This window comes from Niallia taxi, assembly GCF_004005475.1.
Classification (GTDB): Bacteria; Bacillota; Bacilli; order Bacillales; family Cytobacillaceae; genus Niallia; species Niallia taxi.
Window position 1 is genome coordinate 1 of the sequence record NZ_RZTZ01000022.1, and the last position, 56,236, is coordinate 56,236.

Genomic DNA, 56,236 nt, shown 5'->3' on the forward strand with positions numbered 1-56,236 from the left:
CTTTTTAAGTCCGCTCGACTTGCATGTATTAGGCACGCCGCCAGCGTTCGTCCTGAGCCAGGATCAAACTCTCCGATAAAGAGTAAGATTAGCTCATTGCTAAACTCTAGCTTTTGTTACTTGTTTTTGTTTCTATAACGAAGTTATAAAAACGATTATTGTTGACGTTTGTTTGTTCAGTTTTCAAAGAGCAATTATCTGCCGCTATCAGACGACTTTATTAATATTACCAGAAGCCATTTATATAGTCAACAGTTTTTTAAATTTATTTTTCATTTTCGTTACTGTCTTGTTTCAGCAACGAATATAAATATACCACCGTATTTAGTAGGATGCAACTATTTTTTTAAAGAAAAAATATTCTAATAACTATATCTCCATTTTACCCAGAAGAATTGGTCTAAAACCAACAGACAACCTAAATGTTTTCATTAAATTAAAAGCCCCGGAATGACCGTGCATTCCAGGGCTTAACAATTATGAGCGATGTCTCATTAACGGGAATAATAGTACGTCCCTGATTGATGGTGCATTTGTCAAAAGCATTACTAGTCTATCGATACCGATTCCTAGTCCACCTGTAGGAGGCATACCATATTCAAGAGCCTCTACAAAGTCATCATCCATAAGATGCGCTTCATCATTTCCTTGCTCACGCTCTTTCACCTGAGCTTCGAATCTTTCTCTTTGATCGATTGGATCATTTAATTCAGTAAAGGCATTTGCATGCTCTCTTCCTACAATGAACAATTCAAAACGATCAGTGAAGCGTGAATCTTCATCATTCTTTTTCGCTAATGGTGAGATTTCAAGCGGATGCCCATAAATAAACGTAGGCTGAATCAGCTTTTCCTCTACTCTTTGCTCAAAGAACTCATTGACAATATGTCCGTAAGTCATATTATCATTAATTTCTATATTATTTTCTTTAGCTAATTTTCTAGCTTCCTCAACTGTCATATGTGGCCAGAAATCAACACCAGTATATTGTTTAATTGCATCAACCATATGCAGTCTTGTCCACTCTGGTTTTAGATTAACTTCGTATTCACCATATGGTATTGTAGTTGTTCCATGTATTTCTTGAGCGATATGCGCTACAAGGTTTTCTGTCAGACTCATAATATCACGATAGTCTGCATATGCCTCATAAAGTTCAATCATCGTAAACTCAGGGTTATGTCTTGTAGAAACCCCTTCATTTCTAAATACACGTCCAATTTCATAAACCTTCTCCATACCGCCGACAATCAGTCTTTTCAGATGAAGTTCAATAGCGATACGCATATATAAAGGCATATCTAATGCATTATGATGTGTAATAAACGGACGCGCAGATGCACCGCCTGCAATTGAATGCATCATCGGTGTTTCTACTTCTAGATAACCGTTGTCATCCAAATATCTGCGCATAGATTGAATGATTTTACTGCGAAGAATGAATGTATGCTTACTTTCTTCACTTGAAATCAAATCAAGATAGCGCTGACGGTAACGCTGCTCAATATCTTTCAGACCGTGGAACTTATCTGGCAGTGGACGCAATGCTTTTGTCAGCAATGTGAAATCCTTAACCTTTATAGAAAGTTCACCAACATTCGTTTTGAATAGAGTTCCCTCTACACCAACTATGTCTCCTAAGTCAACAGTATTAAAGATAGCATATTGTTCCTCGCCAACAGCATCTTTTCTTACATAAAGCTGTATTTGCCCTTCAAGGTCTTGAATATGAGCAAAACCTGCTTTACCTTTACCTCTTTTTGTCATTACTCTTCCTGCAATAGAAACGAGAATGCCTTTTTCCTCAAGCTCTTCCTTTGTAAAAGAATCGTATTGGCTTTTCAATTCCTGTGATAAGTGAGTACGCTCAAATCTTTTACCGAAAGGATCTATACCTTGATCACGAAGATCAGTCATTTTGTTTCGTCTTACTTGTAATTGGTCATTTAAATTCAATTCTTCATGACTCATACTAAAATCATCTCCACTATCTTTATTTATGTATGACACCCATAAGGAAACCGTAACTTTAATTACATACTTTATTATTCTACACAATGTTACAACTACAGACACTAAAAAAGAAAAAAAACTGCCAGTTTTTTTCACCGGCAGCCTTTTAGTCGGGTATATGCAATAGAAATAAGGTAATTATCCTACTTGTATTTCCTTTTCCTTCGTTTCTGGTACTAAGCTATTTAATACAGAAACAAGCTGCTCACGAGTTTCACATTCATTAACAGCATTACGCACCTTCCCATTGCCAGGGATTCCCTTTAAATACCATGCTGCATGCTTTCTCATTTCTCTAATGGCGACATATTCACTTTTCAATTTAATTAAACGATCCAAATGAAGAATGCATACATCTATTTTTTCACGTGCTGTTGGCTCTTCCAAAAGCACTCCTGTTTCGAGGTAGTTCACAGTTTGATAAATCATCCACGGATTACCTAATGCAGCTCTGCCGATCATTACTGCATCACAACCAGTTTCTTCAAGCATTCTTTTAGCATCCTGTGGCGTGTTCACGTCTCCATTCCCGATAAGCGGAATGTTAATAGATTGCTTAACCTCACGAATAATGTCCCAGTTTGCTTGACCTTCATACAACTGAACTCGAGTACGGCCATGCAGGGACACTGCTGAACCACCGGCACGCTCAACTGCCTGGGCATTTCGCACAGCATATATATGCTCTTCATCCCAGCCCATGCGCATTTTCACTGTAACTGGCTTATCTACCGCTTCAACTACAGCTGAAACCATGTCATAAATCTTATTTGGATCAAGAAGCCATTTTGCACCTGCATCGCATTTCGTAATTTTAGGTACAGGACAGCCCATATTGATATCAATAATATCAGCATTAGTATTCTTATCAACAAACCGAGCCGCTTCAACTAATGTATCCTTTTCACCACCGAATATTTGCAAGCTTAAAGGATTTTCTCGTTCATCTATATATAACATGTTCATAGTCTTTTGGTTTTTCGAAACAATCCCTTTATCACTGATCATTTCTGCACAAACCAAGCCAGCACCGAATTCCTTCACTGTTAAGCGAAATGCCGAGTTTGATATTCCTGCCATCGGCGCTAAAACAACACGGTTTTTCATCTCAACATTGCCAATCTTAAACAAACAATTACCTCCTTCTTGCATTACCTATTAACATTTGGATCTAACTCTTCTCTGCTTATATTTAAAACTCTAACGATTGAGTCAATAATCTCATCAGAGGGAACCCTGTTTCCTCTTTCTATTTCTCCCAATATCGATACAGACACAAGCAGTTCTTTCGCCAATTTCTCTTGTGTATATCCTTTTAGTTTTCGAAAAGCTCGAATACGTCTTCCCCATTTTTCTGATGTCTCCATACTCTTACTCCTTCTTTATCATGCAAAAGCTCTAGACTTTCTTTTAAATGCGTTGATTTATTCGGTACCTTCACGAAAGGAGCTATCTCTATAAGCGGAATTAACACAAACGCCCGCTCCTCCATTCTTGGATGTGGAATAATTAGTTTCTCTGATTCTATATTTTCGTGATTAAACAATAAAATGTCAAGGTCTATTGTTCGAGGCCCCCATCTTAATATCCTTTTCCTTCCAAGCCTTTGTTCAATATCTTGGCAAGCCCCTAATAAATCAAATGGGGAGAGAGAAGTCCTTACTTGTACAGCTATATTCAAAAACATTTCCTGTTCCTCAAACCCTACAGGATCAGTTTCATAAATGGAGGAAACACTTACCACTTCTATGCTTTCATTCTTTTCTAGCATAAGCACAGCTTCTCTTAAGTTTTGTAGCCGTTCACCTATATTTGAACCTAATGATAAATATGCAGTGTTACTCATTAACGTTTCCTCAATATCTCAACAGAAACAGATTGATAATGACCAGGAATAGGTGGATCGGGCTTAATAACACGAACCATTACACTTTGAATTCGATTGTAGCTGTTCAGCATTTTTTTAGCTATTGCTTCAGCGACAGCTTCAATTAATTTGAGCGGTTCACCTTCTACAATTTCCTTAACATCAAAATAAAGCTGCCCATAATTAATGGAATACTCCAGGTTATCCGTTGTGCCTGCTTGTTGTAAATCTGCCTCTACTTCTAAATCAATGATAAACCTTTGCCCTAGTTTTGTTTCCTCTTGAAAAACCCCATGATAGCCATAGAATTCCATCTTGTTTAATGCTATCTTATCCACTGTACTGCCCCTTTCCCATTAAAGCATCCATCATGCGAGCCATTCTTGTCATTTCCTTGACATCATGAACTCGAATAATTTGGCAGCCCTTTTGTATACCGAAGCATACTGTAGCTCCCGTTCCTTCCATTCTTTCTGATACTGGCAAATCTAGAACATTACCGATCATAGATTTTTTGGAAGTACCAAGCAGAACAGGATAACCTAACGCTACAAGCTTGTCCAAGTTCCGCATCATTTCTAGGTTAGTTGTTAAGTTCTTAGCAAATCCTATTCCTGGGTCAAGAATGATCTTATCTTTATTTACTCCAGCCTTGAGAGAAATATTAATGCTTTCTTTCATGTCAGCAAGTACATCATCTATGAATGACTGATAGTCCTGGTCATTGCGATTATGCATAAGAATAATCGGCGCATCATAATCCGCTGCTACAGTAGCAATTTCCGGCTCCCGTTTTGCCCCCCATATATCATTAATGATATGTGCTCCTGCTGCCATAGCTGACCTTGCTACACTTGCCTTATATGTATCAATAGAGATAGGAACATCCACTTCCTTTGAGAGTAACTCAATAATAGGAACAACCCGCTCTATTTCTTCTTCTGCTGTTATCTCGATGTATCCTGGTCTTGTTGATTCCCCGCCAATATCTAAAATATCAGCACCGTTTTCTACCATTTCCACTGCATGCTTCAATGCCTTATCCAGATTATTATACTTTCCTCCATCTGAAAAAGAATCTGGATTAACATTCAATATCCCCATAATTAGTGTTTTTTCATTAAAGGGAAGTCTATATTTTCCACAATGTATTTCCTTCATTTCACCTAATACCTCCAAGCTCAGCAATTGACCATAATGTCGAACAGCTTTTTTTGTATTCCTTATGAAGCATTTGTACCATTTGGCCTTCTGCTCCTTTATAATTGTTCAACCCAATACTTTTGATTGGAATGATTTCCTGAATGGAGTTTGTGGCAAAAACCTCATCTGCCTGTAACAGCTCATCAGGAAAATAAAGCCCCTCTCTTACCTCTAAGCCTGTCCGGTTTGCTTGCGCAAGGATATATTGTCTAGTGATTCCGTTCAATATTCCCGTTTCCAAACTTGGTGTATATAAGAACTTATCTTTTATCCAAAAAAGATTAGATGTTATCCCTTCAGCCACATAGCCCTCTTTTGTCAGAAAAATCCCTTCCGTCAGAACATCATCACCAATTTCTCTTTTCGCTAAAAGATTATTTAAATAATGGTGTGACTTAAGCCTTTCACTACCCTCAGGTGTATTTCTGTTTATCTTCAGCCAGTCCGCGTTTTTCTCTGTCAGTTTTTCTGTTGTTTGTAATGGTTTCATATACATTATAACGTTTGAATCATTATAGGGAGTTGTTTGAAGTCCTATTTCTCCTATTCCTGCAGAAACATTAAATCGAATATATGCATTCTCCAGTCTGTTTTCTGTTAATAATCGCTGGATAATAGCATTTATTTCTTCCCTTTGAAACCTGCGGGTAATGTTCAACTGTCCGAGCCCCTTATTTAACCGCTCTAAATGGCTGTCTAATAGGAACGGATGTTTGTTATATGTTCGAAATGTCTCAAACAATCCGACTCCATACATAAACCCATGATCAAAAACAGATACATATGCCTTTTCCTTAGGGAGGATTTCTCCATTTATATAAATATACACGGTCAGGATACATCCCCTTTTTTATATAGCTCCACAAAGTTAGACAAAAGCTCCATACCTGCAGTTGTCATAATTGATTCAGGATGAAATTGGACGGCCTCAACAGGCAACTCTTTATGGCGTAAGCCCATAATTTCCCCTGCATCAGTCCAAGCAGATACCTCTAAACAATCAGGCAAGGAGTGCATCTCTACAATAAGAGAATGATATCTTGTTGCAGGGAAAGGATTTGGTAGTCCCCGGAATATTGTTTTATTATCATGATGGATAAGTGATGTTTTTCCATGCATTAAATTTTCAGCTTGAATTACTGTGCCACCGAACACTTGAGCAATCGCCTGATGACCTAAACAAACTCCGAAAATAGGAAGCTCTCCAGCAAAAGTACTAATCGCCTCCAGACTTATCCCTGCTTCATTTGGTGTACACGGCCCTGGTGATATCATTAAATACTCCGGCTGTTTCCTTCTTATCTCTTCAATAGAAGTCTTATCATTACGGCTGACGGTCAGTTCCTTCCCTAATGAGCCTAAATATTGCACTAGATTATACGTAAATGAATCATAGTTATCGATCATGTATATCATTTTTTCCACCTACTTCTCCTCTGCCAGCTCTTTTGCATTCCATAAAGCTCTGGCTTTTTTCATTGATTCCTTATATTCATTACTCGGGACAGAATCGATAACTATACCAGCTCCTGCTTGTACATATGCTTTATTATCCTTTACGAGCATTGTCCTAATCATGATGTTTAATTCAACATCGTTATTAAATCCAATCCAGCCAAGTGAACCAGTATATGGCCCTCTCCTGACCGGCTCCAGCTCTTCAATAATTTCCATCGTTCGTATTTTCGGAGCTCCCGTTATCGTTCCTCCTGGAAACATACTGTCTATTAAATCATATTCATCACACTCAGGAGCAAGCCTTCCTCTTACATTTGATACAATATGCATGACATGTGAATATTTTTCTATTGCCATGAATTCATTCACTTCAACGGAGCCGTATTCACTTACCTTGCCTAGGTCATTTCGCTCTAGGTCAACAAGCATGACATGCTCTGCTCGTTCTTTTTCACTGCCGATCAGTTCATCTGCAAGCCTTTGATCTTCCTGATTATCCTTACCTCTTGATCTTGTCCCCGCTATTGGACGTGTACTAATCTCATTGCCCTTTTTCTTCACTAACAGTTCAGGTGATCCAGAAACAAGCTGAAATTCTGGTGTGTGAAAATACCCCATATACGGTGATGGATTCAGAATGCGCAGTTGATTGTACACATCCAAGGCTGATACGCCCAAAGGCTTCATTTGCCGAACAGATAGGTTCACTTGAAAAACGTCACCCTGAGCAATATAATCTTGTATCTTCCTAACCGATTGCTGGAACTCGTTATCCTTTATAGAAACTTGTTGCCCCTCCGTTTTTTCAGGCGTTATCGCTTGAAGCTTGGAATCTTTCCGCTCTTGAAATTTCCCCACTGCTGCCTCTATGCCATCCTTCGCAGCAGTAATATTTTCGTCTGTGTAAAGGATAGATAACCATAACTTATTTTCCTGCAAATCATAAACATACCAATTGTCAAAGAGCATGAAGAAAACATCTGGCGTTTCTAAATCATCTGTTGCCAGATTTGGAAGTTCTTCGATATAGCGAATATAATCATAGCTGATGAATCCAATTGCTCCTCCTTGAAACTCAGGAGACTCATGGTTACTCTCCACTTCATATTCCTTCATCTTCTCTTTAACGGAATGGAGTGGATTGCCTTTAATTATCGTTGTACCATCTATGTCTGCTATTTCTAATGAATTATTCTTTCCAATCATTGTGACGATAGGGTTCATTGCAGAAATACTGTATCTTCCACCCCTTCCACTTTCCAAAATGGTATAATATTGCGCTTCCTGAGCCATCTGGATAAACTGTTCATAAAACTGTTCGTATGAAATGCTTATACTTCTGCTAAAAACCTTATATTTTTTCACTTCACTATCGCTCCTTCGAATTCTCTTTTATCATCATACATGATGAATTGAAGGAAAACCAAAAAAATTGACAACAAAAAAAGCAGCCTAAGGAGGCCGCTTTTATTCTTTTTTATTACTCTTCATCAAATTGATATAATGCTGTGCTCAAATAACGTTCTCCGTTACTTGGAATAACTGCTACAACTTTTTTACCCTTGCCTAGCTCTTTAGCAACCTTCAATGCAGCATAGATTGCAGCACCAGAAGAGATTCCACCAAGAATACCTTCCTCTTTACCTGCTTTTCTAGCATACTCGAACGCTTGTTCTGTTGTTACTTGGATGATATCATCATAAACTTCGCTGTTTAGGATTTCCGGAACGAAGCCTGCTCCAATTCCTTGGATTTTGTGTGGACCAGGTTTTCCACCAGATAAAACTGGGGAATCCGTTGGTTCCACTGCATATATTTTAATATCATTATACTTTTCTTTCAGAACTTCCCCGGCACCCGTAATTGTTCCGCCAGTTCCAATTCCAGCGATAAATGCATCAACGCTATCATCACCAAAAGCTGCAACGATTTCTGGTCCAGTAGTGTTTCTATGAACTTCTGGATTAGATGCGTTCTTGAACTGCTGTGGAAGGAAATAACCATTTTCCTTAGCTAATTCTTCTGCTTTGCGGATAGCACCGCCCATGCCCTCAGGACCTGGTGTCAATACTAGTTCAGCACCGTATGCTCGTAGCAAGTTACGGCGTTCTAAACTCATTGTTTCAGGCATTACAAGGATTGACTTATAACCCTTTGCTGCAGCAACCATTGCTAGACCAATCCCAGTGTTACCACTAGTAGGTTCAATAATTGTACTTTCCGGCTTCAAGTCACCGCTCTTTTCAGCTGCTTCTATCATTGCTAGAGCAATACGGTCTTTAACACTGCTCCCAGGATTCATATATTCTAATTTAAGGTATACATCTGCACTTGATTCATCTGTTAAACGGTTTAATTTCACAATAGGAGTTTGACCTATTAAATCTACAATTGAGTTAGCAATACGAGTCATTCTTAATCTCTCCCTTATCTTTAATCCGAGTATATTAATTGGTATTGTATTATTAATTTATCAATGAATGCCTATTTTGTCAATTGATTTGTTCTTATTTTCTGAAAAAACCCAAATGGACTATTTGCTGTAAAAATCTAACGATAACACAGAAAAAAAGAGCCTGTGCACTTTGGCACTTGGCTCTTATCTTCACTTCGCTTCTTCAAGTAGCTCTTCTAGTTCCTCTTTAGAGAATAGGTATTTTTCATTACAGAAATGACAGTGTGCTTCAGCCTTTTCATCTGTTGCTATCATATCTTCTAGCTCTGCTTTACCTAAACTGATTATTGCATTAGTAAATCGTTCTTTAGAGCATGTACATGTAAAGGAAACCGGCATTGTTTCAATAATCTTCAAATTATCCTTTTCGAATATCTCTTCAAGGATTTCCTCTGGAGTAAGGCCTCTTTGAATTAATTTTGAAATTGGCGGTATTTGTTGTAATCTCTGCTCAATTTTCGTGATTGTTTCGTCATCTGTGCCTGGTAAAAGCTGAATGATAAAACCCCCAGCAGCAAGAATTGAATTATCAGGATTTACAAGCACTCCAACACCAACAGATGATGGCACTTGCTCGGAAGTTACTAAGTAGTAGGTGAAATCATCCCCTAGCTCACCAGAAACAATCGGCACTTGGCCAGTAAAGTAGTCACGCATGCCAATGTCCTTCACAACAGAAAGTGTTCCCTCTGTCCCGACAGCTCTTCTTACATCTAGTTTTCCGTTTTCATTAAGGTCAAAATGTGTTTGTGGGTTTGTTACGTAACCTCTCACTTCACCCTTTGCGTTACCATCAGCCAAAATCGCTCCTATAGGTCCGCCACCATCAACTTTTACAGTTAATTTTTGATCACCCTTTAGCATCGCTCCCAGCATTACTGTTGCAGACAATGTTCTCCCTAACGCAGCAGATGCAGTCGGCCATGTGTAATGTCTGCGCTGTGCTTCTGCAACTGTCTCTGTGCTTTTTACAGCATATGCACGCACTTGGTCATTAAAAGCTAATGCCTTTACTAAATAGTCACTCATAAAATACCCCTTTTCTTATTATCTTCTCCCAGCAATATAGTGTTATTTGCTTTCTTTGTTCTTTTTATATATAAGCTGTAGCCCCTTTAATGTTAAAAATGGATCTACCATGTCAATCGCACTCGATTCTTGACTAATAAGGTTAGCTAAACCTCCAGTTGCAATTACTTTCGGGTTTTCCTTGCTCTGTTCTTTCATTCTTTTTACAATACCCTCAACTTGTCCTACATATCCATATAATATCCCGGATTGCATTGCCGATACTGTATTTTTACCAACGACTCCATCAGGTCGGGCAATCTCTATTCTTGGCAGCTTAGCAGCCTTTGAATAAAGCGCTTCTGTCGCAATATTAATGCCAGGTGCAATTGCTCCACCCATATATTGCTTATGTTCGTTTATATAACAAAAAGTTGTTGCTGTACCAAAATCTACAACAATTAACGGGCTGCCGTATTCATGAATAGCTGCAACTGCATTCACTATTCTGTCAGCACCAACCTCTTTTGGATTATCATATTTAATGTTTAATCCTGTTTTCGTTCCAGGACCCACCACTAAAGGCTTAATATTAAAGTACTTCTGGCACATTCTCTCTAAAGAGAACATGATAGGAGGAACTACAGATGAAATGATAATCCCATCAATATCCGAGAACTTCAAACCAACATGGTCAAACAGGGACTTAATAATCATGCCATACTCATCCTCTGTTTTAAATCTGTTTGTCTCAATTCTCCAATGTTGAGTCAATTTATCGCCATCATATACTCCAAGTACCATATTTGTATTCCCAATATCAAAAACAAAAATCAAAGTCAGTCACCACTTTTTTAGTATTCTTCAAACATCATCTATTTAAGCAGCGGCTGCCTTCAATAGATGTATGGATTATCAGCACTAAATATCATAACATACGAGCATTTGTAAGTGAAATCCAATGACCTCAGGCAAAGTAAAAAAAAGGGATGCACCATGTGCATCCCTTTTTGTAACAGCCCAATCACTGACGATTAATCTTGTTTAGGCTCTTCATCTTCTTTTTTCATGTTGATGTTAACTTTCACATCATCATTAGTGAAAGAGTCAGCTTTTTTTGTACGATCTGGAAGAACTCCATCCTTATAAAGGCTGTTGATTTGCTCTGCATCCAATGTTTCGATTTCTAACAATGTTTCAGCAATCAAGTTTAGTTTTTCCCTGTTTTCAGTTAAGATCGTTTTCGCTCTTTCATAGCTCTCTTTAATGATGCGTTGAATTTCCTGGTCAATATCGTAAGCAATAGCATCTGAATAGTTTTGCTCATTATTCAAATCTCTACCAAGGAACACTTGGCCTCCTTGCGCTTGGCCAAACTGAAGTGGTCCTAGCTTTTCACTCATTCCATATTCAGTAACCATTTTGCGTGCAATATTTGTTGCTCTTTGGAAGTCATTATGTGCACCAGTGCTGACTTCGCCAAAGACGATGTCTTCTGCCACACGACCACCAAGCAGACCAGTAATCTTATCTAATAACTCTTTCTTAGTCATTAGGAAGCGATCTTCTTTAGGAAGCATTACTGCATATCCTCCAGCTTGCCCCCTTGGTACGATAGTAACCTTGTGTACCATATCTGCTTCATCAAGAACAACCCCAATGATTGTATGACCAGCTTCATGATAGGCAACAATGTTTCTTTCCTTTTTAGAGATGACACGGCTTTTCTTAGATGGACCAGCGATAACACGATCTGTCGCCTCATCCATATCTTCCATATCAATCTTTTTCTTATCTGATCTTGCAGCAACAAGTGCTGCTTCATTCAATAGGTTTTCCAAGTCTGCACCTGAGAAACCTGGTGTACGCATTGCAATACTCTTTAAGTCAACAGATGAATCTAATGGCTTATTGCGAGCATGTACACGTAATACAGCTTCACGGCCTGTTACATCAGGTCTGTCAACAGTGATCTGACGGTCAAATCGGCCTGGACGTAATAACGCTGGGTCAAGAATGTCCGGTCGGTTAGTTGCAGCGATAATGATTATCCCTTCATTTGCACCAAACCCGTCCATTTCAACCAATAGCTGGTTCAAAGTTTGTTCACGCTCGTCATGGCCTCCGCCAAGACCTGCTCCACGCTGACGCCCTACAGCATCAATCTCATCTATAAAGATAATACATGGTGCATTCTTTTTCGCTGTTTCAAATAGGTCACGTACACGAGATGCACCGACCCCTACAAACATTTCTACAAAGTCAGATCCGCTGATGGAGAAGAATGGAACGCCTGCTTCACCTGCTACTGCTCTTGCAAGCAATGTTTTACCTGTTCCTGGAGGTCCATTAAGAAGGACACCCTTAGGAATTCTTGCGCCTAACTCAGCAAATTTCCTTGGATCTTTCAGGAATTCTACAACTTCCACTAGCTCTTGCTTCTCTTCATCCGCTCCTGCTACATCTTTAAAACGGACTTTCTTCTTCTCTTCATTATAAAGCTTCGCTTTGCTCTTACCGAAGTTCATAACACGGCTGCCGCCGCCTTGAGCTTGGTTAAGCAAGAAGAAGAACAAGATGAATATAATGACAAAAGGAATAATAGAAGTAAAGAATGTCACCCAGCTGCTTGTTTCTTGTGCAGGAAGGACATCAATTTTTGATCCTTCTGTAGCCGCTTTATCAATACGGTTTTGAACAGTTTCATTATTCGTTACATAGGATACGAAGTATTCGTCCTTACTGTAAGAATCTAGCTGTCCTCGTAATTCTAAAACGCCTCGTTCTGGTTGCTGTGTAATGGAACTGACATCACCTGCTTCAAGGTGCTCAATCAGCTCGGTATACGATAATTGCTTGGTTGGTTCGTTATTTCCATTAAAGAAACTTACCACACCAATAATTACTAAAAATATCAATAAATAAAAGATGGTATTACGGAAAATACGGTTCATCCCTTACCTCCTCCCACGGTAAACAAACTATATTGTATAGTAACATAGAAAATTGTGTAAATTCAAGAAATTACCCTCTTGAAAACGAAACTTCCCAGTTACTCCACTTACTCGTTAGTGTTAGTATAAACTTCTGGTTTTAAAACGCCGATATAAGGCAAATTGCGGTATCTTTCTGCATAATCCAGACCGTAACCAACTACAAATTCATCTGGGACGATAAAACCAATGTAATCAGCTTGTAAATCTACTTTCCTTCCAGAAGGCTTATCAAGCAGTGTCACAATCTTGATTGATTTTGCTTTGCGATAGCGGAATAGTTCAACAAGATAGCTCAATGTCAAACCGCTGTCAATGATGTCTTCAAGAATAAGGATATCTCTACCCTCAACAGAAGTATCCAAATCCTTAAGGATTTTTACCTCACCTGAAGAAACAGTGGAATTTCCATAGCTTGATACATCCATGAAATCCATTTCAAGATATGTATCCATGCGTTTTAAAAGGTCAGCCATAAATGGCATTGCCCCTTTAAGCACCCCAATAGCCAAAGGAAACTTATCCTTGTAGTCCTCTGTCAATTGTTGTCCAAGGTCTTTAATCTTGCTTTGTAATTCTCCCTCAGAAATCAATATTTTTTCAATATCATGTTTCATTGCTTGTGTGCCCCCTAGAAGATCATTGCTTTTTATATGTTATTAATAGATTATAACCACTATTCGCCTGCTTTAAAGAATAAACAGATTTTTTTAAACCTGGGAGCCATAAAATGTTATCGTTCCCATCTGTAACAATTGGCCAGCTGTCTCTCTCTTGCAGAGGAATCTTTGCATCGATGAATATACTCTTTACTTTCTTCATCCCATCCATTCCTCTAACTTTTATCCTGTCTCCATTCCTCCTTGTTCTTATAACAATAGGTAATGTAATTAAATCAGAATCGACTATAATAGCATCTTCAGTCGCATATAGAGTGTTGCTAGTATATTCTACCCTAATATAATACCCATTTGGTAATAATATCTCTCCCGTTTTTAAAATTTCATAATAAAAGGGTGCATTTGGAGAAATGTTTAATTGAAAGTGTGCCAAATTGTAGGATTTGACTACCTTCAAACCTTCTGGGAGATCAATTTTTCCGGAAGAATGTGGATTTTGAAATAATGTAATTATTTGGTTAGTATGTATGGCGGATAATGAAGATATCTTCTCTTTATAGAGATAATTTAATATTAGATGAATACATCTTCTTTGTAAAGAAATAGCTATTGAGAGAAATGCTTCAATGTCAATGGTTATTTCATTTTCCTTCTGATTCTTTACAACTTGATCCCAAATGGTTTTTGTTGCCTCCATTAAAAAAGCCTCATCCTCGGCCGCTTCTTCGCTAAACCGTTGAAAATGCGCTGTGGCATTTGGGTTCTCTTTTTTCAAAAATGGAAGAACATGCTTTCGAAATCTATTCCTGCTGTAGACTTCCTTATCATTACTCGGATCTCTTCTAGGGAAAAGCATATACTTATTACAGTATTCCTCTATTTCCTGTTTTTCTAAACATAAAAATGGCCTAAATAAACTTCCTGGCCCAAACGGACGGCTGAAAGGTATTCCAGCTCTAGCCTTGGCACTGCTACCTCTAGTCAAGCGCATCAAAATCGTTTCCACCTGATCATCTCCATGATGTCCAAGAGCAAGGAAAGGAATCTCGTATTCATCCATTACTTCCTTGTAGAATGCATAACGGTACTCTCTTGATGTCATTTGACCGTTTCTTCCTGTTTCCTCTATTATTGCCGGCATATTAATTTGTTTCCACTTGATAGGGATAGACCTATCTTTGCAAAAATCTTCAACAAATTTTGCCTCTTCCAGCGATTCCTCCCCTCTGAACATATGATCCACATGGGCAGCAATCACACTAATATTCCAAGTCGACTCCCTGCTCCATAGGAAATGGAGAAGGGCAAGGGAATCAGGTCCTCCAGATACGCCTACCAAAACTTTTTTCCCACTTAGAACTATTCCTTTTTTTCGTAAATACTCTTCTACCTTTTCTTCTAACATAAAAAATACTTCCTTAATTTATCACTATTCTGCATAGTAACTTCTTATGACCTTTTTATGTATGCAGTCTGCTTATGTAAGAATAACATTTTTGAGAATGTAACACCAAGTGCTTTCCCTACTTTCATCAGACTTATATCAGGTCAATTGTCCATAAATATATACAATATACAATAGTGATATGACAACGATTAAAAGAATAGATTCCAGATAGCCAGTCCTTTTTTTCTTTTTCGTTCTCTTTCCTTGTTGAGCTTGCACCCTTCCCTTTGTTCCACTAGTACTAACAGCAGGGGATTTCGTTCTAATTGCTGTATTTGTGCTTGTCCTACATGCTGTCCTAGTTTCGTTTCCGCTTGAAAGCTGTATTAATTCCTTTCTCATTTCAACAGCACTTCTATAACGGCCTGTCAGTGCCTTTATAAGCACGTTTTCATATTGCACTAGCTCCCGTTTTTTTTGAATCATTATTTGAAGCTGTTTAAGACCTCCTTCTACTTTGTTGAATCTGTTAGGATAATAGATATTTATCATAATCATAGCAACCGCAAACAGGTCATACGAAGGTTCTGCCTTTCTTGAACCGAGTCCCCAATAGCCACGATCATAAAACTCTGTAAATTCCTTGATTGCTCTTCCAGTAATTGTAGTACCGCCAACGTCAATGCATCTTATTCTTGTTGGCGGCCCATTAATAATTAAGTTCTCGGGCTTTAAGTCACCAAATACCCAGTTATTTTCATGTAGCACCTGCAAATCCTTTAAAAGCTGAATCATTAGCACATTAATCCATGAATCATCCCTGTTCTCGATAAAGGATAGAAGATTAGGACCGTTTATATACTCCATGACATAAAAAGAAATAGTGCCGCTTGTTGTGTTCCAATCATCAACATCTATTAAAGAAGGTCCAAGGCTGTAACCTTGGACCTTAGCAAAAGATTTCAATACATTTACCTCTGAAATAATGGACATGCCATTGTCACTTAGCTTTAAAGCCACTTTTCCGAGACTGGAATCTGCAAGAAAAACTGTGCCATTCGCGCCAAAACCAAGCTCTTTAATAATAGTATATTCCTTTTTATGCCATTTCCCTCTAATTACCGTTCCACGATTTATCTTAAATGGACTCTTCATAGAATTCATCATCGTCACGTCTAATCAGACTCCTTAATGAACGTTTTTGCTTAAAGTATTGGATAGCTTCCTTTAAAGCAGGACCTGTAGGAGTAATGCCTCCCGTTGTAAGCTTAGAGAAAATACTAGTTAATGATTCTAGACGTGGAGTCCAATCAAGCATTTTTTCGACATCTTTCTTTTTCCCGGGAAATACGAACACAGAATACCTGTTTTCACCTGACCTTGCATTCAAGCTTAAAGATAAATCAATCAGTGCTTCTTTAACTGTTGGGAGCTTATGCTTCATGCTTGCACTAGTATCAACTAAAACAAGTACTTCTAGTTCAACCGTTTCGCCGAGCTCATCCACAACCTCCATCACTTCTCCTCTTTTTTCCGGGGGCAAATCCTCCACCTTGCTTGCACTTCCTAATATTTGCTGTAATTCTTTATTTACAACTCCCTGCAAGGTTTGCGTCATCGCTTTTTTTGTTACCATCTGAACTGTTTGAGCAAGCTGCTGTGCATAAACGACTTGGCTTACGCCACCACCAGAAAGAGCAATCTCCTCAATTTCCTTTAATCCGCGATCATCAATGATATCCTTTTCCATCACACCGATTACATTTACTGTAATACCTTGTTCATTTGCTAAGGCAGCCATCGCAATAGGGTCATTCCCTTGATTGGAGCAACCATCTGTAATGAGCAAAATTTGCTTTAATGTACCTGTCTTCATTGTTTCTCCCCTCCATCTCAATGATTAGTCCCATTTTCGACGGAAAGGAGAGCATTTATACCTCTAATTTATAGAACTAGTTTGCTTTTTGATGAAATCCCCTCATTGGGATAGAAGACCATTTCGGAATATTGTGATTAATTTGCGCAACAAGAACTGTCATATCGTCTTCAATAAGACCAGAACGTGAGCGAATCACTTCTTCCATAATAAGGTCAGCAACTTCCTGCGGGCTATCTGTCTTCAATTCTTTAATTTTTCTCTTCATCCACAGGTCAAAGTTTTCGACATGCTTCGGTCCTTCAAAAACGCCATCACTCATCATAATTAACAGATCTCCTGCTTTTAACTGCTCACTGACTACATCTACATCAAACTCCTGAACAATCCCCATCGGCAGGTTGCTTGCCTGAATTTTAATTACCTTTGATCCTCTTTTAATAAAGCTTGGTGTGGAACCAATCTTGAGAAACTTAGCATTTGCATTTTGCAAGTCAATCATGGCTAAATCTAAAGTTGCGAAAATTTCATCTGTTGTTCTTAGGGACAGTACAGAGTTGATTGATTTAATAGCAACCTGTTCCTCTATTCCAGACTGAAGTATTTTTTGGAGCAGCTGCAAAGTTTCTTCACTTTCTAAATGTGCTCTTTCGCCATTACCCATGCCGTCACTTATTGCCACAGCGTACTTTCCTAGCCCTAACTCTATTGTTGAATAGCTGTCCCCAGAAATAAAACCTCCATCCTTAGCAGCATGCGCTACACCAGTCTCAACCACAAATGCCTTCGCAGAACGGAAAGTAGCATGGCTATAATCCTGGCCGTATCCTGCACTCTCTTCTTTATTAACAATGATAGTTTCCTTTAAGATATCTGAAAGCATTGGTGCTATCAGCTTTTCACATTCTCCAAAGCCCGTATTATATGGAATGGTTATATCTATATCCACATTCCCTTGCTCAAGACTGTAAATTTCCACATTTTCAATATGAATGCCAAAATCCTGAATCGCTTCAAGAATAAGCTCCTCTTGCTTGTGATGATTTTCTCTTTCTCTCTGAATTTCCTTTGCAAAATCGCCCATAACCTCTGAAACTCCGAGCAATTGGTCTGCAACTAGCTTTCTGCTCTCCTGTACTTGTTTTTTCAGTTTTTGATTTGCCTGATATAATGTCAATTCTTGATGAATGGCATCTGTGACTTTTTTTGATCTAGTACAATGCTTTTCCCATTCTCTTGAAAGTCCTAAAGAAATACTTCCGTCAGTCTCTGACATTTCTGTCATAATATCTTTCATATAATCATATGTTGTATTAAAGTTTCTTGCCCAGCAAGCTTCCTTTCTAAAGCATGTTTGACATGTTTTTTCTGTCACATTGCTTAAGAAATAATCGAGTTCTCTGTCTGAGTCATCTATATCATTTGTTGTGCTTTTAGCAGAAAAACTGTTTGAAAGAGCCTCAAAGACTGTAGAAAATTGAGAAACCCTTTGTGCAGTAACATCACGCATTTTCCTCATGTATTGCTGCTGTTCCTGAGAAAATTCTGTAGTACCTGGAATATGCTTGGCTATTCGGGACGTCAAGAAAGACGGAGTTAACATAAATAGAAAAACAGAGACGGTGGTTTCCATAAGAGATACTGACAATACCCCTCCGCCTTCTCCATACATACCAATTAGTAGAGTTGAAATATACAGTCCGAGTGCTACGCCTACCTTCCTGCCTTCCTTCAATAAACCACCAAGCAAACCAGAAAACGCAAGCAAGCTCATATGATAAAAGCTAGAAATACTGGCCAGACTAAATATCAAGCCTGTCACAACTCCTACAGTAGAACCGATTGTTGCACCTGCTATAAATGCAAACAGAAGCACAAGATAGCGTGACATAATATGCTCAATCGACAAGTCATATATTGACCATCCGATTGTTCCCGTCATAACAGAAGCAAGCATGATGATAAGACAAACAATTTCTTCTGTTTTTAAGGCTTGTCTCCTTTTGCTAATTGTCAGCAATGGAAGGCTCTGCATAAATATCAATGTGAGAATATATCCTAAACTAGCTTCTACAAGTGCCATCATAGCTCCGTACATAGTAATAGTGTCTAATAAAATATAAGATTCTGCCAAAGATCCTAGCAGTACAGTCGAAAGCACAAGCATCGGAACAAATGTATTCTCATTTCTCCTCCATTTGCTTAGGAGTTTATAGGCTATGAGGAATAGAAACGCAAGTATGAAGCTAACAAAGGCCTCTTTCAAGGAAAGAGTTGCAGCTCCTCCAATCAGACCAACTAATGCTAATGGAGCTTTGTCCTTCCGCGTCAAGTAAACTGCTGCAAAGAAAGGGAGGACAAACGGTGTCAATGTCGCAAGTATCAGCGCTCTCCCTAAAAGAAAACCAATAACCAAAAGTATATAGCCTTTGGCCAAAAAAAAGTTCTCTACTTTTGTATGGAATTTATGATAAATAACGCCAAATCCCTCTTTTGATTTGCCAAAGTCTACATCTGCAATACCGTCGATAATATCCCTTTCCACTTTTTCCATTTTACTCAACTCCCTATCAGGTATCGTTGCACATCATTATAAAAGTTGTATTAGTAAAAGTTTGTCAAAAGAGCGGACAAGCTTTCATGTTTCTCTCGACTTGTTTCAATCAATTTCTTGAATTAGAACAAATTTCGCTAAAATAAAAACAGATTGTTTCCCCCATTCTATTAACTATTAACTAGCTGCCGCCCTTTATACTGCTATAACTAACCTACCCTTAATACGATAATTCTCTGTTTTACCCTTTTTCAACATTTGTTCTATTTCTGAGTCAATTTGTCAAAATATGAATTTTACGTCCAATTAATTCCCTCTCTAAAAAAACTAGTTGACTTTTAACATAAAAGTTTGTAATATATAACTTGTGCTTATGACGCATTAAATACATGGCGGTGTAGCTCAGCTGGCTAGAGCGTACGGTTCATACCCGTGAGGTCGGGGGTTCGATCCCCTCCGCCGCTATCCATAAAGGACGATAGATTTATTCTATCGTCCTTTTTTGTTATATATATATTTTTTAAGAACAAACAAAACAAAAAAGCAAGCCCTATTGGCTTGCTTAAGCTATGGGAATATATAAACGATAAACCCTGCTTTTATTTATAAAAATTCAGCAGCAAGTTACCCTCGTCTAGCGCCTCTTCCCCCGCGTTTAGACTCAGTATTTCGTTTAAGAGAAGCTAACCGATCTTCACTGTCTTTTAAGAAACGGGCCACTTTTGATTCAAAGTTCTCTTTTGGAGCACGATTATCATGGTGCGATTTCGTGTTGCGAGGTCTTGACGAGTTATTATTTGAATAGCCGCCTCTTGACTCTCTGCGATCTCCACGATCATTTGATCTTTCTGGTCGTTCCGGTCTATCTTTAGCTTTTTTAATAGACAGGCCAATCTTGCCATCTTTCTCCACATTAATAACTTTCACTTCTACTTGGTCTCCGACCTTCAAGTGATCATTAATGTCTTTTACATAATTATCTGCGACTTCACTAATGTGAACTAGACCAGTTGCACCTTCTGGCAGTTCTACAAACGCACCAAAATTAGTAATTCCTGTTACCTTTCCTTGTAACTTGCTGCCTACTTCGATTGACATAAAAAAGTTTTGCCTCCTTAAGGATATAAAAAATCGTACTTATATTATATTATACAAAATGAAAAAAAAGGGTGTCAATATAACTGTTGTCCTTATTAATTTCCATTATCGTTTGGTTTATTTTTCCCATCAGGAATATTAAAAATTATCTCTCCTTTTTCCGAGAGAAGTAAGTCTTTTCTTGCAAGCTTGGCCAAATAATCTTCATCATTTAGTTTAACAATTTGTTCCTTTAAACTCTTTTCTTCTTTCTCCAACAGAGCTATCTTTCCATTCAGCTTTTTCTTTTCAGCAGCCTTTTCTTCCAAAACGGAGCCCTGGGATATGAGTGTTGAAATCATAAAAAAGCCTATTGCCAGTGCACAGATAGAGAAAGCAGCCAATCTCCGGAATAAAAGCTTCTTTTTTCTCGCTGCACTAATGCTTAATTCTTCTTGTTGTACGTTATAGTCTGTTTGTATTTTTGTCACATCCGGTTTTCTTAACACACTCATACTCTGCTCCTCCCTTCCTTACTGTTTTTTTCTATTTTTTATCCAATCCTTAACATATTTCTTTATCATGGTATAATATCCTGCCAATTTCCCAGAATATTTATCGACGTTTAATTTAACCTTTTTCGGCAAAATCAGCCATATTAAGGATAATAGCCATTTAAGAGGTAATAAAATAACCTTCAGAATAAATCTTAATACCCTGATTACACCATTGACAAGTGCCATAAGTCCCTTTAAAAGGAAAATAACAACCGAAACCAAAAATAGAAGAAGTGTTTTTATAGGTTTATAGATAAGATTCACCACTAGCTTGACAGTAAGCTGGTAGAATCGGACACTGACGGAAATAATCAGCTTTAAAAAGGATAGATAGATTGATTTCAAAAGGGCCTGGTATGCAGCAAAACCCAATAATAATGCCAATATCAAGTAGATTCTAATTTCACCTTGGTTTACTAAAAATAGCACATAAAACATCAACAACCCCTGCAAAATCCAGAAAAGGAGATCATGAAAAAAGACGATAATTCGTTTTCGCTCAGCCCTTTTTAGAAAGAACTGATACGTATCTAAGCTAATTCCAAAAAACAGACCCATGCCAACCATAGCCAGCATGGTCATGAATTGAGTGGATAATGTCATCGGAATATCTTGCTAAAGAAGCCTTTAGCTTTATCTCCACTTTGCTCATCTACATATAACAACTCGAATACCTTGCCTTTAATAGAAACAATCCCTTTTTCCACGTCCAGGTTTTTCATTTGCAGGTTTTGACCCCTAATAGATAAGAAGCCCATTACTGTTTCTAATAAAAATTCTTCATTATCAAAGCTCTCTACTTGCTTGACTCCTGTTATATCAAGGAGCCTTCTTCCTCTCATAATGACATCATGCTCTACAGTGCTAGTTTTTGCAGTATTAGAATCATAATTTTGGTTCATCTTTATCCCTCACAATCACAAAAGTACAATCATTTGTACAAGTGTATGAGAAGGGACAAGAAAAAAGAACAAGCTCTTATTTGAAAGTTGCCTCTTTCATTATTCGATCATTTTTACCCTGATAAGTCCTAGATTAAACTAGGAAACAGTTTCTTCTTTAATAATCTTGTACATATTTGCTGCATCCTCTTTTTTCGTTGAGTCCTGCAGTAATTCTATTTTTACCGTCACAATTTTCTGGCCGAACCTCACTTGCAGTTCATCGCCAACTTTAACATTACTGCTGGCCTTTGCCTGAATTCCGTTTATTAGAATTCTACCTTGATCTGCAACCTCTTTAGCTAGTGTTCTTCTTTTTATTAAGCGGGAGATTTTCAAAAATTTGTCTAAACGCATATTATCAACACTCCTTATCTGTCTTTATCAAACTGTTTAGCTTCTTCCCAATATTTATCTAATATTTCTAAAGGGACTTCCTGCACCTCTTTGCCCATATCCTTCAGCTTTGCTTCAATATACTGAAATCTGCTGATGAACTTTTGGTTTGTGCTAAAAATCGCTAACTCTGGATCTATTTTGTAATATCTAGCTACATTTACGAAAGAAAACAAAATATCACCAAACTCTTTTTCCATTTTTTCCGGGCTGGCTCCATTTTCTACTTCTTCCCTAAACTCACTGATTTCTTCCTTTACCTTTTCCCAAGCGCCTGAAACATCTGGCCAGTCAAAGCCCGCCTTTGCCGCTTTCTTTTGAAGATCATAAGCTCTGGTAAGATTCGCCGAGCTGTTCAGTACTCCATCAAGCACTGATGCTTGTTTTTCTGGTTTTTCTGCATTCTTTGCTTGCTGCCATGTGTCTAAAACATCTTCCACCGTTTCTGCTTTTGCCTTTCCAAACACATGTGGATGCCTGCGCACCATTTTAGCGGATATTCCCTCAATTACGTCATCAATAGAGAAGTAGCCCTCATCTTCCCCAATTTGACTGTGAAGCATAACCTGAAGCAATACATCCCCAAGCTCTTCTATCATATTGTCTATATCGTCTTCATTGATTGCCTCAATAAGCTCATAAGCTTCTTCAATTAGATGCTTTCTCAGCGACTCGTGGGTCTGCTCTCTATCCCATGGACATCCGTCTGGAGCACGCAGTGCAGCAATTATATTCCTTAAGCTTGAAAATTGCTTATAAAGCACGCTTTCCTCTTGAGCTGGAGGTACATATAGTGAGGTTAAATTATTTAACTCCATCTCTCTGTCCAACTCATGAAGCTCTATTTTTTTTATTTGCTCCTGTTTACTGCCTGCAGCAGTTACAATCGTTACAGGATAATTATATGGAAGCTTCTCCATTAAGGTAAGCTTAACCTCTGATGCGGAAAATGCGTCATACACTTGTCCAATTATTAAATGCTGTGTGAACTGCAGCTCATCCTTACGTAAATCTGTTCCATCCAAAAGCTGAAATCCGTCGATAGGATCAATTTTTAACGCTTGAAAAATACTGTCCAAGAAGCTTTGGCCACCGCCAATTTCAAGGTTGACCTCACCTTCTTCACTTCTTTCAATTAGAAGCTGCACTGTTTTTTCTGCTACGAGCGGATGTCCTGGTACAGCATAGACTATATCCTCTTGCTCCGCTTCCTTCATTAAAACAGCTACAATTTCATTGTAAACCGCCTCAAATTGGTCGTGCTTTTCATATATATAATCCATATAAATAAAGTTGCCACCCTCTTGTTCTAATACAGTTAAAACAGGGTGATCCTTCGTACGCACATAAATCTTGTTTTTATTATTAATTAAGCTTCTATAAACCCCTAGCGGAAGCTGTTCCATATCTCCAGCACCAAGGCCTATCACTTTAATATTTCTCATTTTCCATTACCTTCCTTTCTTAGGTAAAAACCAGCTCAATTTACTTCCGAACGGCAATGTAAGCAAATCCTTCTCTTTAAAAACATTTCCTCTAAGAACAAGAAAGACATAGACAAAGCCTCCCAACACTACTCCACTTAAGGATTGAAAGGCTGACAGCAAACGGCTTCCTTCTTTAAAGGCAAAGTTATCTGTCAGATAAATATACCCTTTAACAGTTAAGTACATACAAAATGCTGCTAGTAGGATGACCGTAACTTGTTTCTTATCTATTAGCGGCAATTTTAACAGTCTATACAACCTAACAGCCAAAAATACAAGAATCAAAGCTAGCGACAAATTAGTAGCATATGCAGCACCACTTGTGCCATAAGCTGCAACAAACGGTCCGTTTACAGCATATTTAAAGATAAATCCTAGCAACACAATGACAGCAGGATAGAGAGTGGCACCTAATCCTTGAAGAACTGCGGTATAGGTAACAATCATTGCATTTAGCAAAATGACAAAGCATAAAATCGCCAATACATGTGACCCTTGTTCATTTTGAAAAAGCATACTGTTTACTTTGTTAATCATGCTGTACAATCCAACTGATGCACCGAATCCAAAGAAAAGGCTGACCACTAGAGAAAACCTGACTTTTTCAATTAGAAGCCCCTTCTCCTTTTTCAGCATTTCTCCTGTTATGAAGGGAACTAATGTTAAAGCCATGGATGTAGAGATAACCGTACCGAGTTGAATAAGCGGCTGACCTCGATCATAGATTCCCTTCAACACCTTTGCTTCATCTCCATGAATCCCTGCAGTTATCAGTTCTGAATAAATGGTTAAAGAATCAGCAAGCTGTAATAAAATGAGGAGCATACTGCTTATTGAAATGGTGATACCTTCATATATAATTCTTTTTATTATCTTTTTATTATCACGGTTCCATATGCGCGCATGAGTTACCGTTCGTACGGACTGCTGCTTTCTATAAAAGTAAAACAGCACTATAAAGGCGAGCATACCACCTGTAACAGAGCCAAGCATCGCTCCTGCTCCCACCTTATACAAGGAATAGCCTTTGCTAATGAAATAGATGGAACAAAATAATATCGTTCCCACGCGCATAAGTTGTTCTGCCACTTGAGAAACAGCAGTTGGAACCATATTACCTGTCCCTTGGATAATTCCCCTCGATGTAGCGATAAATGGTGTAAATAAAAATGCAAAAGAAATCACTTTTATTAATATGGCTAAATCTCTATCACCCATTGCAGATGAAAGAAACTCTGCCCCAAAGAACAATATTAAAAACGCACATATACCCAATGAGTATAAAAGTAGAAAGGAGGAACGTATGAGTCTTCCTATCCCAATCTGGTCTTCTTTTGACTTCATTTCCGTATATAGCTTGGATATAACAACAGGAAATCCATATGTACTTAAAGCTATTGCCACCCCATAAATGGGATACACTTGCTGGTATATATAAAAACCGGTATCTCCGACTATATTTTGAAAGGGTATTCTGTATACCGCACTTAAAATCTTGACAACAAGCGCTCCGACAGTCAGTATAATAGCACCTGTGAACCAGTTGTTTGATTGTTTAGGCACAAGCTTAGCCCCTTCCATCTTCTGTTTCGCTTGTATTATAGCATAATTTCATCCCAGTTGCCCTTGCACATAAATTCAAAATGCTAAAAAAAGGAAAACGCTTCACGCATTTTCCTTTAATGATAACTACTACATAAAAAAAGTTAGAACAATAATCAGAATGATTGGTCCCAAAATATAGACATACGCTAATGGTCTGCCCATATTGATGGTCCAGCCTACTCCAAACCTTTTCTCCACAAATAATGATGGATCATTTTTATTATAATAGAAAATACCAGCTTTCCAATGATAGTCTGAGTCAAAATCGGATACTTCCTTTTTGTCTGGATAAACAACCTCATGCTCATGATTAAGCCTTCCTATTTTCATTGCATAAGCAAGAGTTCCAATTAACACAAATGCTAGAAATGCTAACGGAACAAGCAGCATAAGAGACTGATTAAATATGCCTGGATAAATAATAGATAATTGCAGGAAGGATAATAATATAGTCATTACTAAATTAATAATAGCCAGAAACCAACTATTGTACTTCCTTATTCCCAGCTGTCTTATCCTTGAACCAGCACTATTAGCAGCGCTTATCTTAATCCCCGATTTTCTTGTAGCCTCATGGATGCCAATAAACATAATTTGTAAGACAAACAGGAGTAACAAACTGGCAATGACCGAAAAATAGCTTTTTTCAGTAAAGCTGTCTGGCTGACCATTTGCTCCCCAATGCGTTGGGATACTTTCCGGGATATGCGTGTACTGGGTAAAGGTAAGAATAAATAACCCTATTGTAAAAATAATAGGCAATGCTACTATATACCATGGCAGCATTTCATCGAGCTTTCTTGCGCCCAGGTCAGTTATATTCACTTTCTTCAAAGTGGAAGACCAGCCTGTTTGTCTTTTTAACTGCAGCAGCTTACCGTGACAATAAAAATATAAGATTAACCCCCAAATCATCAAAGAAAAAACAAGTACCAATCCTAAAGCTACTGACACACTGATTTCCAACTTATTCATCCATAAGGCATAACCTAATAATAATATTCCTGATAACGCTACATAACTAACTACATATAGTTTCTTATAAAACAGGACAGAATGATCATTTTGATATTCATCCGGGACATAGACACCAAATACATGTGATTTTCGCATTAGTACAGGGATAATACTCTGCATTATTGTTAGAAAAACCATGATGGTTATGAACATTGCTTGCTCCATGCTTATTCCTCCTTATATTCTTTTACGAGCAATTCAACAAGGCTGTTAATCTCAGCTTTCCCCATTCCTAATGTCATCGCCTCAAGTAAAACGGGTTTCAATTCTCTAACCAGTCGCGTGTAATGTTCTGATTCCTTTTCTGCTTGCTGCAGCCTGACAACTGCCCCTGATTTAGGAACAATTTGAATGATGCCTCTTTTTTCAAGCTCATGATAGCTTTTATTTACCGTATGCATATTTATACCTAAGTCAGCAGCCAAAGACCTTACAGAAGGAAGCATATCTCCCTCCTTTAAATCACCTTTTAAAATCCCCTCCATTAATTGATGTATTAATTGCGAATAAATAGGGAAGTCTGATTGAGGGTCTAATTTAATATACATTTAAGTTCTCCTGTTTTTTTGTTATACATTTATTATAACAGATTTGTTCTATATTTTATATAACAAAAAGCACAATTTTCCTTTTTTATTAAAATGCACAATAAAAAAGCAGCCTTTAGGGGCTGCTTTGAAGTAAATAAATTTTAGGATTCCATTTGTCTAGCTAAAAAACCAGCAGCAGTTTCTACCGCTTTCTTTTCTACCTCACCAAGAGAAGTTTCTTTAGAAAAAATGATAACTGCACCAATTGGATCTCCGTTTGCAATAATTGGACCGATTGTATAAGCAGAAACAGATTCTGTATTGTTATCAACAAGGGCAATTTGCTCTTGTTGTGTAACAAGTACTGATCCTCTATCTTCCATAGCTTTTTCAATCACATCGCTGATATTTTTGTTTAAGTATTCCTTTTTCGATCCGCCTGCGACTGCAATATAGGTATCTCTGTCACATATTAAAACAGAGTTTCCTAAGCTATCATAAAGTGCTTCCGCGTATTCCTTAGCAAAATCGCTTAACTCACTTATAGGAGAATACTTCTTCAAAATTACTTCTCCATCACGATCTACGAAGATTTCCAGTGGATCTCCTTCACGGATACGTAATGTTCTTCTGATTTCTTTTGGGATGACGACACGGCCCAAATCATCGATTCGACGCACAATTCCAGTTGCTTTCATTTCATGTTGCCTCACTTTCATCAGATGATTTTTTTAATATTGGTAAGTATTTCTTCTGTAAAATATGAAATGCTACCATATTTAAACTTAGTATCTTTCATATGGAAAGTTCTATGCATTAACTACGTAAAATTTTCTCTTCGATGCGAATATTACCATCTTAGGTAACTTGGAACATTGCGTACTAAAATTACACTCAAGCCCACGTACATTTCTTCTAGAAACAAAATCTTGGCATCTTATAATTGCGAGGGGAATCCAACCCTTGTACAATCATATGTTTTTTAGCATTATCTCTATTTGTCTTTACCCTTGTCCAAAATAGTTAAAACTTCCCTTATATAAAAAAGACAAAAACCGTCTAATACAGGCTTTTGCCTTCTCAAACAGTTTTTGTCTACTACATATACATATATCAGTTTGCTTCCTGTGGCTCTTTCTTGAATGTACTCAAGGCCTCCACCATTTCATAACAAGCGTTCAGCCACTTATCTGTTTCGATTCCTTTAACATGGAGAACCATCTTTAATTTCTTGCCATCCATGCCTAAGCCAATCATCCGGCCAAACTTAGAGCTTTTTTCGAATATTTTTTGGCCATCCATCTGGCTGCTGCCTTGCTCAGACAACAAGATAAGTACTTCTTCCTTCGATTGTTTAATTAGCTCAACTCCAGCGGCTTTGCCGTATAGCTTCATTTCTGTCAGCTTAAATAAATAGGCAACCTCAGACGGATAATCTCCAAATCTGTCGACCATTTCCTCCTGAAGCTCTGAAAGTTCATCGAAGGATGTAACCCCTCTGAACCTTTTATACATTTCAATCTTTTGCTGACCGTCATTGATATAGAAGTCTGGTATATAAGCATCAATATCAAGATCTAAATCAATTGTCTGTCTCTGCTGTTCATCGAATGTTCCCTTTCGTTCCTCAATGGCATCTTTGAGCATTTGAGAGTATAGGTCAAATCCGACTGAATCAATAAATCCATGCTGCTGTGCACCAAGAAGATTACCTGCTCCCCTGATCGTCAAGTCCCGCATCGCAATTTTGAAACCAGATCCTAGCTCTGTAAACTCCTTGATTGCCTGCAGTCTTTTTTCAGCCACTTCTGTTAACACTTTGTCCTTACGATACGTAAAGTAAGCATAGGCTACCCTGTTAGAGCGTCCAACACGTCCACGCAATTGATAAAGCTGTGAAAGTCCCATGCGGTCAGCATCTTGAACGATTAATGTATTAACATTTGGTATATCTACACCTGTCTCTATAATTGTTGTGCTTACTAAAACATCAAACTCTCCTTCTAGAAAGCTGAGCATCACTGATTCTAATTCATTTTCGGTCATTTGCCCATGTGCATACGTTACCCTTGCATCTGGAACAAGCATGGATATTTCCTCTGCTTTACGCTCTATATCTTCCACTCGATTATATAGGAAGTAAATTTGCCCGTTTCTTGCCAACTCTCTCTCAATAGCTTCACGCACAAGTCCACCATTGTATTCCATGACATATGTCTGGATAGGGAAACGATTTTCAGGCGGTGTCTCAATAACAGACAGGTCACGCACACCTAGCATAGACATATGCAAGGTTCTCGGAATCGGAGTAGCCGTTAATGTCAAAACATCTACATTTGTTTTTAACTGCTTAATTTTTTCCTTATGCGTAACACCAAATCGCTGTTCTTCATCAATGATAAGCAAGCCTAAATCTCTGTAAATAATGTCCTTTGAAAGAATTCGATGTGTGCCGACAACAATATCTAGTGTACCTGCCTTTAATCCCTTCATTGTTTCTGTTTGCTGCTTTCTTGTCCTAAATCTACTTAGTAAGCCTATCTCAATCGGATAATCCTGGAATCTTTCTCTTAATGTCTCATAATGCTGCTGCGCAAGGATTGTTGTAGGTACAAGAAAAGCAACTTGCTTTCCATCAGCAATAGCTTTGAAAGCTGCGCGGATGGCAACCTCTGTTTTTCCGTAACCAACATCTCCACATAACAGCCTATCCATCGGGCGTTCTCTTTCCATATCTTTTTTAATTTCATGGATAGAGCGCAACTGATCCTCTGTTTCTTGATAGGCAAATGATGATTCAAACTCTCGCTGCATTTCTCCGTCTGGAGAGAAGCCATAACCGACAGCTGCTTCTCTTTCTGCATACAGCTTAATAAGGTCATCAGCAATATCTTGAACAGACGATTCAACCTTTTTCTTAACCTTCTTCCAGTCATTCCCACCGAGCTTGTAAATTTTGGGCTCTTTGCTTTCTGACCCAACGTATTTTTGTATTAAATCTATCTGGTCGACAGGAACATACAGCTTATCACTGCCTTGGTAGCGCAAGTGCAGATAATCTTTATGAATACCGTTGATTTGCAGTGTTTCAATTCCTAAGTACTTCCCTATCCCGTGATTAACGTGAACAACATAGTCCCCGATTTTCAGCTCGGAATAGCTTTTTATTCTCTCCGCATTAGACAGCTTTTGTCTTCGCGCAGAGGTTTTTTTGACCCTAGTCTTAAAAAGCTCTTCTTCTGTAATGACAGCTAGCTTCATTATCGGCATTTCAAATCCTGACTGAAGGCTTCCCTCCATCAGCTGAATTTTGCCTTTTGCAATTTTATCCGTATCCTTCTGAATCACTGCTTGAATTTCATAATCCTGCAGTACTTGCTCCAGCTTTTCCAGCCGTTCTTCACTGTTCGCCAGCACAATAACAGAGTACTTGTTCTTCTTCCAACGATCCATCTCAGATTTAAGCACATTCATTTGTCCATGGAAGCTCTGCATCTGTTTGCATGTTACGTTAATAATATTTTGCGGATTCGTATTTGGAACATGGCGCAGGAATAAGGACATATAAACAATTGGCTGTACAGACCTTTGAAGCAAATCCTGCACGCTTTGGGAAAGCTTCATATCATGAATGATTTCTCCATCATTAAGCAAGCTAGTGTACCAATCTGCTTCTTCCTTCTCCAATGTATCATTCATTTCTTGAACTCTACTAATTTCTTCAACGAACAGGAGACCATTTTTCGGTAAATAATCTATTAAACTTGTATGGTCAGGATAAAGAAGAGACAAATATTTATAAAGCTGCTCTGGTTTTTGGCCATTTTTGAGCTGCTCAATCTCATAGCCTATATTCTGGGCAAGCAATGTCTTGGTTTTCTCATCCTTTATTTTCTTCAAGCTTTTTGCCAGACCTGCTTCAACCTTCTGAGCGAAGGCCTCCAGTTCATCTGTTCCGATAATTACCTCTGTTGCCGGTCCTATTGTAATGGACGAAAGCTTCTCTTTAGAGCGCTGATCCTCTAGAGAGAAGGTTCTAATAGAATCGATTTCTGTGTCAAACAGCTCTATTCGAAGTGGATTTTCCTCTGTTAAAGGATAAATATCTAGAATCCCTCCTCGAAGACTGAAGTCACCGGGAGCCGAAACCATGTCTGTACGTACATATCCAATCGTCACAAAACGCTGGATAAGCACTTCAAGATCGATATCCTTTCCAACCTCAAGCTCGATCTGCTGCTCTTTCCAAAGATCTTTAGGTGGAAGCAGTTTGCGCAGCCCCGCTACAGGAACTATCAATATTCCTTTTGCTGTTTTATCATTAGTCCAATGATTCAGCACTTCAATTCGCTGTGCCCTCAACTCTGGACTGGAAATGCTTATCTCTGCAGCTATAAGCTCATTTGCAGGGTATAAAAACACTTCGTTCTCATCCACTACATTTGTAATATCATCATATAGCTTTTGGGCCTGCAGTAAATTAGGTGCTATTACAATTACTGGCCTTTTTGTCTTTTTATATATAGAAGTCATAAACAGCGTTCTTGCAGAGTTAGACAAACCAGAAACAATTTGTTCCCTTAAACCTGCATTAACACCAGATATGACATTTTTAACGTCTTCCTGTTGATCAAATAATTTTTTAAGCCCTAACAATAGAAGATTCCCTCCCTACTTTAAAAATGAAAAAACAAATCTGTTCTCTCATATATTGACCCATATCCCATTTATCTGTTTTTTTTAGCCTGCTCATCTACCTTCAACCGTGTTCTTACTCTAACTCTAGTACAAATATTACATTTATTCTTCAAAATTTTGTAAACAACAAAACGGAAAAATGCTTTGGAATCTCTCCAAAGCTTCTTTCGCCGTAATGCCTAAATACCTATTAATGAATTAAATAATCATTTTCATAATATCCTGGATTTTTTGCTAAAGATTCATGGCAATCCTCACATATGGCTTTAATATGAATATCGCCTGCTTCGCTGTAATTAATCATCTCTGCTCTTTCCTGTTCTGTCAACATATCAAAACCAAGTCGAGCTGTTTCCACAGAACTTTCATCAATGCTCCCTAACTTTACTCCACAATGCCTGCAATTATAATGTATGGCCACGGGCGCAAGCCTCCTTAAAGCTTTTATGAACTAGTGCTAGTATTTACCTTTTGGAGGGAAGTTATACTAAGGAACATGGAGCAAAAAAGATGGTTCATCCAAAACCTACTGGATATTATATATATTCATTACTTGTAGAAATGGTTCTTTCATCCATTGAGCACAAGCATCTGAACATTTTTTTATGATTAACTCTAATTCCGCTTGCTCTTCTTTCGTAAATTTACCTAAAACATAATCTGTAACCTTCATTCCGTTTTGAGGTCTGTCAATCCCAACACGAATGCGGTTAAACTTTTCCGTTCCTGTATGGGCAATGGTTGATTTAATTCCATTATGCCCGCCAGAGCTGCCCTTTTGCCTTAAGCGTATTTTACCAACAGGTAAATCTAAATCATCATATATAACTACAATATCTTCCGTATCAATATCATAAAAGTCCATAATTGGACGAATAGATTCACCGGATAGATTCATGTATGTAAGCGGCTTTAATAAAACCACTTTTTCTCCATTAATCATTCCTAATCCATATTGTCCTTTGAATTTTGATTTATCTAAAGGAATTCCATATTCCTCAGATATATAATCTATAACCTCGAATCCAATATTATGCCTTGTTTTTTCATATTGCTTTCCTGGATTGCCCAAGCCAACTACCAATTTCATTTGTTTCACCCTTTTATTCTTGTTTATATACAGAAAAAGAAGGCTTGCCAATAGCTGTTCAATCGGCTAAGCCTCCATTTTATTTATTACAACAGCCTGTATGCGTATATCCATTTAGAAAAATCTCTTCTATTTGATATTCTACATACAATTACTGCATACCTTCCTCTTTTGGGCAATTAATCAATTAAAAATATAAAGGGTTTGCTCTCTACACTCAATCGGTTCCGTCTACAGAAGTTTCTCTGCCTTCCACATTTTCTGGGATTCCGCCATCCTGCTGTTCCCCAGTGCTAATCTCTTCCTCTTGTCTTGGAGGAAGTACGGAAGCAATCGTTTCATCTGCCTCATGATTGATTTGCAGATTATCATACCCTTTAATATCCGCAACAGAAAGTGTTCCACCAACCTCAAGGCTGCTAATGTCTATATCAATAGCGGTAGGGATATCATTCGGCTTAGCTGTTACTTCAACTTCATGCAACGCTTGCTGCAATACACCACCGTCTTTTACACCGCTTGAATCTCCTGTAAGATTGACTCTGACTGTTGAAGTTATTTCCTTTGATAAATCAACTGCTAAAAAGTCTATATGCAGTATGCTTCTTTTAATCGGATCGGAATGGTAATCGTTCAGCACGACATTGTGCTTCTCTCCGTCAACATCCAAGGATATTACTCCGTTACGACCAACATCCTTTAACACTTTCAAAAAGCTTGCTTCACTTAAGGAAATAGATGTACTGTCTACCTTTGTTCCATAGACAACTGCTGGAATATTCCCGTTATTTCTTAAATCCGATAATACTGAATGCTTAGAAACCGTACGTTTTTTTGCTTGTAATGTTGCAGTCATGAAAAAATCGCCTCCATCATTTTGTATCGCTATATATAAAAAATTCCCTAAAACCGCCTATTTTAAACATGCAAGTTTTAAACTAGGTAACTTTTTCCTAGATGGAGTGCGCTTAGTCCAATAGAAATAAGTCGCCCCTTAGAGGGAGCGACATACTTCTTAATCAAATAGATAGCTGACTGATTGATCAGAATGTACTCTAATGATTGCTTCTCCAAGCAGGTCTGCCACAGAAAGTTGAATAACGTTTTCTGTTAGCTTTTCTTCTGGAAGCTCAATAGAGTTTGTTACTACAAGCTCTTTAATTTTAGAATTTTTAATTCTTTCCATTGCAGGACCTGAAAGAACTGGATGCGTACAGCAAGCATATACTTCCTTCGCTCCATTTTCTGCAAGAGCATTTGCCCCAAGAGTAATTGTGCCAGCAGTGTCAATAATGTCATCAATAAGGATGGCAATTTTACCTTCGATGTTCCCGACAATATTCATGACTTCAGCCACATTCGGCTTCGGTCTTCTCTTATCAATAATAGCAATTGGCGCTTTAAGACGCTCTGCAAGCTTACGAGCGCGTGTCACACCACCATGGTCTGGTGAAACGATAACAATGTCGCCGTCGAATTCCCTTTTGCTGAAGTATTCTCCTAAGATAGGTACACCCATAAGATGATCGATAGGGATATCGAAGAATCCTTGAATTTGCGGTGCATGCAAGTCTAACGTGATAACACGTGTAGCCCCTGCAGTTTCAAGCAAATTCGCCACAAGCTTAGCAGTAATTGGTTCACGTGCACGAGCTTTACGATCTTGTCGAGCATATCCGTAATAAGGAATAACTAAGTTAATTGTTTTAGCAGAAGCGCGTTTTAAAGCATCAATCATAATAAGTAGTTCCATGATATGCTCATTTACAGGAGAACTTGTTGACTGAATGATGTAAACATCACAGCCACGAATGCTCTCTTCAATATTAATTTGAATTTCTCCATCACTGAAACGTGTTACAGAGCATTTACCTAATTCAACTCCAATTGATTTGGCGATTTCAGCTGCCAATGCTGGGTTGGAATTTAAGGTAAATACCTTTAAGTTTGGATCTGTATTTTTTACTAGCATGATGAACCTCCACTGGCTTTTTTCCTAACTAATAGCTTGTCCTCTTTTAGAACAGAATAAGAAGCCATTATTTTCTTCTTATTCTTCAATGCTTTTTAATCTTGCTTTGATTTTTTCATGTAATCATCTTTATTAACTTGGCGAGCCCTTGCAATAGATAAAGATTCTGCTGGAACATCATCTGTTATGGTAGAGCCAGCTGCAACGTAAGCACCTTTGCCAACCTTAACCGGTGCGATTAGATTGGAATTACAGCCAATGAATGCACCATCTTCTATTGTAGTCAAAAATTTGTTTTCTCCGTCATAGTTGACTGTTATCGTTCCACAACCAATATTGACATCACTGCCTACTTTCGCATCGCCGATATAGCTCAAATGAGATGCTTTACTTCTATCACCAAACTCAGCCTTTTTGATTTCAACAAAGTTACCTATCTTCACATCATCACCAATCAAAGAAGCAGGGCGAATGTGAGCAAAAGGTCCAATATTCACATTTGCACCTATTTTGCTATCAAATGCTGCAGATTGTCTAATTTCAGTGCTTTCTCCAACAACACAGTTACCAATTTCCGTATTTGGTCCAATAACGCAATCAGAAGCAATCGTTGTTTGACCTGAAATAATTGTACCTGGCAAGATAACCGTATCGCTGCCAATCGTAACATCTGTACCAATATAAGTATTAGAAGGGTCAATAATTGTAACTCCATTGCGCATATGCTCTTCATTTACACGCTTTTTCAAAAGTCTCTCTGCTTCAGCCAGTGCGATTCGATCGTTTACACCAATCGTCTCACTGAAATCACCTGTCTTATATGCAGAAACTATTTCACCTTGCTTTTTGAAAATTTCAATGACATCGGGTAAGTAGTATTCCCCTTGTACATTTTCATTAGTAACATTATTCAATGCCTCAAATAAGGCCGCGTTATCAAAACAGTACGTTCCTGTATTGATTTCGACAATTTGCTTTTCTTCTTCAGAAGCATCTTTATGTTCAACGATTTTTTCAACTTCACCAATATTATTACGCACAATTCGACCGTAACCAGTCGGATCCTCTGCAACAGCAGTCAAAACAGTTGCTTTGGCAGAAGTTTCTAGATGGTAGCTGCTAAGAGCCTCTAACGTTTCTGAAGTAATTAATGGCGTATCGCCGCATACAACAACCGTAACACCATCTTTGTTCTCCAGAAAATCCTTCGCCTGCATAACCGCATGCGCCGTTCCTAACTGTTCAGCTTGATTAGCATAACTTATCTTATCTCCAAGTTGTGCTTTCACCTGATCTGAACCGTGACCTATAACAGTTACAATACGCTCCATTTGAAGCTTTGATACTTGATCGACTACATGCTGCACCATCGGCTTGCCGCAAACTGGATGAAGTACTTTATATAGCTTTGACTTCATTCTTGTTCCTTGTCCTGCGGCCAAGATCACTGCGTATCGATTTATCATTCACAGGCCTCCAATTTAACCTTTTTATCCATTAAAAATATATCTCAAATACAGTTTGATTTCAAGGAATGTTTGTATCCAAATATATGAAAATAAAGCGGAAAACAAGGGGTTATAAGGGTTTAATCCTCCAGATTTTTTATTTTCTTTTTTTATAAGGTTCCCAAGAATCCGCTTACCTAAAACCAACCAATTTAGGTTGTTATAAAATTTTCATTATATTTATATATTTTGAAAGCATTATATGCGCAAAAAAAAAGAGCCTTACTCTTCAGAAGTAGGCTCTAGCTGCTCGTATTCTTTAGGAAGCTCCGGCTTCTTCAAATTCAACTTCTAATTCACCTAAGCGGTGGTACTCTGCTAAAACAGCTTCCTGGATTTTACCTCTTGTACCTGAGTTAATCGGATGTGCAATATCCCTAAATTCACCATCCGGTGTCCTTTTGCTTGGCATTGCCACAAATAAACCGTTATTACCATCAATTACTCTTATATCGTGAACAACAAACTCATTATCTAGAGTAATAGAGGCAATGGCTCTCATTCTTCCATCCGTATTGACTCGGCGTAGTCTTACGTCAGTTACTTCCATTCTGTTCACCACCTTTACTAGAAGATAAAATCTAGTTAAGTAATTCAACAGAATTTTCGTAACTCCTTCTTTATCAGCAAATTTTTTTAGAATATTTAATATAAAATGCTAAAAAACGCTAAGTAAGACTACAAAAACTAACATATTCCTACTTTTATACTATTTGCAAAGTGCGATTACTTCAATTTCAACCAATACGTCTTTAGGCAATCTTGCAACTTCCACACAAGAGCGCGCTGGTTTATGTACATTGAAATATTGTCCATACACTTCATTAATAGCAGCAAAATCATCCATATTTTTAATAAAGACAGTAGCCTTAACGACAGTTTCAAAGGAAGCATTTGCTTCTTTCAAGACAGCTGCAAGATTTTTGAAGACTTGATGTGTTTGTTCCTGAACATTACCTTGCAATAACTCTCCTTCTGCTGTCAAAGGGATTTGACCTGAGCTGTAAAACATATTATTGACAATAATCCCTTGAGAGTAAGGTCCGATTGCTGCTGGTGCACCGCTTGTTTGTACAATTTTCATTTTCATTATCCCCCTATCGTTTCTTATCAAAATAATTTCCAATTTCAACAGATATCTTTTTCTCTTTTACATCAACACCTGAAAGCTTCACTAATGATAAATAATCATCGACAAGTCTTTCTTCTGCTTCCTCTGCTTCAATCAGGACAGCAATTCCGGCAACAGTGGCATTAAACTCATCCAGTAAGCTGATCATTCCGTTTACTGTGCCGCCAGCCTTCATAAAGTCATCGACAATAAGTACATTTGAGCCTTGTTCTAAGCTTCTTTTCGAAAGGACCATCGTCTGGATTCGCTTTGATGAACCAGAAACATAGTTAATGCTGACTGTTGATCCTTCTGTCACTTTGCTGTCTCTTCTTACCATAACTACAGGAACATTTAAGAAAGACGCAACAGCATATGCAAGCGGGATACCTTTTGTTGCCACAGTCATTACAACATCAATATTTGTATCAGCAAAAGCGGACGCGAATATTTTCCCTACTCTTTGAACAAGGGCAGTGTCCCCTAATATATCTGTCATATACAGATATCCTCCTGGAAGGAGTCTGTCTGGTTTTACAATTAACTGACAAAGCTCCTCTATAAAGGCTTTTGCTTCTTCCTCATTAACTTTAGCGTGGTATTTAACACCACCTGCAGCACCTGGCAAAGTTTGTAGAATACCTATACCTCTATCTTCAAAGGTTTCCTTGATTATCGCCAAATCTTCACTTATGGAAGATTTCGCTGAACCATATCTCTCTGAAAAATAGGATAAGGACACTAATTGCCTTGGATGCTCTAGTAAATAATTCGTCATGTCTATTAAACGTTCACTACGACGAAATTTCATATGGCGATCCTCCAAAATCCGAATATTTTACCTTTAATTTTACATTATTATACGGATTTAATCAAGGGTATGACGATTTCCCATCATACGGACTGCAAAAACCTGATCACAAAAACCCCTTAATCCATTATAAACACGATTCATTCTTGAATCATGCTCAATTAAACCAAAGACAGTTGGACCGCTTCCGCTCATTAATACTGCATCCGCACCAAATTTTTTCATCTGATCCTTAATTTGCGCTACCTCAGGATATAGATTTAATGTAACATCTTCGAGCACATTACCGACATTTCTGCACATTTCATCATAATCACCTGTTCGTATGCAATCAATCATCTGTTCTGTATCAGGATGGTTTATTTGAGAAACATCCAGTTTTTTATAAATATCAGCAGTTGAAACACCTATAAAAGGCTTCGCTAACACGACCCAGCATATAGGCGGAGCAGGAATCTGTTTAATGATTTCTCCTCTTCCGGTTGCAAGAGCTGTGCCTCCATATACACAGAAGCTTACATCAGACCCAATTTCAGCTCCAATTTCAGCAAGTTCATCAAGAGTCAGGCGAAGGTCCCAAAGTTTATTCAAACCCCTCAACACTGCAGCAGCATCACTGCTTCCCCCTGCAAGACCTGCAGCAACTGGAATGTTCTTTTCGATCTTTATTGTAACTCCCTTTTTAACGTCAAACTTTTTCTTTAATAGATTTGCTGCTTGATAAGCAAGATTTCTTTGGTCATCTGGCACAAATCGATTAAGGGAATTTATTTTTATAATATCCTTTTCTTCCAGAATAAGTTCAATTCTGTCAGCAAGGTCAATGGTCGTCATGATCATTTCTACTTCATGATAGCCATCTGGCCTTTTATTCAATACATCCAACGATAAGTTGATTTTAGCTGGCGCTTTCACCAAAAGCTTCAATATTTCCACCTACTTAACATTTTCATTGTCCGCTTTTTCGTCCTATTGTACCACACAACAGGAAATAAAAAGAATGACTGAAATAATAACCTAATTCCTCTATGTATGAAACATAAACAAATAAGCATCCTATGCTTTGTGTTTTATGTTTACAAATAATTTCACAGTGTTTTATGGCTATAGTGATTTTACCATAAAATTTGTCATATTAAGCAAAATACTATATATCATTTATGTTTTCCCTAGAAAATTTAAGGGGTTTTTTTTCTGTCAGAAAAAAGGTGCAAAAAAAGACCTAACTCCACATCCCTTTAGAATGCAGAGTTAAACCTGATACCGTGAATAAATCCTTGATAGTTAATGCTGAACTTAGCAAACAGGGATTTAACTTAAAGGCACAAAAATAAGACTACTTTTGATTATTCAGAAGACTTTGTTCTGCGATTTCTATTGCCCGCTTGACCATGTTCCCGGCATCCTTTGCTCGGATTCCGCCCCATCCATCCTTCTGGACAACGTCATAGAACCCTAGCTCTTTTGCTAATTCTTCTTTTAAACCTTCTGACATAACTCCTCGTCGTCTACTCAACTTAAAAACCTCTCCTTTCATTATTCACGGTAGTTATAGTATGTAACCCTGTTTTTATATCATGTGTTGAATCTGTTTCCAGTTTTTTTAGATTTTTCCCATGAAAAAAGCAGCAACCGATTGGTAACTGCTAGTCTCCATAATATATATTAGCTTAGAGCAACTTGTCCTGATGTATCTTCAAAGAAGGTAATTTGAACCGTTTCTGTTAAAACATCTGCATAACTGTACGATACCCGTTCAAATGCATTTTCATCCTGATCTAACTCTACTACAAACACAGAAGGATATGTTTCAGCTAGTACACCTGAACGTTCAATCGTTTTACGACGACCACCATTAGCTTTTAGCATTAATCTCTTCCCTAAATTCGAATCAAGAGCTTTTTTTATATCTGATAATGTTTTTGCCATATTCGGTCCACCTCACTGTGTAAAGTATATCACACTGACACAACAGAGTCAAACAAAAATATAAATTATAACAGTCTCTTTTAGAAGTTGTCAATATTTTTTATTCTTATTTTTCTCCTATTTTTCAACAATCTTATTTTTTCCCATACTGGAATAATTATGTATCAATATTTTTTTAAATTTACAAACTTTTTTTTGAATAAAAAATAGGCCGCTCTTTGTGAGAGTCAGCCTGTTTGGATTATGCCGAAAAAACTGTATTACAATATTGTAATTTTGTGAAATTCCCCGTTGTCTATTCAGGTATATTTGTATTATAAGGCATCCCTGTACGCAGTACTCCCTTTGTTTCTATTCCCCCAAGGCCTTTTTCTCCTGTCAGAGTATTTCTCAGTATATCCCAAACATTAACTCTCTCCATGAAAGGCGTATAGCTTATTTTTGCCACAATATACACCGGATCTAAAGCATGAATATTAACTCTTGAAGGAGAGCTAGCAAAGTTCGCTCCTGCATGGATTAGTGATTCAAAATGGGACTGACATGCTCCAGCAAAAATAACAAGTTGATCTAAGTGGGGAATTTTTTTGCGAGCCTCTCTGACTGTCTGCACAAAGTACTTAGAGTGGCGATAAGCATTTAAGTCTGTTTTATCGCCCAATGACTTTGAATAGGCATCATGACCGGTTATTACAAGTATATCTGGTCGATAGTACTCAAGTAGTTTCGTGATTTTTCCCGGCATTTCCTTTTCGTTAGAATGAATACCTGTTACGGGAATCCCTATTTTCTCGTATAAATCAAGGCACTTCTTTAAATAGTTCGGATCTCCATCTAAATGTAAAACCTTTCCTGGCATTTGAAAATAGTTAAATGGTTTGCTGTATGCATCTGTCGAAGAATATTCCTGTTTCCTATTCAGCAGGTTTACATCCTGCCTAAATAGCTCTAATGACTGTTGCTCTAAAAACTGTATCTCCTGAGCCATCTTCCTCTGCATCGGCTTATTGATAGAAATTAAGTCCTCAAAAGGAGCGTCTGCGATAAGACGGAAATCCTCTCCATATAAAACAGCGCTTTTTCGCCCATTTTCTTCCTTTATATCAATAATTCGAAAAGCTAAATCACAATGATAGGATTTTCTGCCGACGATATCCATGATATTTATGCTCACTAGTCGTCACTCCAGTATGCCCCTGTCTTTAGAATGGGCTATGTTTCTTATTTACCTCTCATTAACCTATGCAAAGGTCTAGAAAGATGTGAGGAGCAATTTAAGGTTTCATAAAGACCTGCCAAATAAAATAGCCAGCTCCCTTATAAGGATACTGGCGCTGTTTACCATACTATATACTTTTAGAAGGACTCATACAGTGCATCACTAAGTGCAGCAAACTCTTCAATGGAGAGAGATTCTCCACGCCTTGAAGGCTCAATTCCTGCAGTTTGCAAGGCAGATAGTATAGCTTCCTTTTTCTCCTTGCCATTGTCAAGCTGGCTCGTTAAATTGTTAAGGATTGTTTTTCTTCTTTGCGCAAAGCTGGCTCTAGTCACACGGAAGAAGAATTCCTCACTTTTAACTTCAACAAGCGGCTTCTGTCTTATCGTTAACCTGATAACGGCTGAATCAACATTTGGCTGTGGCACAAAAACTGTCTTAGGGACAATCATTACAACCTCTGGAACTGTGTAGTATTGAATGGCTATGGATAGTGAGCCATACTCCTTTGTGCTTGGTTTAGCTGAAATACGGTCAGCCACTTCCTTCTGAAGCATAACAACAATTCCACGCAGAGGCAGATTCTCTTCTAATATTTTCATGATGATTGGTGTTGTTACATAGTAAGGTAAGTTTGCAACAAGCATAATATCATCTATGCCTGCAAATTCCTGTTCAATCATTTCCTTTACATTTGCTTTCAATACATCTGAATGGATTACCTTAGCATTTGGATACGGTTCAAGTGTTTCACTTAAGATCGGCAGTAAACGCTGGTCAATTTCATATGCAACTACCTTTTTTGCCCGCTTTGCCAATTGCTCAGTTAGTGCTCCAATACCTGGTCCAACTTCAATTGCACCTGATGACTCTGACAACTCTGCATGGTCCACAATATTTCTTAAGATATTTGTATCAATTAAAAAGTTTTGACCTAAACTCTTTTTGAATGAAAAACCGTATTTTTCTAAAATCGCTTTTGTTCTTACAGGTGTCGCTATATCTTTATACATCTTTTTCCTCCTGCCAAATAGCATTTATTGCTGCTGCAAAGTCTTGCTTGGTGATGTTAAACATCATCAGCCTTTTATGAAGCTGTTTGCCATTTGTATACCCTATTTTTAAAATCCTGCCGAGCTTTTCTCTTCGTTCTTTAGATCCTGGACCACCAACTAGCTGTGCATCCAGCAAGTCTTCCTTAGTAATTTGCTCTACAATGGCTTCTTCCATGTGATGAGCATCCTTGAGTGCCTCCCTAATTACTTCCACAGAGGCGTGCTCCACTCCAACACCTTTCCCGTGTTTATGCAGAGCTTTATCCTTTGAAATGAAAGCATGTTTACAGCTTGGCACATGTCTTTCTATAGTATTGCGTATCTTTTGGCCAGGAAAGTCTGGATCTGTCAGTACAATGACTCCCCTTGTTTCATTAGCAAGCTTTATTGCCTCAATTGTTTCCATACTTATAGCCGAGCCGTTTGTTTCAATTGTATCAGCATCAACTGCCCTTTTGACAGCGGTAGTGTCATCTCTTCCTTCCACTACAATGATTTCTTTAAGTTTCATGGAGCCTCCAAAAAAAAATTAAGTTTTGCAAAAAAAATGAAACATTTTTGTAACATTAAACGTCTATATATTATAGAAAGAGTTAAAATGAATTCTAAAGGTTATTATAGCTCAAATTTTTCTTTTCAACAAAATCCGTTTCAAAAGAAAAAAACAGAGGAATGACTCCTCTGTTAAAGATGTGCTAATAGTAGATGTTCAATGTGTATTAGGTTTTGGCAGACACTAACAAACACATGCAAGTAAGAAGCCTAAATAAGGTTACTTTAAAATCTTAATTCTTACCTGTTTATTTCCCCAGCGATAAGCTTCTGCCTTCGTTGGGAAAAAGACGTCGATTTTCTTTCCTTTCACAGCACCGCCCGTATCACCAGCAATAGCGTATCCGTAGCCTTCAACATAAACCTTTGTTCCTAACGGGATAACGCTTGGATCAACTGCAATTACTTTTGCATTAGGATTTGACTTAAGATCAATTCCAGTAGCGGTATGTCCAGAACAGCCGCTGCAGCTTGCTGTATATGCAGTGGAATTAACATAAAGTTCTGTACCTTCCTCACTGACATTTTCGCCACGGGAAGCTACTTGTGTAACTTCAATAGTTCCTACTGCCACTACTTTGTCCTGTTTTTCTTTAACTTGTTTTTCACTAAGCAGATCTCTCGAAACTTCTTTACCGTTTTCTAAAGTAACTTCAAAGGTTTTCGACATTACACCGTTTTTGCCTTCTTTTATTACCTTTTCTGCACCCTTTTCAAGGCTATCATCCTTTTGGGTCACAACAGCATAATTAATCGGTTGTTCCACTACATCGGTGACCTTTTCTATACGTGTAATTTCTACAACGTCCTTCTTGTTCACTACTTCCTTTAGATCTGGCTCAACTCGGTCTAATTTCGTAAGTGATATCTCCTGTTGTTTTAAAAAGTCAGCGACCGTAGTCGAAGTGGACCATAGTTCTTTTTTCGATCCTGCGTCTACTAGTGTAAGTGGAAATGCAGTATGTACAACAATCTCCATATTGTTCTTTATATCGTTATTCTGCTTCTGATTGACCTTATCGTGCTCATTCAAAGAGATTTTTTGTTCCTTGAGAAACTCCTTAACTGTTTCTGCTGTTGTCCATACCGTTTTTTTCTCGTCGTCTTTGCTCAATTCAACCTGTTTTGCTTGCTTCCAAACAACCTCCATCTCGTCAGCTACATTTGCATCTAACGGGGGAGACACCTCATCTTCTGAGCTTATGGCAATGTCAAGTTCATCAAATATATCTTGAATAGTGGATGAGTGCGTTTCGATGATCTTCTCTTTTCCATCCAATGTCAGCGCCACAGTTTTTTTCGTTGATTCGTAAATAACAAACCCTAAACCACTTATAAAAACTATGAAGCTAGCAATAAGAATGAATATTTTCTTTGTGCTCAAAGATTTAGAAAACAGGCTTTTCATGTTTTGGATTACGATGAAAAACGCCTCCTTTTCTCTCGGAGTGATTATATAGAGTATCGTGTCTGCTGTCAACCCTTCTACATTCTTTGAACGTATCTCCTATTATGCAAAAAAACTCCAGGAAAGGAAAGAAAGAAATCTCGACATGAACATTCTATGAGAAAAGGAAGCAATGTAGAACTTCTTAGAACAAAGTAATATTAGGACAAGCTATGCGGTCATTCGACAGCATCTCTTATCATTTTATGCCGAATAGTTTTTTGGCATTTTCCGTAGTTTTAGCAGCAACTTCTTCAAAACTGATACCTTTTATCGCTGCAATTTCCTCTGCAACAAACTTTACATAACTCGGCTCATTTCTTTTGCCTCTGTATGGTGTTGGTGCAAGATAGGGGCAATCAGTTTCAATTAGCAGTTTATCCAGTGGGATTGCTGCTGCCGCTTCCTTAGGTTTTCTGGCGTTTTTGAAAGTGACAGTTCCCCCTAAAGAGATATAAAAATTCATGTCGATGCATTCCATTGCTGTCTCAACACTTCCTCCGTAACAATGCATAATACCCCCAACCTCTGAAGCTCCCTCCGATTTGAGAATCTCAACAATATCAGCGGTTGCTTCCCGATTATGAATGATAATTGGAAGCTTCACTTTTTTCGCTAAATGGATCTGCTTTCTGAAAACTTCCTTTTGGATATCCTTAGGAGACTTGTCCCAATGATAGTCCAAACCCATTTCTCCAATAGCAACTACCTTTGGGTGACTTGCCAATGATTCAATCCAATTTAAATCCTCATCTGTCATATCAATAGCATCTACAGGATGCCAACCGACACTAGCATAGATAAAATCGTATTGCTCCACTAATTCCATAGCTCTTGTAATTGTTGGCCGATCGAAGCCAACTACGACCATTTTTTCCATTCCAGCTTCCATTGCCCGGTTAATTACTTCTTCTAAATCTTCATCAAATTGGTCTGCATTTAAATGTGTATGTGTATCAAATAGCATAATAAATCCTTTCCTTATCGCGATTAGTCATATTTCTTTCTTATTCCCTTAATTGCTAACTAACTATCCTTAATTGGACAGAAAAACATAGAAATATGCTTAATAAATGCAATTTCTATGTTTCTCCAACTTTTATTATTTAACTTTTGAGCCTAATGGCAGCGATTCATCTACTGATGCAATCGACAGAACTCCATCCTGACTTCCAGCAAGAATCATGCCTTGTGATAATTCGCCTCTTAGCTTAACAGGCTTAAGATTTGTAACGCAAATAACTCGTCTGCCTACAAGCTCCTCTGGCTTATAATATTGTGCAATGCCTGATACGACTTGTCTTTTTTCATATCCTAAGTCAAGCTGCAGCTTCAGCAATTTATCCGCTTTTTTTACTGGTTCAACTTGAAGGACCTGTGCAACCCTTAAATCAATTTTCATGAAATCATCAATTGAAATTTCTTCTGCTTCAGGAACTTCCTGCTTTTCTGGTTGTTTTTCCTTGCTCTCTTCTACTACGGCAGGTCCTTGCATTTCCTTTTTGATGTATTCCACTTCTTCAGCAATATCAAGTCTTGGGAAAATAGGCTCTCCTTTTTCTACCTTTGTACCTGAAGGGATTGCTCCAAACTTGTCAAGGCTAGACCAAGTTTTCAACTCCTCTGCTTGAATATTCAGCTGCTGGAAGATTCTATCAGGTGTTTTTGTCAGGAATGGTTTTAACAGAACACCGATTCTTCTTAATGACTCTGCAAGATGAACCATTACTGTTGCAAGTTCTTCTGTTTTTTCTTCCTTAGCTAGAACCCAAGGCTGTGTTTCATCAATGTATTTATTATTTCTGCTGATTAGCTGCCATAGATTAGTAAGCACTACAGAAAACTCCATATTATCCATATGCTTTTCATACAATGCTTTAGTTTCCTCATGTGCCTCTACAAGTGACTTTTCAAAGTTTCCTTCAGATCCCTTGTATTCAGGTACAACTCCATCAAAATACTTATTGATCATTGCAACCGTTCTGTTCAACAGGTTTCCTAAATCGTTTGCCAGATCAAAGTTTACTCTTTCAACAAAGCCTTCTGGAGTGAATACGCCGTCAGATCCGAATGGTACCTCACGCAGCAAGTAATAACGCAATGCATCAAGACCATATCTTTCGATTAATGTAACAGGATTCACTACATTTCCTTTTGACTTAGACATTTTTCCATCTTTCATCAATATCCATCCATGAGCAAAAACCTTTTTAGGCAATGGTAAATCAAGTGCCATCAACATGATTGGCCAATATATTGTATGGAAACGAACAATCTCTTTTCCAACTAAATGGACATTTGCTGGCCAAAACTTCTGATAAAGGGAGTCATTTTCAGAACCATATCCTAATGCTGTAATGTAGTTAGACAATGCATCAATCCAAACATATACAACATGCTTAGGGTCACCAGGTACTTTAATTCCCCAGTCAAAGGTTGTCCGAGAAACGGCCAAATCCTCTAGTCCTGGTTTAATAAAGTTATTAATCATTTCATTTTTACGGGATTCCGGCTGGATAAATTCTGGATTCTCCTCATAAAACTTAAGAAGTCTGTCTGCATATTTGCCCATTCTGAAAAAGTAAGATTCCTCTTTTACCAGTTCCACTGCATGACCGCTATCAGGGCTTTTTCCGCCGATAATTTTACCGTTTTCATCATATATAGGATCTACAAGCTGAAGCTCTGTGTAATAAGTTTCATCAGACACAGAGTACCAGCCTTGGTATTCATCCAAGTAAATATCACCTTGTTCAACAAGCTTTTGGAACATCTTGCTGACTACTTCTGTATGTCTTTTTTCCGTTGTACGGATAAAGTCATCATAGGAAATATCCATGGAATCCCAAAGCTCCTTGATTCCAGCCACAATCCCATCAACATATTCTTGAGGAGTGATACCAGCTTCCTCTGCTTTACGCTGAATTTTTTGCCCATGCTCATCTGTACCTGTTAGGTAACGAACATCAAATCCTTTAAGTCGCTTATATCTTGCCATTGCATCTCCTGCAACAGTCGTGTAGGCGTGTCCAATATGTAGATTTCCGCTAGGATAATATATTGGGGTTGTTATATAGAAAGTATCTTGCTCTTTCAACTTTTTCCCTCCTAAAATTATTGCTTATGTAATATGCATAATACTTATTGTATCAATACTTGCTCTAATCTTAAAACTACAAGTTATATAATTGCTCCTGAAATTTTCTGGTATTTTTGTAGACTTCCTGTTTTTTTATGAAATATCATAAAAAAGGCAGCTAATCATTGCCATTTTGCCCTTATATCCCCTCAAAATATACCCAAAATCCAAAGTTTTTGCAACTGTCTGCAAGTACCTATCCATTTCATCAATATCCTATTTTTGTTCTATATATTTAACGTATGATTCGACATCTGTAATGTTGTTTTTTGTCGAATCCAAGCTTTTATTTTCTCAAAAATAATTATTTTATTTTTACATTTATAAGCTTTTTCTGGTATTTAAAGTATATATAATATGCTATTTAACCTATAAACAAAGGAATTCTCTTCTATTATCTCACTTTAAAAATAAAATAATTGACGTATATGGGAATGGCTGGTATTATATATACAAACAAAGAAATTTGTCGAATATTATCGAAAAAAATATATATAAGGTTTATCGGGAGGAGAAAAGGAAATGAAATCTACTGGAATTGTTCGTAAAGTTGACGAATTGGGACGTGTTGTAATACCTATCGAATTAAGACGTACATTAGGTATTGCTGAAAAGGATGCTTTAGAAATTTATGTGGATGATGAAAAAATCATCTTGAAAAAATATAAACCAAACATGACTTGCCAAGTAACAGGTGAAGTTTCTGATGATAACCTAACACTTGCTGATGGAAAATTAATTCTAAGCCGTGAAGGTGCAGAACAACTTATCAACGAAATCAAAAGTTCATTTGAACTTTCTAAATAATAATAAAAAGGCATGGGCTTCTAATGAAGCCCATGCTTTTTTAATCTATATGATATTCTTGATAAACTTCCCGTTTTGGCATGCTTCGATCTACAGCAGTACGCTTAATAGCCTCTTTCGCCTGCAAATCGTCTACTTCTATATAATGATTTACATGCTCTACAATGGAAAGGCTTGTCCACCATTGTTCCTCTGATGCTTCAACTGCTTCTCCCTTTTCAATAACAATACAAAATTCGCCTCGTATCTCATCAGTATTCGCCCAGTCGATAACCTCATCTATTGTTCCTCTTATGAACTCCTCATAAATCTTTGTTAATTCTCTGCATAGAGAGATATTTCTATCACCTAAAATATCCTTTATCAACTGTAAGGTTTCCTTTAATCGATGGGGAGACTCATATAATAGGACTGTTCCAGAAATATACTTTAATGCTTCCAGTTCCTTTTTCTTCTCCTTTTTTTGTCTGTTAAGAAATCCGTAGAAGTAAAAAGGATGTGTTGGCAATCCTGATGCAATTAAAGCAGTTAACGCTGCATTTGCTCCAGGCAATGGAACAACAGGCAGTCTGTTTTCCACTGCTGCAACGACAAGCTCATAGCCTGGGTCAGCAATTGTTGGCATTCCAGCATCACTGACAAGGGCCACAGTCTTTCCGGATTGTAGTGTCTCAATTAACTTGCGACCACTTGCTTCCTTATTATGCTCGTGATAGCTTACAATGGGAGTGGTTATTTCAAAATGATTGCATAGTTTTTTTGTATTACGCGTATCCTCAGCTGCAATGATATCTGCTTCCTTTAAAATCCTAACAGATCGAAAACTCATATCTTCCAAATTACCTATCGGAGTTGGGATTAAGTAAAGAAGCCCACCATCATTCTTATAGCTTTTTTGCTGCCACATGTTTAACACCATTTTCCTTCCTCATATAAGACTCTTTTCCTTTTCTGTTCAACTGCTTGAAGGCATACTCTGCTTTTAAAGCATGTGACTTATCCAAAAACACTTCATGATAAATCAACTGAACGGGCAATCTCGCCCTCGTATACTTAGCCCCTTTTCCTTCATTATGCGTTTTAAGGCGCTTTTCAAGATTATTTGTGTAGCCTGCATAATATGTATTATCCTTACATAACAGGACATAAAAATAGTGGTTAGTTGTTTCCATATAAAATACTAGCCATTTCTTCTGTATACTCATTCAAGCCTTTATAAACATATAAAGGGGGTAATACTTTCAGATCAGGTTTCCCATCCTTTATGCCTTCCACTAGTAGTATATTTGCTTCCTTACCCTCTTTAGGATATACAAACCGAATCCTTTTTGGCTCTATTCGATATGCCCGCATTAATGTAATGATATCAAGCAGTCTTCCTGGTCTATGTACAAATGACACCTTTCCACCCTGCTTCACTAGCTGACTTGCTGAGCGAATAGTATCTTCAAGTGTGCACATTATTTCATGTCTTGCAATGGCCAAGTGCTCGTTTTCATTTCGTTCCTCAAGTGAGTCTGTTTGGAAATACGGCGGGTTGCAAGTAACTGCATCGTATTTCTCAAAACCAAGCTGTGCTGGTGCATCCTTGATATCGCCATTGACCATCTTAATATTATCTTCCAATTTATTATAGGCAACACTTCTGCATGCCATATCATATAACCGCTCCTGAATTTCTACCCCAATAATAGAAGCTCTTGTTCTTAAACTCAAAAATAACGGAATTACACCATTTCCACTGCAAAGGTCCACTATTTTTCCTTTTGCGATAGGAACTGTTGCAAAGTTTGCCAATAATACTGCATCTAAAGAAAACGAAAACACAGTTGGACTTTGAATAATTTTCAGCTTTTCTGCCAACAAGTAGTCAAGCCTCTCATCTCCTATTAGCTGAACCAAATATGTTACCTCCATTTTGTTATGTATTCTATAATATTACCTAAATATACTTAATAATAATCATTCTGCCTATACTTACTCCTCTAATTTAATACCTAAAAAAATAGGGTGCCCTTTTTTGAAGGACAAACCCTATTTTTTATTAAGGAAGGAAAGACAAAACAAGCAATCTCCGTCTTTTCTTGGGCTTCCGAAATGAAGGTTACAAATATGAAAACCTTCTTGATAAAGCCTTGCTAGATTATCATATCCTTCTCCAATATCCATGTGTTTTTCTTCTATATGCTTGGTGGACTTTCGGTGTTTCTTTTTAGTCTGTTCCTTTTGCTCCTTGCTTGCTTGGGACTGACTTTCCAAATGCCTTCTTAAATTTTCATTTTCCAGCGTTAGTGTATTATTTTCTTCAATCAATTCGGCTACATGCTGCTTTAGTTCACCTAATTGTTGATATAAATGACCAATTTGGCTTTCCATATTTATTACTGAATCAAAGATTTCTTTTTTATCCACTCTTCCACCTCATTAATCCGTGGATTGAACTGAAACAGTATCTTTTTGCAATATTTCTTCCAAAGTATATTCAAGCACTCGTTCTTGTTCAGAAATTTCCACTTGGAGTACACGTTCTAATATATTTAATCCTACCACTTTTCCTCTTCCATCAGGTGTTGATATCCATTCTCCTAAATCTGGAAGCTGTTCTTTTGCAGATTCATATTCATCATTCTCATACTTAAGGCAGCACATCAGCCTGCCGCAAAGTCCTGAAATTTTTGTTGGATTTAAGGAAAGATTCTGGTCCTTAGCCATCTTGATTGATACTGGTTCAAAATCACCTAAGAATGTCGAGCAGCAGAGCATTCTTCCACATGGTCCAATGCCGCCAAGCATTTTTGCTTCATCTCGAACACCAATCTGACGCAGTTCTATCCTAGTTCTGAATATAGCAGCTAGATCCTTTACTAACTCGCGAAAATCCACTCTGCCATCTGCGGTAAAATAAAAAATTACTTTATTGCGGTCAAATGTATATTCTACATCTACTAGCTTCATATCTAACTCATGCAGACTTACCTTTTCACAGCAAACCTCATATGCTTCTTTTGCTGCAATCCGGTTTTCCTCTACAATCAATTGATCTTTTTGATCCGCGATTCGGAGCACCTTTTTCAGAGGCAAGACTACATCATTTTCGTCAACCTGCTTAGGAGCTATTACAACTTTCCCATATTCCACTCCACGCACTGTCTCTACGATCACGAAATCCCCTTTTTGGATATCCATCTCATTCGGATCAAAGTAATATATTTTTCCAGCTTTTTTAAAGCGGATTCCTACAACATTATACAACTGAAGATCCCTCCTGCAGCTTCAATACAAGCTGTTCCATCAATAACTGTGGATTCATATTACCCTGCAGCTTTCGTTTTGCTTCAAAGATGGATGTCATTTGTTCTGTCAGCATTTGGGATGATGTTTTAAGCGCAAGCTCTTCTAACTGTGACCGCTCATTAATAAAGACTATTTGTTCATCCTTACCTAACTGGATATACAATAAATCCTTAAATAGCAGCAACAGTAAATCTAATCCCCTATCATACTGATCTTTCTCTTTGAAATGGACAAACCACTCTCTTTGAAGGGCAACTAATGCTTCTAAAGGATTTCCTTTAAGAGTCATATACAATTTTACCACTATTTTTTGCGCTTGTACAAACCATTCATCAGAACTTAGCAGAAACGCTTCATCATAATCATTGGTAATCTGCGCAATTATTGGTGCATCACTTGCCTTCATTCCATCTGCCTTTAGCTGCTCCTGCATTTTTAATGGAGAAAGAGGTGTAAATGATAGTACTTGGCACCTCGATAAAATGGTTGGGAGAATCTGATGTATTTGTTCCGTTAAAAGGATTGCTGTAGTATCTGCATGTGGTTCCTCAAGAAATTTCAGCAGACTGTTTGCAGCATTTGTTGTCATCTTATCTGCATGTATTATTACATAAATCTTCTGTCTTGATTCGACACCTGTTTTTGAAAACTCTTCCTGTAAGCTCTGAATTTGGTTTTTCTTAATAGACAAGCCATCCGGCTCAACAATATGTACGTCCGGATGGTTGTTATTATTAATCCTCTTGCAGTTTGAACATTCCTCACAGGGCCTATAACCTTCAATAGCCCTTTCACAAAGAATACTTTTTGTAAGTATTTGGCTTACGTCCCTTTTGCCTGTTCCTCTCATTCCTTCGAACAGATAAGCGTGCGCTAAACGGCCTTTCATAAGGCTGTTTCTTACCATTCTTAATACAATCGGCTGCTCCTGTTCAAGCTGTTCCCATGTTTTTATCAACACGATCACTCTCTTACGTATATATATTAATTAATAAGCCCTTTATTTCTCCAATTTTCCCTAGGATGTTTAAACTGTTCTTTTCCTTACTCATTACTTCCTCTGTAAGCTCGACTAGTTTATCATCAACAACTTGGACGACACTTAAATCACGTCCTTGCCCGAAATGATCCCATGATTTTTCTTTTTTTAATCCTATACCAAAATCAACTGCTTCTTTAACAAATTGCTTGACCAGTGACTTAAACTTATTCAAGTCTTTTAAATTCTGTGATCTGCCCAATCTGGTGCCAGTATCATCAATATTTTTCATTAATGCCTGCAGCTGACCTGTCTGTAGTTTTTCATTTTGTTTTGTGACAAGCTCACGAAATTTTGTTTCAACTTGCCCAGTCTTTATCTCTTGCTTCGATGCATCTGTATTCACACGAATGTCTTTATTTATTTTCATTAGTTTCCTCCGATAAAAGCATCATAAAAAATCCTTTATATTTAGAGGTATTAACCTTACGCTCCAACCATATCAGAATTGCTTAAACTGCTCTACAGGCAATACGAATACAGTTGCTCCGCCTACCTCAACCTCAACTGGATACGGTACATACGAATCAGCGTTCCCTCCCATAGGTGAAACTGGTGCAACTAGCTGATCTCGTGATTGGCAGTTTTCTTTTATTATTTGCAGTGCTTTTTCCACACGAATATCTTCTGTTCCTATCATAAAGGTAGTATTGCCTGATTTCAAAAATCCTCCGGTACTAGCCAATTTAGTAGCTCTAAAGTTATGCTCTACAAGAGCATTCAATAACTTAGCACTGTCTTTATCTTGGATTACTGTTAAAATCAATTTCATTTTATCCAACCCCTTTATTTATAGTTTTACCAGAATTACTGCTTTTTCCTATTATAACAATAAATAATAAAACAGACATATATAAATAGAAAAATAAGAGCTCTGCTGTATCTACCTATTCAGTATGGCATCAATAGCTCGTAATGACTGTTCAAAGACATCTTCTACCCCTTGCGACGCCTCTATTTTATGAAGTCTTTCTGGGAATTTATCAATAACTTTGTAATATCCCTCTTGGACGCGTTGGTGAAAATCCAACTGTTCCAAATCAAGCCTGTTTATTTCACGGTTATTTGACTTATTAATTCTCGCCAGACCTGCTTCTGGATCAAGATCAAAATACAGTGTTAAGTCAGGCATTACTTCTCCAATGGCAAACTCATTTATCTTCCAAATTTCCTCTATGCCAATTCCTCTTGCATAACCTTGGTAAGCAAGTGAACTGTCAATAAAACGATCAGAAAGCACTACAGCGCCTTCCTCTAATGCCGGAATAACCTTCTCAACTAAATGCTGCCTTCTCGCAGCGGCATACAATAGCGCCTCTGTCCTGCCATCCATTTCAGTATGATCAGGGTTTAATATTATTTCGCGGATTTTCTCTGAAATTCTGATGCCCCCTGGCTCTCTTGTTTTTACTATCTTTATACCTTTCTCTATATAATGCTCATAAAGCATTTCTAAAATGGTTGTTTTTCCGGCGCCCTCTGGCCCCTCCATCGTAATAAAAATCCCTTTTTTCATGTCAATCTCCTTAATTCTTTATAAAAACGGTTATTTTATCCTTATATATAGATGAGTTCCCTTGAAACCTGCAACCACTGCCAACCAATACTTTTAGTTTTTGGATATGCAGATTTGTTATCTCTTCTCCCGGCATAAGCAATGGTATACCCGGTGGATAAGGAATGATAGGTTCAGCATTAATCATATGCAAAGAATCCTCTAGCTTAACTTCCTGTTTAGCATGATTAATTTGCTCTAAATCGTTTAACTTTAATTCTACTATATTGGTATATAGATTTATAGGTGCACCTTTATCTTCCTCTGCTGGCAATAGTCGTGGGGTAAAGGAACTAACAGCAGTCTTTATTTTTTTAAAAGCAGCTTCAAATGGATATTCCATCTGATTTTTTAATAGTGGAAGTACTAAAAGTACATTATGTAAGTCTGCCATTTCACAATAAATCCCTGCTTCCTCCAATTTATTCTGAAGTTCAAAGCCAGACAGTTCACATCTACTCTGAATCGTCAGTTTTAATGGATCACCAGCCTGTCCATTATATGCCATGACTTCCAGTTGCTTTAAGGAAGATAATCTTTCTTTAAACTTTGCAGCTTCCGCTATTAAATATGCACTGTCCTCCTCTTTATATGTACCCAAATAGCTTCTCGCCAAATCAAGCGATGCCATAATGACATAAGAGGGACTGCTCGATTGAAGGATACCTAAGTATGTTTGCAGTTTATTCATGGAAACCTTGTTTGTATTAAAATGAAGATACGAACCCATCGTTAAGGCAGGTAATGTTTTATGTGCAGATTGAACAACAATATCTGCTCCGAGCCTCACAGCTGAAACTGGGAATTTTGATGAGCCTATAAAATGGGCTCCGTGCGCTTCATCAACTAATACAGTCAAATTGTGTTTATGTGCCATTTCAATTATTTTTCCTAGTTCTCCAACCATACCATAATAATTAGGAGAAGTAAGTATAAGTACCTTTGCCTTCGGATACTTCTGTATTGCCTCTATAATTGTTTCACATGAAACAGTGCCTTCTACTTTCCACTTACTATCATAACTGGGATTTAACAAAATAGGCCTACCCTTTGCAAGCTTTATCCCATTCATAATTGATTTATGGCTATTCCTTTGTACAAATATTTGATCTCCTTCTTCCACTGTAGACATTATCATTGCTAAGTTGCCTACTGTTGAACCATTAACTAAGAAATAGCTTCTTTTGGTTTGATATAACTCTGACAGTAGTATTTCTGCCTCTAATATAACACCACTGGCTGAATGCAGGTCATCTAGTCCGCTAAGCTCCGTTACATCATAGTTCCACACATTTTTGAAAAATGCTTGTTTTTGCATAAGCAAACCATTCTTATGACCTGGAACATGAAATGATATTGGTTTATTATTGATGAATTCTTCTAACCTAGTATATAAAGGCGTCTTTTCCTGCACGATATTTCCTCTTTTCCTTTTGCTTCTCTTTATTGTACCATTCGCCAACTTTGAATAAAATGTGCGCATTGACCTCAATTATTCCTAAGTGATTCTTTTTGAGTTATCTGAATTTTGTATACATGTTTAAATTGTTGGCTACAATGATTTTAGGGAGGTGGAATTCATTGAGTATTGAATCTCAGAAGTTGGTCCAGTCTTATGTGGAGAAATGTTTATTTTGTGAGCAGAAAAAAATGACTGGTATCCATCTTTACCAGTCACTTATCTGTACGGATTGTGAACATGAAATGTTGAACACAAAAACTAATGATATCAAATATAAATTCTATGTCCAAAAGTTAAAAAATGCTCATTATGCCCAGCAAAGGCGCCAAGCTTAAAAAACAAAAAAGCATCTAGTAATGTACTAGATGCTTTTTTCCGTGCCTGGCGACGTCCTACTCTCACAGGGGGAGAGCCCCCAACTACCATCGGCGCTGAGAAGCTTAACTTCCGTGTTCGGTATGGGAACGGGTGTGACCTTCTCGCTATCGCCACCAGACTATTATG

58 protein-coding genes, 1 tRNA gene and 2 rRNA genes are annotated in these 56,236 nt (G+C 37.8%); 3 read left to right on the plus strand and 58 right to left on the minus strand.

Annotated features, from left to right (window positions below):
• The 19 genes from EM808_RS26375 to spoIIE form a co-directional block, all read right to left on the minus strand.
• A 16S ribosomal RNA gene (locus EM808_RS26375) occupies positions 1-79 on the minus strand; the annotation flags it as partial.
• Between the two features lie 398 nt (positions 80-477).
• Positions 478-1,971, minus strand: a complete 1,494-nt coding sequence (gene lysS / locus EM808_RS26380) for a lysine--tRNA ligase (RefSeq protein WP_127742486.1) — start codon at positions 1,969-1,971, stop codon at positions 478-480.
• Between the two features lie 180 nt (positions 1,972-2,151).
• Positions 2,152-3,144: a tRNA dihydrouridine synthase DusB gene (gene dusB, locus EM808_RS26385; RefSeq protein WP_127742488.1), complete on the minus strand. Its 993-nt coding sequence runs from the start codon at positions 3,142-3,144 to the stop codon at positions 2,152-2,154.
• Between the two features lie 20 nt (positions 3,145-3,164).
• Entirely contained in the window at positions 3,165-3,380 is a 216-nt protein-coding gene (locus EM808_RS26390) for a helix-turn-helix domain-containing protein (RefSeq protein ID WP_127742490.1), read from the minus strand.
• Complete coding sequence (folK, locus tag EM808_RS26395) at positions 3,329-3,859, minus strand: 2-amino-4-hydroxy-6-hydroxymethyldihydropteridine diphosphokinase (protein ID WP_127742492.1); 531 nt, start codon at positions 3,857-3,859, stop codon at positions 3,329-3,331. Before folK ends, EM808_RS26390 begins: the two co-directional genes overlap by 52 nt.
• Positions 3,859-4,218, minus strand: coding sequence for a dihydroneopterin aldolase (gene folB, locus EM808_RS26400; protein WP_127742494.1), 360 nt, complete (start codon positions 4,216-4,218; stop codon positions 3,859-3,861). The genes folK and folB overlap by 1 nt, the downstream gene beginning before the upstream one ends.
• Positions 4,211-5,041, minus strand: coding sequence for a dihydropteroate synthase (gene folP, locus EM808_RS26405; RefSeq protein ID WP_127742496.1), 831 nt, complete (start codon positions 5,039-5,041; stop codon positions 4,211-4,213). The genes folB and folP overlap by 8 nt, the downstream gene beginning before the upstream one ends.
• A 1-nt stretch (position 5,042) precedes the next feature.
• On the minus strand, positions 5,043-5,912 hold the full coding sequence (gene pabC / locus EM808_RS26410; RefSeq protein ID WP_127742498.1) for an aminodeoxychorismate lyase: 870 nt from the start codon (positions 5,910-5,912) through the stop codon (positions 5,043-5,045).
• Between the two features lie 2 nt (positions 5,913-5,914).
• Positions 5,915-6,499: an aminodeoxychorismate/anthranilate synthase component II gene (gene pabA, locus EM808_RS26415; protein WP_127742587.1), complete on the minus strand. Its 585-nt coding sequence runs from the start codon at positions 6,497-6,499 to the stop codon at positions 5,915-5,917.
• Between the two features lie 9 nt (positions 6,500-6,508).
• Complete coding sequence (locus EM808_RS26420) at positions 6,509-7,906, minus strand: anthranilate synthase component I family protein (RefSeq protein WP_127742500.1); 1,398 nt, start codon at positions 7,904-7,906, stop codon at positions 6,509-6,511.
• Between the two features lie 115 nt (positions 7,907-8,021).
• Positions 8,022-8,954, minus strand: a complete 933-nt coding sequence (cysK, locus tag EM808_RS26425) for a cysteine synthase A (RefSeq protein ID WP_127742502.1) — start codon at positions 8,952-8,954, stop codon at positions 8,022-8,024.
• A 192-nt stretch (positions 8,955-9,146) separates the two neighbouring features.
• Complete coding sequence (hslO, locus tag EM808_RS26430) at positions 9,147-10,025, minus strand: Hsp33 family molecular chaperone HslO (protein WP_127742504.1); 879 nt, start codon at positions 10,023-10,025, stop codon at positions 9,147-9,149.
• 42 nt (positions 10,026-10,067) lie between these two features.
• Entirely contained in the window at positions 10,068-10,841 is a 774-nt protein-coding gene (locus EM808_RS26435) for a type III pantothenate kinase (protein ID WP_127742506.1), read from the minus strand.
• A gap of 197 nt (positions 10,842-11,038) precedes the next feature.
• Complete coding sequence (gene ftsH / locus EM808_RS26440; protein ID WP_127742508.1) at positions 11,039-12,958, minus strand: ATP-dependent zinc metalloprotease FtsH; 1,920 nt, start codon at positions 12,956-12,958, stop codon at positions 11,039-11,041.
• Positions 12,959-13,065: 107 nt separating this feature from the next.
• Positions 13,066-13,614 carry a hypoxanthine phosphoribosyltransferase gene (gene hpt / locus EM808_RS26445; protein ID WP_127742510.1) on the minus strand — a complete coding sequence of 183 codons (549 nt, stop codon included), beginning with the start codon at positions 13,612-13,614 and terminating at the stop codon, positions 13,066-13,068.
• 22 nt (positions 13,615-13,636) lie between these two features.
• Complete coding sequence (gene tilS / locus EM808_RS26450; RefSeq protein ID WP_127742512.1) at positions 13,637-15,022, minus strand: tRNA lysidine(34) synthetase TilS; 1,386 nt, start codon at positions 15,020-15,022, stop codon at positions 13,637-13,639.
• A gap of 138 nt (positions 15,023-15,160) precedes the next feature.
• The gene (locus EM808_RS26455; protein WP_127742589.1) at positions 15,161-16,171 is read right to left on the minus strand and encodes a protein kinase domain-containing protein; all 1,011 of its coding nucleotides are present in this window, start codon (positions 16,169-16,171) and stop codon (positions 15,161-15,163) included.
• Entirely contained in the window at positions 16,143-16,880 is a 738-nt protein-coding gene (locus EM808_RS26460) for a vWA domain-containing protein (RefSeq protein WP_127742514.1), read from the minus strand. The genes EM808_RS26455 and EM808_RS26460 overlap by 29 nt, the downstream gene beginning before the upstream one ends.
• A 76-nt stretch (positions 16,881-16,956) precedes the next feature.
• Positions 16,957-19,434 carry a stage II sporulation protein E gene (gene spoIIE / locus EM808_RS26465; protein WP_127742516.1) on the minus strand — a complete coding sequence of 826 codons (2,478 nt, stop codon included), beginning with the start codon at positions 19,432-19,434 and terminating at the stop codon, positions 16,957-16,959.
• Positions 19,435-19,825: 391 nt separating this feature from the next.
• Between spoIIE and EM808_RS26470 the strand changes: the two genes are divergently transcribed.
• Positions 19,826-19,899 (plus strand) — tRNA-Met (locus EM808_RS26470).
• Between the two features lie 159 nt (positions 19,900-20,058).
• Here the strand turns inward: EM808_RS26470 and EM808_RS26475 are convergent.
• The 28 genes from EM808_RS26475 to metG form a co-directional block, all read right to left on the minus strand.
• Entirely contained in the window at positions 20,059-20,532 is a 474-nt protein-coding gene (locus EM808_RS26475; RefSeq protein ID WP_127742518.1) for a S1 domain-containing RNA-binding protein, read from the minus strand.
• Between the two features lie 95 nt (positions 20,533-20,627).
• Complete coding sequence (locus tag EM808_RS26480; protein WP_127742520.1) at positions 20,628-21,026, minus strand: FtsB family cell division protein; 399 nt, start codon at positions 21,024-21,026, stop codon at positions 20,628-20,630.
• An 18-nt stretch (positions 21,027-21,044) separates the two neighbouring features.
• Positions 21,045-21,671, minus strand: a complete 627-nt coding sequence (yabQ, locus tag EM808_RS26485; protein WP_127742522.1) for a spore cortex biosynthesis protein YabQ — start codon at positions 21,669-21,671, stop codon at positions 21,045-21,047.
• A complete protein-coding gene (yabP, locus tag EM808_RS26490; RefSeq protein ID WP_127742524.1) occupies positions 21,668-21,970 on the minus strand; it encodes a sporulation protein YabP in 303 nt (100 codons plus the stop codon). Before yabP ends, yabQ begins: the two co-directional genes overlap by 4 nt.
• A gap of 138 nt (positions 21,971-22,108) precedes the next feature.
• The gene (locus EM808_RS26495) at positions 22,109-22,366 is read right to left on the minus strand and encodes an RNA-binding S4 domain-containing protein (RefSeq protein WP_127742526.1); all 258 of its coding nucleotides are present in this window, start codon (positions 22,364-22,366) and stop codon (positions 22,109-22,111) included.
• A 14-nt stretch (positions 22,367-22,380) separates the two neighbouring features.
• Entirely contained in the window at positions 22,381-23,850 is a 1,470-nt protein-coding gene (yabN, locus tag EM808_RS26500) for a bifunctional methyltransferase/pyrophosphohydrolase YabN (RefSeq protein ID WP_127742528.1), read from the minus strand.
• Between the two features lie 6 nt (positions 23,851-23,856).
• Positions 23,857-25,455, minus strand: coding sequence for a putative polysaccharide biosynthesis protein (locus EM808_RS26505; protein ID WP_235856729.1), 1,599 nt, complete (start codon positions 25,453-25,455; stop codon positions 23,857-23,859).
• 129 nt (positions 25,456-25,584) lie between these two features.
• Entirely contained in the window at positions 25,585-26,679 is a 1,095-nt protein-coding gene (locus EM808_RS26510) for a DUF1648 domain-containing protein (RefSeq protein WP_127742532.1), read from the minus strand.
• Positions 26,680-26,681: 2 nt separating this feature from the next.
• On the minus strand, positions 26,682-27,062 hold the full coding sequence (locus tag EM808_RS26515) for a GntR family transcriptional regulator (RefSeq protein ID WP_127742534.1): 381 nt from the start codon (positions 27,060-27,062) through the stop codon (positions 26,682-26,684).
• A gap of 143 nt (positions 27,063-27,205) precedes the next feature.
• A complete protein-coding gene (gene spoVT / locus EM808_RS26520) occupies positions 27,206-27,742 on the minus strand; it encodes a stage V sporulation protein T (protein ID WP_127742536.1) in 537 nt (178 codons plus the stop codon).
• Positions 27,743-28,157: 415 nt separating this feature from the next.
• Complete coding sequence (mfd, locus tag EM808_RS26525) at positions 28,158-31,700, minus strand: transcription-repair coupling factor (RefSeq protein WP_127742538.1); 3,543 nt, start codon at positions 31,698-31,700, stop codon at positions 28,158-28,160.
• Between the two features lie 232 nt (positions 31,701-31,932).
• Positions 31,933-32,163, minus strand: coding sequence for an anti-sigma-F factor Fin family protein (locus EM808_RS26530; RefSeq protein WP_127742540.1), 231 nt, complete (start codon positions 32,161-32,163; stop codon positions 31,933-31,935).
• Positions 32,164-32,268: 105 nt separating this feature from the next.
• Positions 32,269-32,832: an aminoacyl-tRNA hydrolase gene (gene pth / locus EM808_RS26535; protein ID WP_127742542.1), complete on the minus strand. Its 564-nt coding sequence runs from the start codon at positions 32,830-32,832 to the stop codon at positions 32,269-32,271.
• A 217-nt stretch (positions 32,833-33,049) separates the two neighbouring features.
• Positions 33,050-33,688, minus strand: coding sequence for a 50S ribosomal protein L25/general stress protein Ctc (locus EM808_RS26540; RefSeq protein WP_127742544.1), 639 nt, complete (start codon positions 33,686-33,688; stop codon positions 33,050-33,052).
• Positions 33,689-33,847: 159 nt separating this feature from the next.
• Entirely contained in the window at positions 33,848-34,804 is a 957-nt protein-coding gene (locus EM808_RS26545) for a ribose-phosphate diphosphokinase (protein WP_127742546.1), read from the minus strand.
• A gap of 95 nt (positions 34,805-34,899) precedes the next feature.
• Positions 34,900-36,270 (minus strand): bifunctional UDP-N-acetylglucosamine diphosphorylase/glucosamine-1-phosphate N-acetyltransferase GlmU, encoded by a 1,371-nt coding sequence (gene glmU / locus EM808_RS26550; RefSeq protein ID WP_127742548.1) that lies wholly within the window; start codon positions 36,268-36,270, stop codon positions 34,900-34,902.
• Between the two features lie 301 nt (positions 36,271-36,571).
• Positions 36,572-36,862, minus strand: coding sequence for a septation regulator SpoVG (gene spoVG, locus EM808_RS26555; RefSeq protein ID WP_003347151.1), 291 nt, complete (start codon positions 36,860-36,862; stop codon positions 36,572-36,574).
• 159 nt (positions 36,863-37,021) lie between these two features.
• Positions 37,022-37,396: a RidA family protein gene (locus EM808_RS26560; RefSeq protein ID WP_127742550.1), complete on the minus strand. Its 375-nt coding sequence runs from the start codon at positions 37,394-37,396 to the stop codon at positions 37,022-37,024.
• A 13-nt stretch (positions 37,397-37,409) separates the two neighbouring features.
• Positions 37,410-38,234 (minus strand): pur operon repressor, encoded by an 825-nt coding sequence (gene purR, locus EM808_RS26565; RefSeq protein ID WP_127742552.1) that lies wholly within the window; start codon positions 38,232-38,234, stop codon positions 37,410-37,412.
• A gap of 57 nt (positions 38,235-38,291) precedes the next feature.
• Positions 38,292-39,161: a 4-(cytidine 5'-diphospho)-2-C-methyl-D-erythritol kinase gene (ispE, locus tag EM808_RS26570; RefSeq protein WP_127742553.1), complete on the minus strand. Its 870-nt coding sequence runs from the start codon at positions 39,159-39,161 to the stop codon at positions 38,292-38,294.
• 409 nt (positions 39,162-39,570) lie between these two features.
• Entirely contained in the window at positions 39,571-39,750 is a 180-nt protein-coding gene (locus EM808_RS26575) for a small, acid-soluble spore protein, alpha/beta type (protein ID WP_127742555.1), read from the minus strand.
• Positions 39,751-39,899: 149 nt separating this feature from the next.
• Positions 39,900-40,163, minus strand: a complete 264-nt coding sequence (gene veg / locus EM808_RS26580; RefSeq protein WP_031537121.1) for a biofilm formation stimulator Veg — start codon at positions 40,161-40,163, stop codon at positions 39,900-39,902.
• A 295-nt stretch (positions 40,164-40,458) separates the two neighbouring features.
• Positions 40,459-41,337, minus strand: a complete 879-nt coding sequence (gene yabG, locus EM808_RS26585) for a sporulation peptidase YabG (protein WP_127742557.1) — start codon at positions 41,335-41,337, stop codon at positions 40,459-40,461.
• Positions 41,338-41,519: 182 nt separating this feature from the next.
• A complete protein-coding gene (rsmA, locus tag EM808_RS26590; protein ID WP_127742559.1) occupies positions 41,520-42,395 on the minus strand; it encodes a 16S rRNA (adenine(1518)-N(6)/adenine(1519)-N(6))-dimethyltransferase RsmA in 876 nt (291 codons plus the stop codon).
• Positions 42,388-42,948, minus strand: a complete 561-nt coding sequence (gene rnmV, locus EM808_RS26595) for a ribonuclease M5 (RefSeq protein ID WP_127742561.1) — start codon at positions 42,946-42,948, stop codon at positions 42,388-42,390. The genes rsmA and rnmV overlap by 8 nt, the downstream gene beginning before the upstream one ends.
• A gap of 261 nt (positions 42,949-43,209) precedes the next feature.
• Positions 43,210-44,397, minus strand: coding sequence for a G5 and 3D domain-containing protein (locus EM808_RS26600; protein ID WP_127742591.1), 1,188 nt, complete (start codon positions 44,395-44,397; stop codon positions 43,210-43,212).
• Between the two features lie 238 nt (positions 44,398-44,635).
• Positions 44,636-45,403: a TatD family hydrolase gene (locus tag EM808_RS26605; RefSeq protein ID WP_127742563.1), complete on the minus strand. Its 768-nt coding sequence runs from the start codon at positions 45,401-45,403 to the stop codon at positions 44,636-44,638.
• A 135-nt stretch (positions 45,404-45,538) separates the two neighbouring features.
• Positions 45,539-47,533 (minus strand): methionine--tRNA ligase, encoded by a 1,995-nt coding sequence (gene metG / locus EM808_RS26610; RefSeq protein WP_127742565.1) that lies wholly within the window; start codon positions 47,531-47,533, stop codon positions 45,539-45,541.
• A 564-nt stretch (positions 47,534-48,097) separates the two neighbouring features.
• Between metG and EM808_RS26615 the strand changes: the two genes are divergently transcribed.
• Positions 48,098-48,382: an AbrB/MazE/SpoVT family DNA-binding domain-containing protein gene (locus EM808_RS26615; protein WP_127742567.1), complete on the plus strand. Its 285-nt coding sequence runs from the start codon at positions 48,098-48,100 to the stop codon at positions 48,380-48,382.
• 40 nt (positions 48,383-48,422) lie between these two features.
• On the opposite strand, the gene rsmI is transcribed toward EM808_RS26615, so the two are convergent.
• The 10 genes from rsmI to EM808_RS26665 form a co-directional block, all read right to left on the minus strand.
• Entirely contained in the window at positions 48,423-49,289 is an 867-nt protein-coding gene (rsmI, locus tag EM808_RS26620; protein ID WP_127742593.1) for a 16S rRNA (cytidine(1402)-2'-O)-methyltransferase, read from the minus strand.
• Positions 49,267-49,554 carry a GIY-YIG nuclease family protein gene (locus EM808_RS26625; RefSeq protein WP_127742595.1) on the minus strand — a complete coding sequence of 96 codons (288 nt, stop codon included), beginning with the start codon at positions 49,552-49,554 and terminating at the stop codon, positions 49,267-49,269. Before EM808_RS26625 ends, rsmI begins: the two co-directional genes overlap by 23 nt.
• Positions 49,541-50,284: a tRNA1(Val) (adenine(37)-N6)-methyltransferase gene (locus tag EM808_RS26630; RefSeq protein ID WP_127742569.1), complete on the minus strand. Its 744-nt coding sequence runs from the start codon at positions 50,282-50,284 to the stop codon at positions 49,541-49,543. Before EM808_RS26630 ends, EM808_RS26625 begins: the two co-directional genes overlap by 14 nt.
• 132 nt (positions 50,285-50,416) lie before the next feature.
• Entirely contained in the window at positions 50,417-50,794 is a 378-nt protein-coding gene (gene yabA / locus EM808_RS26635) for a DNA replication initiation control protein YabA (RefSeq protein WP_127742571.1), read from the minus strand.
• Positions 50,795-50,806: 12 nt separating this feature from the next.
• A complete protein-coding gene (locus EM808_RS26640) occupies positions 50,807-51,634 on the minus strand; it encodes a PSP1 domain-containing protein (RefSeq protein WP_127742573.1) in 828 nt (275 codons plus the stop codon).
• Entirely contained in the window at positions 51,627-52,634 is a 1,008-nt protein-coding gene (gene holB / locus EM808_RS26645; RefSeq protein ID WP_127742575.1) for a DNA polymerase III subunit delta', read from the minus strand. Before holB ends, EM808_RS26640 begins: the two co-directional genes overlap by 8 nt.
• A gap of 13 nt (positions 52,635-52,647) precedes the next feature.
• Complete coding sequence (locus tag EM808_RS26650; protein WP_127742577.1) at positions 52,648-53,085, minus strand: YaaR family protein; 438 nt, start codon at positions 53,083-53,085, stop codon at positions 52,648-52,650.
• Between the two features lie 72 nt (positions 53,086-53,157).
• Positions 53,158-53,487, minus strand: coding sequence for a cyclic-di-AMP receptor (locus EM808_RS26655; RefSeq protein WP_127742579.1), 330 nt, complete (start codon positions 53,485-53,487; stop codon positions 53,158-53,160).
• A gap of 111 nt (positions 53,488-53,598) precedes the next feature.
• Complete coding sequence (gene tmk / locus EM808_RS26660) at positions 53,599-54,231, minus strand: dTMP kinase (RefSeq protein ID WP_127742581.1); 633 nt, start codon at positions 54,229-54,231, stop codon at positions 53,599-53,601.
• A gap of 10 nt (positions 54,232-54,241) precedes the next feature.
• A complete protein-coding gene (locus tag EM808_RS26665; protein WP_235856730.1) occupies positions 54,242-55,687 on the minus strand; it encodes an aminotransferase class I/II-fold pyridoxal phosphate-dependent enzyme in 1,446 nt (481 codons plus the stop codon).
• A gap of 140 nt (positions 55,688-55,827) precedes the next feature.
• Between EM808_RS26665 and EM808_RS26670 the strand changes: the two genes are divergently transcribed.
• The gene (locus tag EM808_RS26670; protein ID WP_127742585.1) at positions 55,828-56,067 is read left to right on the plus strand and encodes a sigma factor G inhibitor Gin; all 240 of its coding nucleotides are present in this window, start codon (positions 55,828-55,830) and stop codon (positions 56,065-56,067) included.
• A 44-nt stretch (positions 56,068-56,111) separates the two neighbouring features.
• Here EM808_RS26670 and rrf read toward each other — a convergent pair.
• Positions 56,112-56,228 (minus strand): 5S ribosomal RNA (gene rrf / locus EM808_RS26675).
• Positions 56,229-56,236: the final 8 nt, after the last annotated feature.

What these genes read in the sequence shown, in the direction of transcription:
- lysS (WP_127742486.1), bottom strand. Translation starts at nt 1,971, where the DNA reads ATGAGTCATGAAGAATTGAATTTAAATGACCAATTACAAGTAAGACGA.
- EM808_RS26390 (WP_127742490.1), bottom strand. Translation starts at nt 3,380, where the DNA reads ATGGAGACATCAGAAAAATGGGGAAGACGTATTCGAGCTTTTCGAAAA.
- folK (WP_127742492.1), bottom strand. Translation starts at nt 3,859, where the DNA reads ATGAGTAACACTGCATATTTATCATTAGGTTCAAATATAGGTGAACGG.
- folP (WP_127742496.1), bottom strand. Translation starts at nt 5,041, where the DNA reads ATGAAGGAAATACATTGTGGAAAATATAGACTTCCCTTTAATGAAAAA.
- pabA (WP_127742587.1), bottom strand. Translation starts at nt 6,499, where the DNA reads ATGATATACATGATCGATAACTATGATTCATTTACGTATAATCTAGTG.
- cysK (WP_127742502.1), bottom strand. Translation starts at nt 8,954, where the DNA reads ATGACTCGTATTGCTAACTCAATTGTAGATTTAATAGGTCAAACTCCT.
- hslO (WP_127742504.1), bottom strand. Translation starts at nt 10,025, where the DNA reads ATGAGTGACTATTTAGTAAAGGCATTAGCTTTTAATGACCAAGTGCGT.
- ftsH (WP_127742508.1), bottom strand. Translation starts at nt 12,958, where the DNA reads ATGAACCGTATTTTCCGTAATACCATCTTTTATTTATTGATATTTTTA.
- hpt (WP_127742510.1), bottom strand. Translation starts at nt 13,614, where the DNA reads ATGAAACATGATATTGAAAAAATATTGATTTCTGAGGGAGAATTACAA.
- tilS (WP_127742512.1), bottom strand. Translation starts at nt 15,022, where the DNA reads ATGTTAGAAGAAAAGGTAGAAGAGTATTTACGAAAAAAAGGAATAGTT.
- EM808_RS26455 (WP_127742589.1), bottom strand. Translation starts at nt 16,171, where the DNA reads ATGATGAATTCTATGAAGAGTCCATTTAAGATAAATCGTGGAACGGTA.
- EM808_RS26460 (WP_127742514.1), bottom strand. Translation starts at nt 16,880, where the DNA reads ATGAAGACAGGTACATTAAAGCAAATTTTGCTCATTACAGATGGTTGC.
- spoIIE (WP_127742516.1), bottom strand. Translation starts at nt 19,434, where the DNA reads ATGGAAAAAGTGGAAAGGGATATTATCGACGGTATTGCAGATGTAGAC.
- EM808_RS26475 (WP_127742518.1), bottom strand. Translation starts at nt 20,532, where the DNA reads ATGTCAATCGAAGTAGGCAGCAAGTTACAAGGAAAGGTAACAGGAATT.
- EM808_RS26480 (WP_127742520.1), bottom strand. Translation starts at nt 21,026, where the DNA reads ATGAGTGTGTTAAGAAAACCGGATGTGACAAAAATACAAACAGACTAT.
- yabQ (WP_127742522.1), bottom strand. Translation starts at nt 21,671, where the DNA reads ATGACATTATCCACTCAATTCATGACCATGCTGGCTATGGTTGGCATG.
- yabP (WP_127742524.1), bottom strand. Translation starts at nt 21,970, where the DNA reads ATGAACCAAAATTATGATTCTAATACTGCAAAAACTAGCACTGTAGAG.
- EM808_RS26495 (WP_127742526.1), bottom strand. Translation starts at nt 22,366, where the DNA reads ATGCGTTTAGACAAATTTTTGAAAATCTCCCGCTTAATAAAAAGAAGA.
- yabN (WP_127742528.1), bottom strand. Translation starts at nt 23,850, where the DNA reads ATGAGAAATATTAAAGTGATAGGCCTTGGTGCTGGAGATATGGAACAG.
- EM808_RS26510 (WP_127742532.1), bottom strand. Translation starts at nt 26,679, where the DNA reads ATGGAGCAAGCAATGTTCATAACCATCATGGTTTTTCTAACAATAATG.
- EM808_RS26515 (WP_127742534.1), bottom strand. Translation starts at nt 27,062, where the DNA reads ATGTATATTAAATTAGACCCTCAATCAGACTTCCCTATTTATTCGCAA.
- spoVT (WP_127742536.1), bottom strand. Translation starts at nt 27,742, where the DNA reads ATGAAAGCAACTGGAATTGTGCGTCGAATCGATGATTTGGGCCGTGTC.
- pth (WP_127742542.1), bottom strand. Translation starts at nt 32,832, where the DNA reads ATGAAATTGGTAGTTGGCTTGGGCAATCCAGGAAAGCAATATGAAAAA.
- EM808_RS26540 (WP_127742544.1), bottom strand. Translation starts at nt 33,688, where the DNA reads ATGACTGCAACATTACAAGCAAAAAAACGTACGGTTTCTAAGCATTCA.
- EM808_RS26545 (WP_127742546.1), bottom strand. Translation starts at nt 34,804, where the DNA reads ATGCTAGTAAAAAATACAGATCCAAACTTAAAGGTATTTACCTTAAAT.
- glmU (WP_127742548.1), bottom strand. Translation starts at nt 36,270, where the DNA reads ATGATAAATCGATACGCAGTGATCTTGGCCGCAGGACAAGGAACAAGA.
- spoVG (WP_003347151.1), bottom strand. Translation starts at nt 36,862, where the DNA reads ATGGAAGTAACTGACGTAAGACTACGCCGAGTCAATACGGATGGAAGA.
- EM808_RS26560 (WP_127742550.1), bottom strand. Translation starts at nt 37,396, where the DNA reads ATGAAAATTGTACAAACAAGCGGTGCACCAGCAGCAATCGGACCTTAC.
- purR (WP_127742552.1), bottom strand. Translation starts at nt 38,234, where the DNA reads ATGAAATTTCGTCGTAGTGAACGTTTAATAGACATGACGAATTATTTA.
- veg (WP_031537121.1), bottom strand. Translation starts at nt 40,163, where the DNA reads ATGGCAAAAACATTATCAGATATAAAAAAAGCTCTTGATTCGAATTTA.
- rsmA (WP_127742559.1), bottom strand. Translation starts at nt 42,395, where the DNA reads ATGTATAAAGATATAGCGACACCTGTAAGAACAAAAGCGATTTTAGAA.
- rnmV (WP_127742561.1), bottom strand. Translation starts at nt 42,948, where the DNA reads ATGAAACTTAAAGAAATCATTGTAGTGGAAGGAAGAGATGACACTACC.
- EM808_RS26600 (WP_127742591.1), bottom strand. Translation starts at nt 44,397, where the DNA reads ATGAAAAGCCTGTTTTCTAAATCTTTGAGCACAAAGAAAATATTCATT.
- EM808_RS26605 (WP_127742563.1), bottom strand. Translation starts at nt 45,403, where the DNA reads ATGCTATTTGATACACATACACATTTAAATGCAGACCAATTTGATGAA.
- EM808_RS26615 (WP_127742567.1), top strand. Translation starts at nt 48,098, where the DNA reads ATGAAATCTACTGGAATTGTTCGTAAAGTTGACGAATTGGGACGTGTT.
- rsmI (WP_127742593.1), bottom strand. Translation starts at nt 49,289, where the DNA reads ATGTGGCAGCAAAAAAGCTATAAGAATGATGGTGGGCTTCTTTACTTA.
- EM808_RS26625 (WP_127742595.1), bottom strand. Translation starts at nt 49,554, where the DNA reads ATGGAAACAACTAACCACTATTTTTATGTCCTGTTATGTAAGGATAAT.
- EM808_RS26650 (WP_127742577.1), bottom strand. Translation starts at nt 53,085, where the DNA reads ATGAAAATAAATAAAGACATTCGTGTGAATACAGATGCATCGAAGCAA.
- EM808_RS26655 (WP_127742579.1), bottom strand. Translation starts at nt 53,487, where the DNA reads ATGAAATTGATTTTAACAGTAATCCAAGATAAAGACAGTGCTAAGTTA.
- tmk (WP_127742581.1), bottom strand. Translation starts at nt 54,231, where the DNA reads ATGAAAAAAGGGATTTTTATTACGATGGAGGGGCCAGAGGGCGCCGGA.
- EM808_RS26670 (WP_127742585.1), top strand. Translation starts at nt 55,828, where the DNA reads ATGATTTTAGGGAGGTGGAATTCATTGAGTATTGAATCTCAGAAGTTG.